Source organism: Streptomyces sp. NPDC127595, assembly GCF_042671685.1.
GTDB lineage: Bacteria > Actinomycetota > Actinomycetes > Streptomycetales > Streptomycetaceae > Streptomyces.
Genome location: NZ_JBHXWK010000001.1, coordinates 1,226,163 through 1,282,108, shown reverse-complemented (window position 1 = coordinate 1,282,108; position 55,946 = coordinate 1,226,163). Strand labels below are relative to the sequence as shown.

The 55,946-nt window shown below is 69.2% G+C and carries 56 protein-coding genes and 1 pseudogene (2 of these 57 cut by a window edge); 28 read left to right on the top strand and 29 right to left on the bottom strand.

The annotated features are described in order from the left end of the window. The 5 genes in view from ACFVKT_RS05635 to ACFVKT_RS05615 are tightly spaced (at most 59 nt apart) and all read right to left on the bottom strand, a layout consistent with a single transcriptional unit that may run on beyond the window. Positions 1-579, bottom strand: partial view of an alpha/beta fold hydrolase gene (locus ACFVKT_RS05635; RefSeq protein WP_385727802.1) — the 5' portion only. 279 nt of this gene lie to the left of the window's left edge; the window shows 579 of its 858 coding nt (coding positions 1-579); the start codon lies at positions 577-579; its stop codon lies off the left edge, out of view. A gap of 26 nt (positions 580-605) precedes the next feature. Next, positions 606-1,178 (bottom strand): 3-phenylpropionate/cinnamic acid dioxygenase subunit beta, encoded by a 573-nt coding sequence (locus tag ACFVKT_RS05630; protein WP_385727800.1) that lies wholly within the window; start codon positions 1,176-1,178, stop codon positions 606-608. Between the two features lie 59 nt (positions 1,179-1,237). Next, positions 1,238-2,440 (bottom strand): NAD(P)/FAD-dependent oxidoreductase, encoded by a 1,203-nt coding sequence (locus tag ACFVKT_RS05625; RefSeq protein WP_385727798.1) that lies wholly within the window; start codon positions 2,438-2,440, stop codon positions 1,238-1,240. Next, positions 2,437-2,778 (bottom strand): non-heme iron oxygenase ferredoxin subunit, encoded by a 342-nt coding sequence (locus ACFVKT_RS05620; RefSeq protein ID WP_385727796.1) that lies wholly within the window; start codon positions 2,776-2,778, stop codon positions 2,437-2,439. Before ACFVKT_RS05620 ends, ACFVKT_RS05625 begins: the two co-directional genes overlap by 4 nt. Continuing rightward, positions 2,775-4,127, bottom strand: coding sequence for an aromatic ring-hydroxylating dioxygenase subunit alpha (locus tag ACFVKT_RS05615; protein ID WP_385727794.1), 1,353 nt, complete (start codon positions 4,125-4,127; stop codon positions 2,775-2,777). The genes ACFVKT_RS05620 and ACFVKT_RS05615 overlap by 4 nt, the downstream gene beginning before the upstream one ends. A 101-nt stretch (positions 4,128-4,228) precedes the next feature. Between ACFVKT_RS05615 and ACFVKT_RS05610 the strand changes: the two genes are divergently transcribed. The 5 genes from ACFVKT_RS05610 (at position 4,229) to dmpG (ending at position 9,150) form a co-directional block, all read left to right on the top strand. Beyond that, positions 4,229-5,245 (top strand): zinc-binding dehydrogenase, encoded by a 1,017-nt coding sequence (locus ACFVKT_RS05610; protein ID WP_385727792.1) that lies wholly within the window; start codon positions 4,229-4,231, stop codon positions 5,243-5,245. After that, on the top strand, positions 5,242-6,189 hold the full coding sequence (locus ACFVKT_RS05605; RefSeq protein ID WP_385727791.1) for a 3-carboxyethylcatechol 2,3-dioxygenase: 948 nt from the start codon (positions 5,242-5,244) through the stop codon (positions 6,187-6,189). Before ACFVKT_RS05610 ends, ACFVKT_RS05605 begins: the two co-directional genes overlap by 4 nt. 182 nt (positions 6,190-6,371) lie before the next feature. Next, positions 6,372-7,163 carry a 2-keto-4-pentenoate hydratase gene (locus ACFVKT_RS05600; protein ID WP_385728178.1) on the top strand — a complete coding sequence of 264 codons (792 nt, stop codon included), beginning with the start codon at positions 6,372-6,374 and terminating at the stop codon, positions 7,161-7,163. Then, entirely contained in the window at positions 7,160-8,149 is a 990-nt protein-coding gene (locus ACFVKT_RS05595) for an acetaldehyde dehydrogenase (acetylating) (protein ID WP_385727789.1), read from the top strand. Before ACFVKT_RS05600 ends, ACFVKT_RS05595 begins: the two co-directional genes overlap by 4 nt. Next, a complete protein-coding gene (dmpG, locus tag ACFVKT_RS05590) occupies positions 8,146-9,150 on the top strand; it encodes a 4-hydroxy-2-oxovalerate aldolase (protein ID WP_385727787.1) in 1,005 nt (334 codons plus the stop codon). The genes ACFVKT_RS05595 and dmpG overlap by 4 nt, the downstream gene beginning before the upstream one ends. Before the next feature lie 78 nt (positions 9,151-9,228). On the opposite strand, the gene ACFVKT_RS05585 is transcribed toward dmpG, so the two are convergent. From ACFVKT_RS05585 to ACFVKT_RS05575, 3 genes are all read right to left on the bottom strand, one after another. Next, a complete protein-coding gene (locus tag ACFVKT_RS05585; protein WP_385727785.1) occupies positions 9,229-10,749 on the bottom strand; it encodes a carboxylesterase/lipase family protein in 1,521 nt (506 codons plus the stop codon). Between the two features lie 183 nt (positions 10,750-10,932). Further along, on the bottom strand, positions 10,933-11,142 hold the full coding sequence (locus ACFVKT_RS05580; RefSeq protein ID WP_385727783.1) for a hypothetical protein: 210 nt from the start codon (positions 11,140-11,142) through the stop codon (positions 10,933-10,935). A 106-nt stretch (positions 11,143-11,248) separates the two neighbouring features. After that, the gene (locus ACFVKT_RS05575) at positions 11,249-12,451 is read right to left on the bottom strand and encodes a prolyl oligopeptidase family serine peptidase (protein ID WP_385727780.1); all 1,203 of its coding nucleotides are present in this window, start codon (positions 12,449-12,451) and stop codon (positions 11,249-11,251) included. Between the two features lie 244 nt (positions 12,452-12,695). Here ACFVKT_RS05575 and ACFVKT_RS05570 point away from each other — a divergent pair, with 244 nt between their 5' ends. Beyond that, positions 12,696-13,511, top strand: a complete 816-nt coding sequence (locus tag ACFVKT_RS05570) for a FadR/GntR family transcriptional regulator (protein ID WP_385727778.1) — start codon at positions 12,696-12,698, stop codon at positions 13,509-13,511. 139 nt (positions 13,512-13,650) lie between these two features. Here ACFVKT_RS05570 and ACFVKT_RS05565 read toward each other — a convergent pair whose 3' ends face one another. Continuing rightward, a complete protein-coding gene (locus ACFVKT_RS05565; protein WP_385727776.1) occupies positions 13,651-14,454 on the bottom strand; it encodes an IclR family transcriptional regulator in 804 nt (267 codons plus the stop codon). A 73-nt stretch (positions 14,455-14,527) separates the two neighbouring features. Between ACFVKT_RS05565 and ACFVKT_RS05560 the strand changes: the two genes are divergently transcribed. The 7 genes from ACFVKT_RS05560 (at position 14,528) to ACFVKT_RS05530 (ending at position 22,318) form a co-directional block, all read left to right on the top strand. Further along, positions 14,528-15,181, top strand: a complete 654-nt coding sequence (locus tag ACFVKT_RS05560; RefSeq protein WP_385727774.1) for a helix-turn-helix domain-containing protein — start codon at positions 14,528-14,530, stop codon at positions 15,179-15,181. Between the two features lie 233 nt (positions 15,182-15,414). Then, a complete protein-coding gene (locus ACFVKT_RS05555; protein ID WP_385727772.1) occupies positions 15,415-16,218 on the top strand; it encodes an ABC transporter ATP-binding protein in 804 nt (267 codons plus the stop codon). Beyond that, the gene (locus ACFVKT_RS05550; RefSeq protein ID WP_385727771.1) at positions 16,215-17,084 is read left to right on the top strand and encodes an ABC transporter ATP-binding protein; all 870 of its coding nucleotides are present in this window, start codon (positions 16,215-16,217) and stop codon (positions 17,082-17,084) included. Before ACFVKT_RS05555 ends, ACFVKT_RS05550 begins: the two co-directional genes overlap by 4 nt. After that, complete coding sequence (locus ACFVKT_RS05545; protein ID WP_385727769.1) at positions 17,081-17,968, top strand: branched-chain amino acid ABC transporter permease; 888 nt, start codon at positions 17,081-17,083, stop codon at positions 17,966-17,968. Before ACFVKT_RS05550 ends, ACFVKT_RS05545 begins: the two co-directional genes overlap by 4 nt. After that, entirely contained in the window at positions 17,961-19,178 is a 1,218-nt protein-coding gene (locus tag ACFVKT_RS05540; RefSeq protein ID WP_385727767.1) for a branched-chain amino acid ABC transporter permease, read from the top strand. Before ACFVKT_RS05545 ends, ACFVKT_RS05540 begins: the two co-directional genes overlap by 8 nt. A 23-nt stretch (positions 19,179-19,201) precedes the next feature. Then, positions 19,202-20,455 (top strand): ABC transporter substrate-binding protein, encoded by a 1,254-nt coding sequence (locus tag ACFVKT_RS05535; protein ID WP_385727766.1) that lies wholly within the window; start codon positions 19,202-19,204, stop codon positions 20,453-20,455. A 201-nt stretch (positions 20,456-20,656) separates the two neighbouring features. Continuing rightward, a complete protein-coding gene (locus tag ACFVKT_RS05530) occupies positions 20,657-22,318 on the top strand; it encodes a tannase/feruloyl esterase family alpha/beta hydrolase (protein WP_385727764.1) in 1,662 nt (553 codons plus the stop codon). Positions 22,319-22,408: 90 nt separating this feature from the next. Here ACFVKT_RS05530 and ACFVKT_RS05525 read toward each other — a convergent pair whose 3' ends face one another. Both ACFVKT_RS05525 and ACFVKT_RS05520 read right to left on the bottom strand, forming a co-directional pair. Continuing rightward, positions 22,409-23,044, bottom strand: a complete 636-nt coding sequence (locus ACFVKT_RS05525) for a response regulator (protein WP_385727762.1) — start codon at positions 23,042-23,044, stop codon at positions 22,409-22,411. A gap of 18 nt (positions 23,045-23,062) precedes the next feature. Next, the gene (locus tag ACFVKT_RS05520) at positions 23,063-24,310 is read right to left on the bottom strand and encodes a sensor histidine kinase (protein ID WP_385727760.1); all 1,248 of its coding nucleotides are present in this window, start codon (positions 24,308-24,310) and stop codon (positions 23,063-23,065) included. 217 nt (positions 24,311-24,527) lie between these two features. On the opposite strand from ACFVKT_RS05520, the gene ACFVKT_RS05515 reads away from it, so the two are divergent. Both ACFVKT_RS05515 and ACFVKT_RS05510 read left to right on the top strand, forming a co-directional pair. Then, on the top strand, positions 24,528-24,731 hold the full coding sequence (locus tag ACFVKT_RS05515; protein WP_385727758.1) for a hypothetical protein: 204 nt from the start codon (positions 24,528-24,530) through the stop codon (positions 24,729-24,731). Positions 24,732-24,925: 194 nt separating this feature from the next. Then, entirely contained in the window at positions 24,926-26,434 is a 1,509-nt protein-coding gene (locus ACFVKT_RS05510; protein ID WP_385727756.1) for a molybdopterin-dependent oxidoreductase, read from the top strand. Positions 26,435-26,494: 60 nt separating this feature from the next. On the opposite strand, the gene ACFVKT_RS05505 is transcribed toward ACFVKT_RS05510, so the two are convergent. Together ACFVKT_RS05505 and ACFVKT_RS05500 are read right to left on the bottom strand one after the other, a co-directional pair. Beyond that, positions 26,495-27,058 carry a dihydrofolate reductase family protein gene (locus ACFVKT_RS05505; RefSeq protein WP_385727754.1) on the bottom strand — a complete coding sequence of 188 codons (564 nt, stop codon included), beginning with the start codon at positions 27,056-27,058 and terminating at the stop codon, positions 26,495-26,497. A 283-nt stretch (positions 27,059-27,341) separates the two neighbouring features. Beyond that, positions 27,342-28,280 (bottom strand): serine protein kinase RIO, encoded by a 939-nt coding sequence (locus ACFVKT_RS05500; RefSeq protein ID WP_385727752.1) that lies wholly within the window; start codon positions 28,278-28,280, stop codon positions 27,342-27,344. Positions 28,281-28,921: 641 nt separating this feature from the next. On the opposite strand from ACFVKT_RS05500, the gene ACFVKT_RS05495 reads away from it, so the two are divergent. The 3 genes from ACFVKT_RS05495 to ACFVKT_RS05485 all read left to right on the top strand — a co-directional run bounded on the left by ACFVKT_RS05495 (position 28,922) and on the right by ACFVKT_RS05485 (position 31,293). Continuing rightward, positions 28,922-29,302 carry a VOC family protein gene (locus ACFVKT_RS05495; protein ID WP_385727750.1) on the top strand — a complete coding sequence of 127 codons (381 nt, stop codon included), beginning with the start codon at positions 28,922-28,924 and terminating at the stop codon, positions 29,300-29,302. Positions 29,303-29,790: 488 nt separating this feature from the next. Continuing rightward, positions 29,791-30,201 carry a RidA family protein gene (locus ACFVKT_RS05490; protein ID WP_385727748.1) on the top strand — a complete coding sequence of 137 codons (411 nt, stop codon included), beginning with the start codon at positions 29,791-29,793 and terminating at the stop codon, positions 30,199-30,201. Between the two features lie 564 nt (positions 30,202-30,765). Then, positions 30,766-31,293 carry an ATP-binding protein gene (locus tag ACFVKT_RS05485; RefSeq protein WP_385727746.1) on the top strand — a complete coding sequence of 176 codons (528 nt, stop codon included), beginning with the start codon at positions 30,766-30,768 and terminating at the stop codon, positions 31,291-31,293. On the opposite strand, the gene ACFVKT_RS05480 is transcribed toward ACFVKT_RS05485, so the two are convergent. Continuing rightward, positions 31,250-31,534 carry a hypothetical protein gene (locus tag ACFVKT_RS05480; protein ID WP_385727744.1) on the bottom strand — a complete coding sequence of 95 codons (285 nt, stop codon included), beginning with the start codon at positions 31,532-31,534 and terminating at the stop codon, positions 31,250-31,252. The genes ACFVKT_RS05485 and ACFVKT_RS05480 overlap by 44 nt on opposite strands. 299 nt (positions 31,535-31,833) lie before the next feature. On the opposite strand from ACFVKT_RS05480, the gene ACFVKT_RS05475 reads away from it, so the two are divergent. Beyond that, positions 31,834-32,448, top strand: coding sequence for a DUF2867 domain-containing protein (locus ACFVKT_RS05475; RefSeq protein ID WP_385727741.1), 615 nt, complete (start codon positions 31,834-31,836; stop codon positions 32,446-32,448). Between the two features lie 141 nt (positions 32,449-32,589). On the opposite strand, the gene ACFVKT_RS05470 is transcribed toward ACFVKT_RS05475, so the two are convergent. The 4 genes from ACFVKT_RS05470 to ACFVKT_RS05455 all read right to left on the bottom strand — a co-directional run bounded on the left by ACFVKT_RS05470 (position 32,590) and on the right by ACFVKT_RS05455 (position 34,975). Then, the gene (locus tag ACFVKT_RS05470) at positions 32,590-32,973 is read right to left on the bottom strand and encodes a hypothetical protein (RefSeq protein WP_385727739.1); all 384 of its coding nucleotides are present in this window, start codon (positions 32,971-32,973) and stop codon (positions 32,590-32,592) included. Between the two features lie 131 nt (positions 32,974-33,104). After that, positions 33,105-33,560 carry a DUF6228 family protein gene (locus ACFVKT_RS05465; RefSeq protein ID WP_385727737.1) on the bottom strand — a complete coding sequence of 152 codons (456 nt, stop codon included), beginning with the start codon at positions 33,558-33,560 and terminating at the stop codon, positions 33,105-33,107. Between the two features lie 74 nt (positions 33,561-33,634). Further along, entirely contained in the window at positions 33,635-33,877 is a 243-nt protein-coding gene (locus ACFVKT_RS05460) for a nitroreductase/quinone reductase family protein (RefSeq protein ID WP_385727734.1), read from the bottom strand. 465 nt (positions 33,878-34,342) lie between these two features. Next, positions 34,343-34,975: a DUF2461 family protein gene (locus tag ACFVKT_RS05455; RefSeq protein ID WP_385727731.1), complete on the bottom strand. Its 633-nt coding sequence runs from the start codon at positions 34,973-34,975 to the stop codon at positions 34,343-34,345. Positions 34,976-36,024: 1,049 nt separating this feature from the next. On the opposite strand from ACFVKT_RS05455, the gene ACFVKT_RS05450 reads away from it, so the two are divergent. Further along, positions 36,025-38,727, top strand: coding sequence for a discoidin domain-containing protein (locus ACFVKT_RS05450; RefSeq protein WP_385727729.1), 2,703 nt, complete (start codon positions 36,025-36,027; stop codon positions 38,725-38,727). Between the two features lie 118 nt (positions 38,728-38,845). On the opposite strand, the gene ACFVKT_RS05445 is transcribed toward ACFVKT_RS05450, so the two are convergent. Further along, on the bottom strand, positions 38,846-39,232 hold the full coding sequence (locus tag ACFVKT_RS05445; RefSeq protein WP_385727727.1) for a LysR substrate-binding domain-containing protein: 387 nt from the start codon (positions 39,230-39,232) through the stop codon (positions 38,846-38,848). A gap of 73 nt (positions 39,233-39,305) precedes the next feature. Next, positions 39,306-39,488 (bottom strand): annotated as a pseudogene (locus tag ACFVKT_RS05440) (LysR substrate-binding domain-containing protein); the annotation flags it as partial. Between the two features lie 332 nt (positions 39,489-39,820). On the opposite strand from ACFVKT_RS05440, the gene ACFVKT_RS05435 reads away from it, so the two are divergent. Continuing rightward, a complete protein-coding gene (locus ACFVKT_RS05435) occupies positions 39,821-40,435 on the top strand; it encodes a DUF998 domain-containing protein (protein WP_385727725.1) in 615 nt (204 codons plus the stop codon). A 14-nt stretch (positions 40,436-40,449) separates the two neighbouring features. On the opposite strand, the gene ACFVKT_RS05430 is transcribed toward ACFVKT_RS05435, so the two are convergent. From ACFVKT_RS05430 to ACFVKT_RS05405, 6 genes are all read right to left on the bottom strand, one after another. Then, positions 40,450-41,154 carry a 2-phosphosulfolactate phosphatase gene (locus tag ACFVKT_RS05430; RefSeq protein WP_385727722.1) on the bottom strand — a complete coding sequence of 235 codons (705 nt, stop codon included), beginning with the start codon at positions 41,152-41,154 and terminating at the stop codon, positions 40,450-40,452. 291 nt (positions 41,155-41,445) lie between these two features. Then, positions 41,446-42,702, bottom strand: a complete 1,257-nt coding sequence (locus ACFVKT_RS05425) for a TolB family protein (RefSeq protein ID WP_385727720.1) — start codon at positions 42,700-42,702, stop codon at positions 41,446-41,448. A gap of 193 nt (positions 42,703-42,895) precedes the next feature. Further along, positions 42,896-43,252, bottom strand: coding sequence for a hypothetical protein (locus ACFVKT_RS05420; protein ID WP_385727718.1), 357 nt, complete (start codon positions 43,250-43,252; stop codon positions 42,896-42,898). 115 nt (positions 43,253-43,367) lie between these two features. Then, positions 43,368-44,246, bottom strand: a complete 879-nt coding sequence (locus tag ACFVKT_RS05415) for a GNAT family N-acetyltransferase (protein WP_385727716.1) — start codon at positions 44,244-44,246, stop codon at positions 43,368-43,370. A 575-nt stretch (positions 44,247-44,821) separates the two neighbouring features. Beyond that, a complete protein-coding gene (locus tag ACFVKT_RS05410; RefSeq protein ID WP_385727714.1) occupies positions 44,822-45,844 on the bottom strand; it encodes a DNA-directed RNA polymerase subunit alpha in 1,023 nt (340 codons plus the stop codon). A gap of 387 nt (positions 45,845-46,231) precedes the next feature. Continuing rightward, positions 46,232-46,918 carry a M24 family metallopeptidase gene (locus ACFVKT_RS05405; protein WP_385727712.1) on the bottom strand — a complete coding sequence of 229 codons (687 nt, stop codon included), beginning with the start codon at positions 46,916-46,918 and terminating at the stop codon, positions 46,232-46,234. A 315-nt stretch (positions 46,919-47,233) separates the two neighbouring features. Between ACFVKT_RS05405 and ACFVKT_RS05400 the strand changes: the two genes are divergently transcribed. Next, positions 47,234-51,241 (top strand): molybdopterin-dependent oxidoreductase, encoded by a 4,008-nt coding sequence (locus ACFVKT_RS05400; protein ID WP_385728176.1) that lies wholly within the window; start codon positions 47,234-47,236, stop codon positions 51,239-51,241. Between the two features lie 78 nt (positions 51,242-51,319). Here the strand turns inward: ACFVKT_RS05400 and ACFVKT_RS05395 are convergent, their stop codons facing one another. Both ACFVKT_RS05395 and ACFVKT_RS05390 read right to left on the bottom strand, forming a co-directional pair. Next, positions 51,320-51,523 carry a hypothetical protein gene (locus ACFVKT_RS05395; protein WP_385727710.1) on the bottom strand — a complete coding sequence of 68 codons (204 nt, stop codon included), beginning with the start codon at positions 51,521-51,523 and terminating at the stop codon, positions 51,320-51,322. Positions 51,524-51,582: 59 nt separating this feature from the next. Further along, positions 51,583-52,059, bottom strand: coding sequence for a molybdopterin-dependent oxidoreductase (locus tag ACFVKT_RS05390; RefSeq protein ID WP_385727708.1), 477 nt, complete (start codon positions 52,057-52,059; stop codon positions 51,583-51,585). A 214-nt stretch (positions 52,060-52,273) separates the two neighbouring features. On the opposite strand from ACFVKT_RS05390, the gene ACFVKT_RS05385 reads away from it, so the two are divergent. From ACFVKT_RS05385 to ACFVKT_RS05360, 6 genes are all read left to right on the top strand, one after another. Next, positions 52,274-52,468 carry a molybdopterin-binding protein gene (locus ACFVKT_RS05385; RefSeq protein ID WP_385727706.1) on the top strand — a complete coding sequence of 65 codons (195 nt, stop codon included), beginning with the start codon at positions 52,274-52,276 and terminating at the stop codon, positions 52,466-52,468. 125 nt (positions 52,469-52,593) lie between these two features. Beyond that, a complete protein-coding gene (locus tag ACFVKT_RS05380; protein WP_385727704.1) occupies positions 52,594-53,115 on the top strand; it encodes a GNAT family N-acetyltransferase in 522 nt (173 codons plus the stop codon). A 316-nt stretch (positions 53,116-53,431) separates the two neighbouring features. Further along, entirely contained in the window at positions 53,432-53,668 is a 237-nt protein-coding gene (locus ACFVKT_RS05375; protein WP_385727702.1) for a hypothetical protein, read from the top strand. 117 nt (positions 53,669-53,785) lie between these two features. Then, the gene (locus ACFVKT_RS05370; RefSeq protein ID WP_385727700.1) at positions 53,786-54,082 is read left to right on the top strand and encodes a hypothetical protein; all 297 of its coding nucleotides are present in this window, start codon (positions 53,786-53,788) and stop codon (positions 54,080-54,082) included. Then, positions 54,079-54,471 carry a fic family toxin-antitoxin system, toxin component gene (locus tag ACFVKT_RS05365; RefSeq protein WP_385727698.1) on the top strand — a complete coding sequence of 131 codons (393 nt, stop codon included), beginning with the start codon at positions 54,079-54,081 and terminating at the stop codon, positions 54,469-54,471. Before ACFVKT_RS05370 ends, ACFVKT_RS05365 begins: the two co-directional genes overlap by 4 nt. Before the next feature lie 298 nt (positions 54,472-54,769). Beyond that, complete coding sequence (locus tag ACFVKT_RS05360; protein ID WP_385727696.1) at positions 54,770-55,615, top strand: alpha/beta fold hydrolase; 846 nt, start codon at positions 54,770-54,772, stop codon at positions 55,613-55,615. A gap of 17 nt (positions 55,616-55,632) precedes the next feature. Here ACFVKT_RS05360 and ACFVKT_RS05355 read toward each other — a convergent pair whose 3' ends face one another. Next, positions 55,633-55,946: the 3' portion of a winged helix-turn-helix transcriptional regulator gene (locus ACFVKT_RS05355; protein ID WP_385727694.1), read on the bottom strand. The gene runs 109 nt beyond the window's last position; only the last 314 of its 423 coding nucleotides appear in the window; the start codon falls outside the window, past its right edge; its stop codon occupies positions 55,633-55,635.

Sequence of the window (55,946 nt, the reverse complement as noted above, 5' to 3'; positions counted from 1 at the left end):
GTCGAGTGAGGCCTCGTAGCGGGCCCTGACGACGTCCTCGCCGAACTGCTTGTGGTCGAAGACCATGGTGCGGATGAACGCGGCCATCTTCTTCTCGGTCGGACCGCCGCCGTTGTAGTAGCGGAACATCTCCTTCTGCCCCTCCGTGGGGGTGGGGCCGACCGGCAGCCAGCCGCCGCCCGGGGCCATCAGGACCAGCCGCGTGACGCGGTCGGGACGCTGCTGGGCCATGGCGATCGCGGCGGCGCCGCCGAGGCTGTTGCCGAGCAGGTGGAAGGCGCCGATGCCGAGGGAGTCGAGTGCCTGGGTGAGAGCGTCGACGGTGATCTGTGTGATGGACCGCTCGTCCAGGTCTTCCTCGGTCGGGCGGTAACTACCGCCGAAGCCGGGCTGGTCCGGGAGGACGACGCGGAAGTGCCGGGCCAGGGCCGGGAGGTTCTGGTGGTAGTTACTGACGCCGGAAGCGCCCGGTCCGCCGCCGTGCAGCATCACCAGCACGGGCCCGTCGCCGGTTTCGGCGACGGCGATCTCACCCAGCGTGGTGGCCAGGCGGTGGTGCTTGAGTTCGAGGTCGGTCACGAGAGTTCCCATCGGAGAATGCCCGGTCAGAAGAAGGTCGAGATGTTCTTCGCCTGGAGGATGTTCTGGTCGAGCAGGATCGTTCTCCGGGCGACCCGCAGTCCGTCGCCGACCCGGCGCAGCACGTCCGTGCGGCTGCCGGCGAAGACGTTCTCCTCGCGTTCCAGGCGGTTTCGGTAGACGAGGAACGCCGAGCGCACATACAGGTCGTCCTCGGTGAACCCGGCGTTCTCCGCGGGGTCGATGTGCTGGGCCATCACGTTCGTCACCAGGTGCCGGGTGCGGGACGGCGGGTCCTCCGCCCACGCCATGCCCGAGTCGAAACGGCGGATGCGCCAGGCCAGACTCTCCCTGGTCTCGTCGTAGAACGCGGCCTCACCCCGCGCGGCCACCGACAGTGCCTGCTGGCGCCGGAGCCGGTTGGTGCGCGTGGGCATCCAGTAGTCGAGGTCGTCGGCGAGCAGGTCCAGCCAGTCGGTGTAGCGGCCGTCGTCGAGGAGGGCGGCCTCCTCGTAGTAGAACTGCTCGACTTCGAAGTGCGTCTCGCGGTCGGCGCGCGTCCCCGCGCGCGACCGGGTCAGCTCGGGGGTCGTGCTCATGGTGTCATTCGATCCCTTCTCCGCGTGGGGCGGAACGAGGTGTGCCGCACAGCGGCACGTCATCCGCGCAGCAGGCTGCGCAGGTTCACGGAGAGGTCCGTCAGCCGCCCGGCGTCGGCGGGGACGCGGCGGTCGATCATCCGGCGGGCAGCCCGTACGGCCGTGGAATCGTCGACGGCCGCAGCCGCCACGACATGTCCGTCGCGGAGGCCGAAGACCGAGAAGGCGGGGTCGTCGAAGGAACCGCGTACGACGGTCCGGTCGGCCCACTCCATGTGTCCGACCGCTTCGACGTGGCGGCCGTGGCGGTCCGTCCAGAACCAGGGGGCCGTCGGTGCCGGTGCGTCGGAGCCCAGGAGGGTGGCGGCAGCCCTGGCTCCGTCGTGCTGAGCGGCCTCCCAGTGCTCGGCGCGGGCCTCCCGCCGGGTCCGTGCGGGGTCGCCCACCGCGAGAACAGCGGGGTTGGACGTCACCTGCCCTGAGTCGACCACGATCCCTCGGCCGACCTCGAGCCCCGCCTGCTCGGCGAGCGCGGTCTGCGGCACCATGCCCACGCCCACCACGACGACGGCGTACGACCACTCCCCTGACCGACCCCTGAACCGCACCTCGATGTGCTCACCCCGGTCCGTGAAGGACTCCACGGCCGCCCGGACCGTCGTGACCCCCTTCCCTGTGTGCAGGTCGTGCAGCCAGCCGGCCAGCTCCGGGCCCAGCACGGGCTCCAGGGGTGCGGCCAACGGATCGACGAGGGTGACCTCGCACCCCAACTGGAGCGCCGTGGAAGCCACTTCGGCCCCGATCAGACCGGCACCGACGACGAGGACCGCGGCGCCGGGGACGAGTGCCGTGCGCAGCCGGTCGGCGTCCCCGGCGGTGCGCAGCACGTGCACGCGCTCGCTGCCGATGCCCGGGATCGGCGGCCGGGCCGCCCGGCCTCCGGTGGCGAGGACGACACGGTCGGCCGGCAGCAGGGTGCCGTCCGCGAGCTCGACCCTGGCCTCCCGTGGGCGCAGCGCCGTGACGGCCGTCCGGTTGACGAGCCGGATGCGCTGGTCGTCGTACCACTGCGAGGGCTGGAGGGCGATCTGCTTGATGTCCTTGGTGCCGGCGAGGAAGTCCTTCGACAGGGGCGGCCGGTCGTACGGGAAGTCGCCGACGTCGACGAGGGTGAGGTCGCCGTCGAATCCGCCCGACCGCAGGGAGCCGGCGGTACTGACGCCGGCGATGCCGCCTCCCACGATCACCACGCGCTCGGTCACGGGGCCTCGCCCGGGAGGAGGTAGACCTCGCCGTCGCGGACCTCGACACGGTGCGGGCAGGTGTTCCTGGTGGCGGGCAGTCCCTGCACCTCGCCGCTCTTCAGACAGAACTTGCTGGAATGCAGCGGGCACTCGACGAAGCCGTCCTCGACCCAGCCGTCGGCGAGTGAGGCGTCCTCGTGGGTACAGGTGTCGTTGAGGGCGTACACGCTGTCGTCCATGTCGCGGAGCAGGGCGATGTCGTCGTCGGTGCCGGTGACCGCCTTGTCGATGGCGATGCCCTCACCCTGGGGGATGTCAGCCAGGGCCGCTACTCGAATACCGACACCGTTGCTCATGAATGGTTCTCCTCGTGCCATGCGGGGGTGTTCATCAGTTCGCGCCAGCGGGCGTAGAAGGCCCGGCCCGCGGCGTCGCTGTAGAGCTCGCTGGTGGTGCCGGGGTGGCGGCCGTCCTCGCGTTCGGTGCCGATGCCCATCTGGTAGTTGAGGGCCACGCCGTTGGTGACGAAGCCGTGCGCGTTCGTCTGGACCTCGCTCCAGTTCTCGCCGTCGTCCTGTTCGAAGATGCCGCTGGGGCCGAACGTCCGCAGGTTGTACAGGCGTTGCGCTTCCCGGACCTCTTCGGGCATGGACTTGTCGACGATGGTCCAGGCCCATACCTCCATCCGGTCGGGGCCCTTGGGGTGCCAGACGCGGATGGAGCCGTTGACCGGCAGGTAGGAGAAGTTCGGGAAGACGGTGGCGTGCCCGTTCGTCAGCGGGCCCTCCACCCGGGCGTCGCCGAGCCGTGCCCGCAGGGCGTCGTAGTCCGTCCACTTGTGCACGGTCTGGGCGTCGAAGCGGTTCTTGGCGTTGACGGGGAAGCCCGCGCCGTTGCCATTCGCGTCCAGGTACTGGCGGCCCGTGCGGTGCACGACCTCGTCCTTGGGCTTCCGGCCGGCGGGCGAGAGCACCATGAGCGCCGAGGCGTGGCTCATGTTCACGTGGTACCAGTCGGTGGCGAACTGCTCGGCCGCGAGCTTCCAGTTGCCTTCGAGGGCCCATTTGTGGATACCGCCGACGACGACGGTGCCTTCGTCGTCGTGGTCGAGCATGGCGTCCATGTACCAGGCCATGTTCCCGAGGGACTCGCGCAGCGGGACCGGGTCCGGGTTCCAGGTGCCGAAGACCAGCCCGCGGTACGTCTCCACGTGCGGGACCTCCACCAGACCCCAGTCGCTTTCCGTGAACTCCCCGGGATAGCCGTCCTTGTTGGGGACACTCACCAGAGAGCCGTCCAGGTTGTAGGACCAGCCGTGATATGTGCAGGTGAAGTTGCGGGTGGTGCCGAAGTCGGCGCGGCAGACGCGGGCACCGCGGTGACGGCAGGAGTTGAGGTAGGCGCGGATACGGCGTTCCCGGTCGAGGGTCACGATGACCGGGTCCTCGCCCATGTATGTGGTGAGGAAGTCACCGGGCTTGTGGAACTGGTCGGTGTGCCCGAGGAAGAGCCAGCTCGGCGCGAAGACCCGTCGCAGCTCTTGCCGGTACAGCTCCTGGTCGGTGAAGATGACGCGATCCAGCAGGCCGCCCTCGGTGTCGACGAGCCCTGAGACGTCAAGGTTCCGTGCCAGTTCTGCCGGGCGCCGCAGTGCCCCGCGCGGGGCCTTGGTGGCCGCGCCCGGAGGTTCGATCGTCGAGGTCATGCCCCCAGGGAACAGCAGCAGGTCAGCGGGGTTCCATCCGGCGTTCCGTACGGTGGCACGCGGGCTGTCACAGGGCGTGTCTCCCGGGGGAGCGTGGCCGCATGCTTGCCGCCTCCGCTGTCTCCCAGAGTGCGACCGACCCGCTGGCCGGGCTGGTGCTGGGCGACGTTCCCCCGCCCGAACCACGGCCCGGATGGTCGATCGTCCGCGTCGCCTCCTCCTCGCTGAACATGCACGACCTCTGGACTCTGCGCGGCGTCGGTCACCCGTCGGACCGGCTGCCCATCGTCCTCGGCTGTGACGCCGCCGGATGGGACGAGGACGGCAACGAAGTCCTCGTGCACCCGGTCATCGCCGACACCGACGCCGGGCTGGGCGACGAGACACTCGACCCGGGACGGGCCCTGCTGTCGGAGCGGCACAACGGTGCCTTCGCCGAGTACCTGTCCGTGCCCACCCGCAACCTGATTCCCAAGCCGTCGTGGCTGTCCTTCGACGAGGCCGCCTGTCTGCCCGTCGCCTGGGGCACCGCCTACCGGATGCTGTTCACACAGGCCGGGATCCGCGCCGGCGACCGCGTTCTCGTCCAGGGTGCGGGCGGCGGTGTCGCCTCGGCCGCGATCAAGCTCGCCGTGGCGGCCGGTGCCGTCGTCTACGCGACCAGTCGGAGCGAGGACAAGCGGTCGCGCGCCGAGTCCTGGGGCGCGCGCAAGGCCGTGCCCACCGGCGAGCGGCTGCCCGAGCGCGTGGACATCGTGGTGGAGACGGTGGGCGAGGCCACCTGGTCACACTCGCTGAAGTCGCTCCGTCCTGGCGGCACGCTGGTGATCGCCGGTGCCACGAGCGGCACGAACCCGCCGGCCGACCTGGGCCGGATCTTCTACCTCCAGCAGCGCGTTCTCGGCTCGACCGGCTGCACTCGCGGAGAACTGGTCGGCCTGCTGAAACTGATGGACGCCACCGGTCTGCGGCCTGTCATCGACCGCACGCTGCCCCTGGACGAGATCCAGAAGGGCTTCCAGCTCATGATCGACGGGCGTCTCACCGGGAAGCTCGTCGTCAACCCGCCCGCGGCGAACGCCGTTCAGCAGCACACGCCACAAGGAGAGACGCCGTGACCGCTGCCGCCGTCGGGTTGTCCCACTCCCCCTTGATCGGGAAGAACGACCCCGCACCCGAGGTTCTGGCCGCCGTCGAGGCAGCCGTCGAACGCGCCCGCTCCTTCGTCCGCGCGTTCGACCCCGAACTGGTCGTCCTGTACGCCCCGGACCACTACAACGGCTTCTTCTACAAGGAGATGCCGCCCTTCTGCCTGGCCACCGAGGCGAACGCCGTCGGCGACTTCGGGTCCTCGGCCGGTCCCCTGTCGGTCGACACGCAGGCCGCGCGGGCCCTCTCGCGCGGTGTCCTCGACCGTGGGGTCGACCTCACCGTGTCCGCCCGTATGACCGTCGACCACGGCTTCGTCCAGCCACTGGAGGTCCTGTTCGGCGGCATCGACAAGATCCCGGTGGTCCCCGTCTTCGTCAACGGGGTCGCCACCCCGCTCGGACCGGTCAGCCGTGTCCGCGCACTCGGCACGGCCCTCGGCGAGGCCGCGTCCGAACTGGACCGCAGGGTGCTGTTCCTCGGCTCGGGAGGCCTCTCCCACGACCCGCCCGTCCCGGTGCTGGACGGCGCCCCTCCGCACGTCGCCGACGCCCTCATCGACGGACGCCCCCCGACACCCGAGCAGCGGGCCAGGGGCGAGGAGCGCGTGGTCCGGGCGGGCCGCGAATACGCCGCCGGCTCGACCGGGATGATCCCGATCAACCCCGACTGGGACAACCACGTCCTGGACACCCTCACGAGCGGCCGGCTGGCGGAAGTGGACGCGTGGACCGTGGAGTGGATGGGCGCCGAGGGCGGCGGCTCGGCCCACGAAGTGCGTACCTGGATCGCCGCGTTCGCCTCACTCGCCGCCACCGGCACCTACCGGGTGCCTTCCCTCTTCTACACACCCATCCCCGAGTGGATCGCCGGTTTCGCCGTGGCGACCGCCGAACAGGAGACGAGCCGATGACCCCACAGGAAGAGTCGGCCGCCGAGACCGCGGACCGGCTGGAGACAGCAGCCGCCAGGACCGCCGACCGACCGAAGACCACGGCCACCGAGACTGCGAACCGACCGGACACGGCAGTCACCAAGACCGCCGACCAACCGAAAACCGCGGTCACCGAGACCGCGGACCGGCTGGAGACGGCGATCACCGAGGCCGCCGACCGGCTGGAGGCCGCGGCCGCCAAGGCGGAACCCTGTGCCCCCGTCCGCGATCTGCTCGGCACCGGCGACATCCCCGCCGCCTACGCCGTACAGCGCCGGCTCACCGAGCGGCGGCTGGCAGCGGGATCCGTCGTCACCGGTCGCAAGATCGGTCTCACCTCGCCCGCCGTACAGAAGCAACTCGGCGTCGACCAGCCCGACTTCGGTGTCCTCCTCGCCGACATGAACGCGTCCGGCCCCGGGCCGGTCTCCCTCGCGAGGTTGCTGCAGCCCAAGGCGGAGGCGGAGATCGCCTTCGTCCTCGGCACCGACCTCGACGGGGACGACCTGGACACGGCCACCGTCCGGGCGGCGGTCGCCCACGCGGTGCCCGCCCTGGAGATCGTGGACAGCCGCATCGCCGACTGGGACATCACCATCGCGGACACGGTCGCCGACAACGCCTCCAGCGGTCTGTACGTCCTCGGCGACGCGACCGTACCGCTCGACGCCTTCGAACCGCGCGAGGCCACGATGCGGATGTACGCGAACGACGCGCTCGTCTCCGAGGGCAGGGGCGCCGACTGTCTCGGCGACCCGCTGGCTGCGCTGCTCTGGCTGGCCCGTACGGCCCGGGAGTACGGCGACCCGCTGCGCGCCGGACAGGTGGTGCTCGCCGGCGCGCTCGGCCCGATGGTCCCCGTGTCCCCCGGTGACATCGTCCGCGCCGAGATCTCCGGCCTCGGCACGGTGACCGCCACCTTCACGGATCTCACGAGTCAGGACTCCGCATGACCGTCACGACAGGCACGAACGACACCGCCGAAACGGCCGGTACGCGTAAGACCAAGGTGGCCGTGATCGGTTCCGGCAACATCGGAACCGACCTCATGATCAAGGTGCTCCGGCTCTCGGAGACCCTGGAGGTGGCGGCCATGGTCGGCATCGACCCGGACTCCGACGGCCTGGAAAGGGCCCGTCGCCTCAAGGTGCCCACCACCCACGAGGGCGTCGACGGTCTGATCCGCATAGACGGCTTCGACGAGATCGACATCGTCTTCGACGCCACCTCGGCCAAGGCCCACGTCGCCAACGCGGCCGCGCTCGAGCCCTACGGAAAGACACTGATCGACCTCACTCCGGCGGCGGTCGGCCCGTTCGTCGTCCCCCCGGTCAACCTCGACGACAACCTGGGCGCGGACAACGTCAACATGGTCACCTGCGGCGGCCAGGCCACCATTCCCATGGTCCGCGCCGTGTCGCGGGTGACGCCGGTCGCCTACGCCGAGATCGTCGCCTCCATCGCCTCGAAGTCGGCGGGACCCGGCACGCGCGCGAACATCGACGAGTTCACGGAGACCACGGCGGCGGCCATCGAGGCCGTCGGCGGCGCGCGGCGCGGCAAGGCGATCATCGTCCTCAACCCCGCCGAACCGCCGATGATCATGCGCGACACCGTGTTCTGCCTGATCGGCGACGCCGACCACGAAGCGATCCGCACCTCGGTCGCGGACATGGCGGCCGAGGTCGCCAAGTACGTCCCCGGCTATCGGCTGAAGCAGGAGGTGCAGTTCGCCGCCGTACCGCCGGACGAGCCCGTCCACACGCTGCTGCCCTCCGACGCGCCCCCGGTGACGACCCGGGTCTCGGTGTTCCTCGAAGTGGAGGGCGCCGCCCACTATCTGCCCGCCTACGCCGGCAACCTCGACATCATGACCTCGGCCGCCCTGCGCACCGCCGAGCACATCGCTCACCACGCGCGCCAGGGAGCCTCCGCATGACCACCAACCTGTACGTGCAGGACGTGACCCTGCGCGACGGCATGCACGCCGTACGGCACCGCATCGCGCCCGCCGAGGTGGCCAGGATCGTCGCCGCCCTCGACGCCGCCGGGGTCGACGCCATCGAGGTCGCCCACGGCGACGGTCTGGCCGGCGGCTCGGTCAACTACGGGCCCGGCAGCAACACGGACTGGGAGTGGATCGAGGCGGCCGCGTCCGTCCTCGAACGAGCCACCCTCACCACCCTGTTGCTCCCGGGCATCGGCACCATCGCGGAGCTGAAGCAGGCGTACGCCCTCGGTGTCCGCTCGGTCCGCATCGCCACCCACTGCACCGAGGCCGATGTCGCCGCTCAGCACATCAGCACCGCGCGTGAACTGGGCATGGACGTCTCGGGTTTCCTGATGCTCAGCCACCTGGCGGACCCCGGGAAGCTCGCCGAACAGGCCGGGCTGATGGAGTCCTACGGCGCCCACTGCGTCTACGTCACCGACTCCGGCGGCCGGCTCACCATGGACGGCGTACGCAAACGCGTCCGCGCCTATCGGGACGTACTGCGGCCGGAGACCCAGATCGGCATCCACGCCCACCAGAACCTCTCCCTCGCGGTGGCGAACTCCGTCGTCGCCGTCGAGGAGGGCGTCACCCGGGTGGACGCCTCGCTGGCCGGTCATGGCGCCGGGGCCGGAAACTGCCCGATCGAGGCCTTCGTAGCCGTGGCCACGCTCAACGGCTGGAAGCACGACTGCGACCTGTTCGCCCTCCAGGACGCGGCGGACGACCTGGTGCGTCCCTTGCAGGACCGCCCCGTCCAGGTCGACCGCGAAACCCTCACCCTCGGCTTCGCCGGCGTCTACTCCAGCTTCCTGCGGCACGCCGAGGCAGCCTCCCGCCAGTACGGCATCGACGTACGCACCATCCTGCTCGAAGTCGGCCGGCGCGGGCTCGTCGGCGGCCAGGAGGACATGATCGTCGACATCGCGCTGGACCTGGTGGGCTGACAGGCGGACGTACGGGTGGCCGCGGATCCCCGTCGGGTGGTGCTGAATGGGCGGGTGGTGGGCTGAGCCGGGCTGCGGTCACCGGCCCCCGGCGAGCAGGGGAAGCGCTGCGAAGGTGTGGTGCTCCCACAGCCGACGTGCGGCTTCCTCCGGATAAGGCGTGGTCGAGGGCTCGGTGTCAAGGACCCGGGTGAGGCGCCGGTCGACGTCGTAGGCGGGCCAGCCCGGCAGGCCGTCGACGGCGAAGGCCGACCAGGCCGAACGGATCTCGGCGGACAGCGCTTCGGCCTCCGGCGAGGACTCAAGCCCGAACCAGGCGGTACCGACCCCGCCGAAGTCGCCGAAGGTGAGCGGTACGTCCAGGCCGTGACAGGCGCCGAGGACGCCGCCGTTCGCCGGTGCGGGCCACGTCAGCTCGTACACGTGGGCCCGGCCGCCGCCGGCGAGGTGGGCCTGCGCGAGATGGAGCGAGGGCATGCGGAAGTTCCAGTCGGACTGGACGAGTTCGTACAGAGTCTCGTCGGACGCGTCGGGGAACGCGGCGCGGTAGGCCGCTGCCGGCTCCGCTCCGGGCCCGAACAGCCGCAGCGCGGTGGCGGCCTGCTTGGCCGTGATCTGCCCCACCTGGCCCCGGACGACGTGGAACAGCCGGAACTCGTCGCGGTTGTGACCGACGATCAGGGGCACCTCGCGTGCGGCGCCGTCGGCCAGTGCCCGCCAGGGATCCTGCGGCAGGACCTCGCCGTCCACGACCGGCGCGAAGGGCGTGGCAGTGTGCGCGACCACTCCCCAGCGGTCCTCGTGCCGCGCCATCGAGGGCAGGATCCCGGCGCCGGCTTCGGTGAGTTTGTGAGGGTCCACGTCGGCGAGGCCGGCGGCGGTCGGATGCAGACCGAGCGGTTCGACCAGGACGGACGCGATGTCCAACGCCAGCGCGTCGGAGAGGAAGGCCCCCGGCACGCTCTGCACGATGGCCCGGTGGAACAGCCCCTTGGCGCTGGGCATCGCCAGGAGCGCGGCGACGGATCCGGCCCCGGCGGACTCGCCGAAGACGGTGACCTGGCCGGGGTCGCCGCCGAACGCGGCGATGTTCTCCTGGACCCAGCGCAGGGCCGCGACCTGGTCGAGCAGGCCGCGGTTGGCCGGGGCGTCGGGGAACCGGCCGAAACCCTCCAGGCCGACGCGGTAGTTGAAGGTCACGATGACCAGGTCCCGTTCCCGGGCGAGGCGACCGCCGTCGTAGCCGGGCTCCGCGGACGATCCCGACGCGTAGGCGCCGCCGTAGATCCACACCATCACGGGGCGCCGCGCGGCCCTGTCGGGCGCCGGCGTCCACACGTTGACCGTCAGCCAGTCCGGCGAGCCCTTGGGACCGACGGGCGCGCCCGGGCCCAGGGGCGTCTGCGGCGGCCGCGGGCCGAACACGAGGGCGTCCCTGATTCCGTCCCACGGCAGGGCGGGACGGGGCTGCGCGAACCGGGCCTCACCGACCGGCGGCTGGGCGAACGGAATGCCGCGGAAAACGGCCAGGCCGCCCTCGGTGCGGCCGCGTACCGCACCCGCTGATGTCGTGGCCACGGGTGACGAGTCGGTGTTCACTGGAGCTCCTTCGGGTGGTTCCACTGCTGTGCGCGTCGGTCGGTTCGGAACAGAGGGAGGAGCGGCCGTCGTGCGCGGTCGCCCCGGAGACAGGGGATCAGCGGAAGCCGTCGGATCGTGAACACGGACGGCTCCCGGTGCGGGTTGCGGCGGTCCGCTGCCTCCGCCGACGGCAGGGCACGGTCACGTCGCGTGTTCGGCGGTGCGGAACAGGGCCGAGGATCTCCCGTGCGGGCCGAGCAGTTCGGACTCGGCGGCGGGCGACAGAGAATCCGGACGGGGAATCAGGGGTGGCCACGTCATGGCCGGACTCGGCGGCCTGCTGCGGGCGGCCGGACGCCTCGGTTTCTGGGTGAGGGAGCTGGGCGTCCTGCTCGCGATCAGGTACTCCATGGTGATTTCCTCGTCGGTGAGGACCCCGCGGTCGCTCTCGCTTCCGGGCAGGCTAGCACCATGACCCCCAGTCACACAGTGTCTGGGTGACTGGGGGTCACAGGGGTCAGCCGCGCAAGTGCTTGTCGAAGAAGTCGACCACCTGGCCGACCACCTTCTGCGTGGTCCAGGGTTCGGTCATCTCCGCAGGAGCGCCGACGGCCGAGTCGCCGTGCCCGGCGCCCGTGATGATGTAGCGGCTGCTGTCGACGCCCTTCGCCTGGAGCGTGTTGTTCAGTGCCAGCGTCTGGCTGGGCGAGACGAGGCGGTCCTGGTCGCCGTGGAAGATGAGGAAGGCGGGGTCGGAGCCGTCCGCGTAGGTCGCCGGGTCGGCGGCCTTGACCTCGTCCGTGTACTCGGCCACGGACTTGTCGGTGTCGGGGCCGTAGACCCACTTGGAGGTCATGTTGCCCGGAGTGACGTTGGCCTCCTTGGTCGGTTCGTCGAAGTCCGCGCCGATGGTGGAGAGGTTCGCCGGACCGAAGTCGTCGACGACGGCCTGGACCTCGCTGCTCTGGTCGAGGTTCTCGCCGGTCTCGAACTCCTTGGCCCCGCCGGTGGTGCCGGCCATGGCCGCGAGGTAACCGCCGGCCGAGTCGCCCCACACGGCGACCTTGTCGGCGTCGATGTGGTACTCGTCGGCATGGGCGCGCAGATAGCGCACCGCCGACTTCACGTCGGCGAGGCCGTCCGCGTAGGTGGCGCCGTCCGTTGTGGTGCGGTACTGGACGCTGGCCACCACGTAGTCCTGCTCGGCGAGGTAGGTCCGCCGGCTCAGCCCCTGCTCCTTCTGGGCCGACAGGAAGCCGCCGCCAGGGATGTAGATGACCAGCGGCTTGTCGCCGTCGGTCGTCGGCTCGATGATGTCGAGCTTCAGTTCCGATTTCTTCCCGTCCGTGGTGGGGCTCGCGTACACGATGTCGTTGTGCGACTCCACCTCGGTCGTGCCGCACTGGATCTGCGCTCCGGTGGCCGAGATCACCGTGCTGTTTATGGTGTCGGCCTTGGCCACGGTCGAGGCCACCGCGAGCTGGCCGCCCATGCCCGCGCCGCCGGACCCGCCGGAGGGGGCACCGGAGGGCGCGCCCGAGCCGCCACCGGACGGGGGCTGCTGAGGGGCTGCGGGAGCGGGGCAGGAGGCGGACCCGGCGGCCGCCGCCGAGGCGCCGGACTCGGCCTCGCTCGTTCCGCCGTCGCTGGAGCATGCGGTGAGGGCGAGTCCCAGGGCGGCCACTCCTATGAGTGCCCGGCCCATGACGAGTTTGGCCATGACGTTCCTCTTCCGTGTCTTCCTGTGCGCCGCTGTACAGCCGTGCGCGTGGAGCAGGTGGTCTGTGTGGAGGGAGCCCTATTCGGAAGGCGGCTCTCCATATATCCGACCGTAGCACGGGTCACTGGGTCACCCAGTGTCTGGCTGTCTCGGTGACCCATTGACGGTCGGTCGCGGATGATCTAGCGTCGGGCTGTTCCGGGCCGGTATGTCCGGCGCCGGTGCGCGGCGGGAGGAGAGAGGTATGGCGCGGGATTCCACGGGAGGCGGGGCGGACCGCAGGATCGGGCGGGGGCGGATCGCCGACCAGATCGTCGGCGATCTCCGGGAGGGGATCCTCAGCGGGGAACTCGCGAACGGATCACGGCTGCCGGCCGAGCGGGAACTGGCCGAGCAGTACGGCGTCAGCGGCTCGACGATCCGGGAGGCTGTCCGTGTCCTGGCCACGGTCGGGCTGGTCAGCGTCCGGCATGGTTCCGGCACGTTCGTCACCGCCGAATACGACACGATGCTCGGCATGACCCTCGCCTCCGTGGCGCGGCTGGAAGGCGTCGGCGCCGGCGAGGTGCTCGGCATGCTCGGAGCGCTGAGCCGTTACGCGGCCAAGACGGCCGTCGATGTGGCGACCGACGACGAGATCGCCTCACTGCGGGCGGCCGCCGAGAAACTCGCGGTGGTCGCCGACACCGACGGCACGCTGGAGGACCTCAGAACCTTCATGCGCCGCCTGTCGGAGATCTCGCACAATGCGCTGGTCATTCCCGTGTGCCGGCTTCTCGCCGATGTCCAGGTCGAGTTGGTCCTGGCGATGAGCGGCGGGGAGGTGTCCGAACTACGGCGGGTCGTCGGCGGACTGCACGCCGACCGGATGGCGCTCGTGGAGGCCGTGGAGAGCCGTTCCGCGCAGCGGGCGGCGAACGCCGTCGAGGCACACGCCGCGCACGCGGTCAGTCTGATCCAGTCGAGCCCTCGGGCCCGGAAGATCCAGGTCTCGGACCCGGGGTACTCCCAGCTGTTGGCGGGGATCCTCAAGAGCCGGCTCGACTCGACCATGCAGTAAGTCGGCGGCCGACCGTGGTGTCCGGGACGGGCGGGCCCTCGGGCAGAGCGCGAAGGTTCCGCCGGACAGCTCCGGTGCACGCCCGACGGCACGCGTTCCGGTCCACAGGCCGGAGCAAGCACGACGGCAACCCCTGCCGCTAGCTTGCCAGTTGACCGGTGCGCGGGCGTGCCGCTCGGGTGGCCCATGCCTGGGAGGCGGCGGCCGCGACACGGCGTACGTCGTTGCTCAGCCGGCGGGTGTCGATCTCACCGCATCGCCCGGCGACCGACACGGCGGCGACCGCGCGGCCACCGTGCCCCAGCACAGGCACGGCGACGCAGTTCAGGCCGAGCTGGCTCTCCTGGTTGTCGTAGCCGACACCCTCGCAGCGGATCCGATGGAGTTCTGCGGTCAACTCCTCGGCGTCGGTGATCGTGTGTTCGGTGAAGCGCTGCAGAGGTGCGGACGTCACCTGGACCGCGGCGGCGGAGTCATAGGCGAGCAGTACCTTGCCCACGGCGGTCGCGTGGGCGGGCAGCCGCCCGCCGATGCGGGAGGGGACCGGCGCCGGACGGTGGCCGTAGAGCTTCGCCAGATAGACCACGTCCGTGCCGTGCAGTACCGCCAGGTGGACGGTCTGCCGGGTGAGTTCGTAGAGGTCGGTCAGAAAGGGCAGGAGCCGGTCCCGGATTCCGTCGTAGCCCGGGGCGTACACGGCGCGGCCCAGATGGTGCAGCCGCTCCCCGAGCCGGTAGTCGGTGCCGACCCGTTCCACGACGCCGTTGCGCTCCAGCATGCCGAGCACGCGGTATGCCGTCGACTTGCTCAGCTGGGCCCGCCGGGCGAGCTCACTGACTCCCACTCCACTGCTGGCCCGGTCTCCGAAGGCGATGAGAAGGCTGATGGCCTTGTCGACTGCGGCCCGGTCGTCACGGGACGCACTGGTGACGGGGGTGGTCATGGTGGCTCACCTCAGCTTCGAGGGGTCCGCGTCAATTTCAGTACACGGCTTGGAAACTTCTATGTGACAAAGGATGCGAGCAACCCAGGCGTTCGTCAACAATGACGGCATGCATATTAAAAGTGACGCCCTGGCCCGCGAAAACGATCTGGTCGCCCGCAACGTCCGGCGTTTCCGCCTGGAGAGGGCCTTGTCACTGGGTGAACTCGCCCGCCGGTCCGGTCTGTCGAAGCAGACGCTGTCGAAGATCGAGCAGGGATCGGGCAACCCCACCGTGGAGACCCTCTCCCTGCTGGGCGCCGCCCTCGACATGCCCGTGCGACGCCTGCTCACCGAGTGGGGCACTCCGGTCTACGTCCAGCGGCACGACCAGAGCGAGTGGAGTGACACCCACCACTGGTCCCAGCGCCTGCTGGACGAGACATACGGCTCCGGCTACGTGCGCACGCTGGTCCTGCGCCTGGAGCGCACACCCGGGGAGCCGGCGACCATCGACCCGCACGCGCCGGGCACCCTGCACCACCTCTACGTGATCACCGGCAAGCTGCGCACCGGGCCGGTCGCCGAACCCGTGGACCTCGCGGCCGGAGACTTCGTCCACTTCCCGGGCGACGTCTCCCACCAGCTCTCCTGCCTCAGTGACCGGGTCACCGCCCACATGGTCACCACCGTCCCCCAGATCCGCCGGATCACCCCGACCATCACCAAGCCGGGCACCGCGGGTTAGTCACTCCCTTTTCACCACATCGCCCCACCTCGGCGCTTCGCGTTCCGCAGGGCGGCACAGGACATGGTCTCCCTGACTCCCTGGGGCTTCCATGTGCCCCACGTCACACGCGGCACCGATCCCCGGCCAGGGCCGGGGAGCCCGCTTCCTCAGGGAGTTCACGATGCCCCCACCTTCCACCGACCGGCCGCCCGCAGGCCGCTCTCCCCACCCCGGCAGGGGGTGACGCGGCCATGCTGGAAGTCGGCCGACTGGCCGTGCGCTACGGCAAGGCGCAACTCGCACTGCAGGACGTCACCCTCCAGGTCCCCGAGGGTGCGGCCGTCACCGTGCTGGGTGCCAACGGGGCCGGCAAGTCCACCCTGATGCGGGCCCTGTCCGGAACACTCGGGCATCATCGCGGCACCGTGGACGCCGGCACCATCACCTACAAGGGACGGTCGCTGCGCGGACTGGACGCCGCCGCCATCGTCGCCGCCGGGGTGGTCCAAGTACCCGAAGGACGGCGGATCTTCACCACCCTCACGGTGGAGGAGAACCTGCGGGCCGGCGCCGTTCTGGTCCGCGACCGGGCCGCCCGGGCCCGTACGCGCGACGAGGTCTACGAGCTCTTCCCCGTGCTCGCGCAGCGCAGGGAGCAGCGCGCCGGTCTGCTCTCCGGCGGCGAACAGCAGATGCTCGCCATCGGGCGCGCGCTGATGTCCCGCCCGTCCCTGCTGTTGCTGGACGAACCGTCGCTTGGCCTGGCGCCCAGAATCGTCGGGCGCATCGGCGAGATCGTCAGGGACATCAACCGGCAGGGCACCGCAGTGCTCCTGGTGGAGCAGAACGCGGCCATGGCCCTCTCCGTCGCGGACACGGCGTACGTCTTCGAGGTCGGCCGGGTACGCCTCTCCGGACCCAGCGCCCGACTGCGGGAGACCGACGAGATCCGGCGGTTGTACCTCGGCGGTGACGCCGGACCGGAGCCGCACGGACAGGAACAGCGGGAGCCGGCGAAGAGCGGCGAGCGCGCACTGGCGAGGTGGACGGGATGACCGGGGACACGATCCTCCACGTCGAGGAGGTCACGGTCCGCTTCGGCGGGGTCACGGCGCTCGACGCGGTCTCGTTCGAGGTCGCCAAGGGCAGTGTGCACGCGGTCATCGGCCCCAACGGGGCAGGCAAGTCCTCCTGCTTCAACGTCATTTCGGGGGTCTACCGCCCGATCACCGGTTCCGTCCGGTACACGGGACGCGAACTCGTGGGGATGGCTCCTCACCGCATCGCCGCCCTGGGCATGGCCCGCGCCTTCCAGAACCTGGCGCTGGCCGGCGGCCAGAGTGTCGCGGAGAACCTGATGGTCGCCCGGCACCACCTCACCCACGCAGGGTTCGCGGCCACCGGGCTGCGGCTGAGGTCCGCCCGGAACGAGGAGCGACGGCACCGCGAGCGCGTTCGCGAGATCGCCGAGTTCTTCGACCTGGGCGACCGATGGGACGTACCGGCCGGCCTGTTGTCGTACGGCGAACGCAAGCGTGTCGAGCTGGCCAGGGCGCTGGCGGCCGAACCCGAACTGTTGCTGCTCGACGAACCGGTCGCCGGGATGAACCACCACGAGTCCGAGGCGATGGCCCATCAGATCCGCCGCGCACGGGACGAACTCGGGGTGACCGTGCTCCTCATCGAGCACGACATGCCGATGGTGATGGCGCTGGCCGACAGGGTCACGGTCCTGGACTTCGGGCGCCGCATCGCGGACGGCACTCCCGCCGAGGTCAGCAACGACCCGGAGGTGATCCGCGCCTATCTCGGAACCGACGAGGCGACACCCGGCGAGGCGACGCCCTACGGCGCGGACGACGGCGAGCCCCCGACCGACAGCACGGAAGCCGACGGAACGACGACTGCGGAGCACGTATGACACGCCTACTGGAACTCCTCGCCGTGGGGCTGTCGCTCGGCATGCTCTACGCCCTCATCGCCATGGGGTTCGTGATCATCTACAAGGGCACCCGGGTCGTCAACTTCGCCCAGGGTTCGCTGCTGGCGCTCGGCGCCTACGCGGTGGCGCGGATCGCCCCATCGGCCGGCTTCTGGGCCGCGGCGGCGGCCGGGATCGCCATCACCGTCGCCGGAGCGCTGCTGATCAGATGGCTGCTCTCCTGGGCTCGCAGCCCTGACCACATGGCGTTGGCCATCGCCACGATCGGTGTCGACATCGTGCTCACCACCGACCTCACCCGGCGCATCGGCCCCGATGTCCTGTCCATGCTCGACCCGTGGGGCGCGGCCACCGTGCGGCTCGCAGGCGTCACCATCCCTCAGGCGCGTATCGCCGCCATGGTCGTCGCTGTCGTGATCCTCGGTCTGCTGCTCGCCCTGTTCCGCTACACCGGCTGGGGCGTCGCCATGCGGGCGGCGTCAAGTGACCCCGAGGCCGCGTCACTCATGGGAATCCGGCTCGGCCGGGTCGCGACGGTCTCCTGGCTGATCGGCGGAGCGCTCGCCGCGGGCGCGGGTGTCTTCATGTCCACGTTCCCGTCCGCGGGCCTGGACAGCCATTCGAGCACGATCGCACTCGCCGCGATACCCGCGGTCATCCTCGGCGGCCTGGACTCCACGCACGGCGCGATCATCGGGGGCGTCACGGTCGGCATGGCGAAGACCCTCACCGCCGGGTACGGCTCGGAACTCAGCTTCCTCGGCGCCGGCTTCGGCGATGTCATGCCCTACGTCCTCATGGTGGCGGTGCTCATGTGGCGGCCGTCCGGGCTCTTCGGCACGAGGGAGTTCATCCGTGTCTGACCGTACGATGCTCCTCCGCCGCGTCCTCCTCGCGGCCGGCCTGCTCCTGGCCTTGGCGATGCCCTTCTATGTGAGCGGGTTCTGGCTGCTGCTCGGTGTGCTGGTCATGGCCGCCGCCATCGGCGCCATCGGTCTCAACCTGCTGGTCGGCACCGCCGGCCAACTCTCCCTCGCGCACGCTTTCTTCCTGGCCGTTGGCGCCTACGGCTACTGCTGGTTCGCCGGAGCGCCGGGACCCGGAGGGGGCGGCATCACCCTCACCGGGCTCGAACTCCCGCCGCTGCTCGCGGCCGTTCTCGCGGTGGCCACGGCCGGAGCGGCGGGACTGGTGTTCAGCCCTGTCGCGGGCCGGGTCCGCGGGTTGTACCTGGGGCTCGCCTCGCTCGCCCTGGTGTTCCTGGGCCAGCATCTGCTGTTCAATCTGTCCTCGGTGACCGGGGGCTTCAACGGACGCACGGTGCCCGAACTTTCCGTCCTCGGCTTTGAGTTGACCGGCAGCGACCCGGAACTGACTCTGCTGGGCATTCCGTTCGGCGACCGGGAACGGCAGTGGTATGTGGCGCTGGTGTGCGTGGCCGCCGCGTACGTCTTCGCCCGGCGTGTACTCGCGGGCCGTCCCGGCCGCGCCCTGGTCCTCATGCGCGAGAACGAGACCGCCGCCGGTGTGGTGGGCGTGCCGGTGAGCCGCTACAAGGCCTCCGCCTTCGTCCTGTCGTCCATGTACGCCGGTCTGGCGGGCGTGCTGCTGGCCCAGGCGTTCCAGCGGGTGGTGCCCGAGTACTTCGGCCTCGCCCTCTCGGTCGAGTACCTGGCCATGATCGTGATCGGCGGCCTCGGCTCGGTCGGCGGAGCCGTCCTCGGCGCCGTCTTCGTCACCGGGCTGCCCATCCTGCTCAGCCACTACAGCGGCCTGCTCACCTTCCTCGCCGAGCCCGGAAGCTCCGGAGTCGACCCCGCGGTGGCCGCCCGCCTGGTCTTCGGCGTCGCGGTGGTCACCGTGATCCTCCTCGAACAGGGAGGGCTGACCGCCCTGGGCAGACGCCTGCGTCTCGCCGCCCGGCACCGGGCGAACGCCGCGGGCCCCGGGGATCCCAGCGGCACGCGGGTTCCCGTCGCCGGGGGTCCCGGCGGCACACCGGATCCCGTCGCCGAGGATCCGGTCGCCCCCACCACAGTTCCCCCGCAGGACATCACCACAGCCTCTTCCTGACCAGCTTCCGAAAGGGACTCCGGATGCTCACCAACTCGTTCGCCAGGCTCGGTGTGGCCGCTGCCGCACTGTCTCTCGTCGCCGTCGGCTGCAGCAGCAAGGCAACCGGGACCGACAGCTCCTCCTCGGACATCAAAACGGGGCCGGGCGTCACCGACGACACCATCACGCTGGGCGCGCTCACCGACCTTTCAGGGGTCTTCGGCGCCCAGGGAAAGATCATCGTGCAGGGCAACCAGCTCTACATCGACAAGATCAACGCCGCGGGCGGCATCTGCGACCGCAAGGTCGAACTCGTGGTCAAGGACCACGGCACGGACGTACAGAAGGCCGTGAGCCTGTACGCCGAGACGGAACCGGAGGTCCTGGGCTACGTCCAGATACTCGGCTCGCCCATCACCAGCGCACTGGACAGCGACATCACCGAGGCGAAGGTGCTGAGCGTGGCCACGGGATGGTCCTCCACACAGCTGAAGAACCCCAACCTGATCGTGATCGGCAACACCTACGACGTCGAGACCATCAATGGGATCGACCACCTGATGCAGGACAAGACATTGAAGGCCGGAGACGTCCTCGGCCACATCTACTTCGAAGGAGACTACGGCAACTCCGCGCTACAGGGCAGCACTTACGCGGCCAAGGAGCTGGGTCTGAAACTGGAAGGCATCCAGGTCAAGTCCACCGACACCGATCTCACCGCGCAGGTGACGACGCTCAAGTCCCGCGGCGCCAAAGCCATCGTGCTCAGTGTCGGTCCCCGCCAGACCGCGTCCGTGGCGGGCGTGGCCGCCTCTCTCGGGTACAACGTGCCCCTGCTCGGCAACACCCCTTCCTTCGACCCGTCGTTGCTCGCCACCTCCGCCAAGTCCGCCCTGGAGAAGAACCTGTCGGTGATGACCTCCATCGCCCCGTTCGCTTCGACGGACCCCGGACCGCTGGAGGTCGCCGAGGCCCTCCCCAAGAAGTTCCCCGACACGGAACCCAACAACTCCGTGAACCTGGGCTACGCCAGTGCCCTTATCTACTCCGAGATCCTGAAGAAGGCCTGTGAGAACAAGGATCTGACCCGAGAAGGCCTCAACACCGCGTTCCGGGAGCTGAAGAGCGTCGACACAGGTGGTCTCACGCCGGTGCTCGACTTCTCCATCCCCGGGCGACAGCCCTCCCGTCTGACGTATGTCGCCGCCGTCGACAGTTCGGTGCCCGGCGGGCTCGCCCCCCAGCAGTCGACGACGAAGAACGAGACGAGCGAGAACTACACGTCCGCGGGCTGAGGCGACCGGAACGGCCGCCGCCGACACGTTTACGGCCCGACGGTGGTGCCCGCACATCTCGTGCGGGCACCGGCTGCCGACGGGTCCTCGACGTGGGCCCCGGAAAGGAACAGCTCGTGGCACACGAGCCGCTCACACGCTTCTCCAGCCGCTCGAACGCCCCACCTCCGGACACGGACCCGCCGTGAAGAAAGGCCAGCGATGAACGAGCAAGAGGCGACACTCCCCGCACGGCTCCGCAGACCGGTCACCTCCCCCGGCAGAACCGCGCGACGCGTCATGAACGTGGCAGCGCTCAGTGCGCTGCTCCTCCCCCTCGGACCCGTCGCCACCGCCAACCCGGCCACCGGCTCCACGACGTGCGCCCGGATCGCCGACAACCTGGTCTCCCAGCACCGCGTCCAGTCCGCGCAGTCGAAGATCGTGCCGGCCTCGGGCCAGTTGCCCGCCTACTGCCAGGTCGACCTCGTGGCGCAGAGAGCGATCAACGTCCGGGTGTCCCTGCCGCTCAGTGCCGCCGACGGCGGAACCGCCGGCGCGGTCACCGGCGCCTGGAACGGCCGCGTGCTCAACATGGGCGGCGGAGGTTACGCCGGGACCGTGCCCGACGTCTCCACGGCCCTGCGGCGCGGCGAGGTCGGCTCGGCGACGGACACGGGCCACAGCCGGGCCTGGTGCAACGCGACCAACCCCAGCACCGGGCTCACCAACGCCCAGCCGGACTGCGGTCTGGCCGGCGGTGGTTTCGTACTCGACCCGGCAGGAAAGCTCGTGACCTCACAGGTCGAGGACTTCATCACGCGCAGCCTGCACCAGCAGACGCTATGGGCGCTGGATCTCACCAAGCGCTACTACGGCAGACCCGCGCTGCAGAACTACTGGGTCGGCGCCTCGACCGGGGGCAGGCAGGGCTGGGAGATGGCGCAGAAGTACGGCGACCTCTACGACGGATTCCTGGTCGGTTATCCCGCGATCAACTGGAACCAGTTCATCGTCAACGAGGCCTGGCCCGCCGTGGTGGTCAACGATCTGCTGGGAGAAGCCGGACTGCCACCGGCCAAGAGCGACGCGGCGAACGCCGCCGCGATCGCCGCGTGCGACGCGGACGACGGCGTCGTCGACCAGACCATCGCCGAGCCGCGCCGTTGCGGCTTCGACGCCTCCGAGGTGGCCGGGTTGTCCCCCGCGCAGGCCGAGGCCGTCAACCTGATCTGGGACGGCCCGACCACCGCCGACGGCGGGCGGCTCTGGGGCGGCATCACGAGGGGGACGACCTTCAACGTCCTTCTGCCGGGCGGCAACTCGATGGGCCCGCTGATCGAGACGTACTTGCGCAACTGGCTCTACCAGGACCCGAACTTCGACTGGCGCGAGAAGCTGACGATGAAGAACTTCGCCGAGGCCGTCGAGCTGTCGTACCGGAAGTTCAGCACCACGGCCTCCACCGACAGCACGGATCTCTCCCGTGTCCGGGACAGCGGATCGAAGATCATCTTCTATCACGGCACCAGCGATCCCCTGATCGTGCCCTTCGGCTCCTACAACTACCAGCAGCGCCTGTTCGACCGGTACGGCGTCCAGCAGACGCGGTCGTTCGTGCGCACCTTCTACTTCCCCGGCGTGAGTCACACGGATCCCGTCCTCACCGGTGATGCCCCTGCCCAGGACCAGATGCTCGACGCGCTGCAGAACTGGGCCGAAGGCGGCGACGCTCCGAAGTCCTTCGTCCAGAAGGGCAGCACCGGCCGGACACGAACGATCTGCGCGTACCCGGACGTGGCGGTCGCGGGCGGAGACAAACAGTCCTGCCGGACCAGGACGAAGGTGCCCGCAGACCTCGCCGCCGCCTCCCGGACCTCCTGAACCTTCCGGAGATTCCCGAGATTCCGGGAGAACAGCTCGACGCCGGTCCACTGACGCACCGTCCGGCACGCGGAACCGGCATCCTGCGCGTCACTGGTGTGGTGAGGCCAGGATGCCGCGTGAGAGAGCGACAGTGACGGCTGCGGTGCGGCCGCTGACGCCCAGCTTGACGAACGTCCGCAGCAGGTGGGTCTTCACCGTCGCTTCACCGATGTACAGCTGCCGACCGATCTCGCTGTTGGACAGACCCCGCGCGACGAGGCCGAGTACCTGAACCTCGCGCGGGGTCAACTGCTCCCCGGCCGGCGCCTGCATATGGGTCACCAGTCGAGCGGCCACCAGTGGGGCGAGGACGGTTTCGCCCCGGGCAGCCGCCCGGATCGCGTCGGTGAGAGTACCGATCGGGGTGTCTTTGAGCAGGTAACCGGTGGCGCCGGCCTCGATCGCCGGCAGGATGTCGGCATCTCCTTCGTAGGTGGTCAGTACAAGCACGCGAATGTCCGGGTGCTCCTGGCGGATGCGCGCCGTCGCGGTGGCGCCATTGGTACCTGGCATCCGCAGGTCCATCAGGACGACGTCCGGGCGCGTCACGGAGGCCAGGACGATTGCCTCGTCGCCGGAGCCGGCCTCGCCGACGACCCGCAGATCGTCGTAGGCCTCCAGCATGCCGCGGAGGCCGAAGCGTACGACCGGATGGTCGTCGACGATCAGGATGTGGACAGTCATCGAGCCGGTTCCGCCCGCTCAGTGGTTGGGTGTGGAGCTGAGATCATGCACCGGCTGCAGGTTACGCGCCGCCTGCTCGGCCGGGGCCGGCGGCAGTTCGACCCGTACCGTGGTGCCCTTGCCAGGAGCCGATCGCACCGTGCAGGTTCCGCCGAGGCCGGCGGCGCGGGTGCGAATGCCGAGCAGGCCGTATCCACCCCGGACGGTGGCCGGGTCGAAGCCCCGGCCGTCATCGGTCACGGCCAGGGCCGTGAGGCCGTCCTCGTGGCGCAGCTCGATCCGTACCGTCGGGGCGTCGGCGTGCTTGCCGACGTTGGCCAGCGCCTCCTGCGCTGTGCGCAGCAGGGCGATGTCGGTGCCGGTCGGTACGCCGGACCGCTCGCCGACGATCGACACCTCGACGTGTGTACCCGTGTCGCGGGTGTGCCGGGCGGCGAGCCGGTCCAGCGCATCCGCGAGACTGCGCCCGGTCAGGTCGACCGGGGCCAATGCGGCGATCAGCGAGCGTGCTTCCGCGAGGTTCTCGCGGGCGGTCTTCTCCACGATGTCGAGCTGGCCGTCGGCGGCCGTCGGATCACGGAGCAGGGTCGTCCGTGCGACCTGGGCGAGCATGAGGATGCTCGTGAAGCCCTGTGCGAGGGTGTCGTGGATCTCGGCGGCCAGGCGTTCACGTTCGGCATGGACGCCTGCCTCGTGGCCCGCGCGTTCCAGTGCGGCCCGGGTCCGGGTCAGTTCCTCGATCAGCGCGGCCCGCTTGCGGTTCTGTTCACGGATGCCGGTCAGATAGGCGCCCACGAGGATCGTCACGGTCATGGGTACCAGAACGGTCACGCCGACCATCGCCAGCGTGTAGCGGCTGACGCCGGCCCTCGCGAACATGGCCCAGGCGAGTTCGGCGTAGAGAATCAACAAGAGCGGTAGACGGACCCGCCATCTCGCAACCATCACGAAGAGCTGTGGGCAGAGCGCGAACATCAGCGCAGCACCGATAGGGGCGATGGCGAGCAGCAGCGGAAACGCGACCGCCAGGACGCCGAAATAGGCCGCGCCCCAACGTTCGTCGCGGTTTTCCATGGCGAGCGGTGCGACCAGGGCGTAGCAGGCGACGATGACGGCGAGCGTGCCAAGGGCGAGCAGGCGTTGTCCGAGCGCCACGGTGACGTCGGCCGCAATGGCGACGGCAAGAGGTAGCGCAACGGCGCCGACGAGGACGTGCCATCCGACGCGGTAGCGGTATCCGAAGTCGACGGTGCTGCGCACGGCCACGCCCTACCCACCTTCGCCCGCCAGGATCTGGCCGCCAGTCTACGAGCGCCCACGTCCAGAGTGCCCGACTCGGCGCCGGGCAGCGTCCACGCACCGGTCGAGCCGCGCGTACGTCGATCGGTTGACGACGGGGTCCAACCAACCGTTGTCGCCGATGCGGCCGCGGAACCGTCAGGCTCGTTGTCGAGAACCTCGGCCCCGCATCTGGAGGTACCCCATGAAGAAGCACTGGCTCGTCCTCGGCCTCGGCGTACTGCTGATCTTTTTCGGCGTGACCTGGACCTTGCAGGGAATCGACGTCATGCAGGGCTCTGCGATGAGCGGCGTGACGCTCTGGGCGGTCGTCGGACCGATCGTGGCGATCGCCGGTCTGGTCCTGGTGGGTGTCGGCTTCGCCCGGCGACGCCGCGTCAGCCGATAGGCGCCGGGCAGATGTCCGGTATCGACACAGAGGCTCAGAAGACAGGCCGGCCGGCACCGCAAAGGCCGCCCAAGCAGTGGGACGGTGAGCTGGCCGGCGTCGCGGCCACCGCGCTCGCCCTGGGCGTCGGTGAGCTGGTGGCGGCCGCGACGGGCGGGCCGTCGGCGCCCCTCGTGGCGGTGGGTGGCGTCGCCGTGGACGCCGCGCCGACTCCGGTCAAGGAGTTCGCGGTCACGGTGTTCTACACGTACGACAAGCTGGCGCTGCAGGCGGGAATCGTGCTGGTGCTGGCGGTCTTCGCCGCGTTCATCGGTGTACTGGCCATGCGCCGGCTCGGATACGGGCTGGCCGGCGTCGCCCTGTTCGGGATGGTCGGCGTACTCGCCTCCGCCACCCGGCCCAGCGCCACGTGGGCCTACCCGCTGCCGACGGTGGCCGGTGCACTGGCCGCCGCGGGCCTGCTGGTGCTGCTGCGTCGCACCCTGCCGCGCCGTGCGGCGACATCGGATGGGGAGGACCTGCGGGAGGGCACCGGCCCGGACAGGGACGTGGCTGCACAGGAATTGCCCGTACCCGTGCCGGGGGGCCGTTCGCAGTCGTCGGATGCAGGCATCCCGGGGGTGGACGGCGCGCGACAGCCACCGGGGCGGCGACGGTTTCTCGCGCTGGCGGGCGGGGCGATCGCCGCGGCAGCGGTGGCCGTACCGGGCGGACGCCGACTCTGGGCACAGCGTGTGGCCGCGGCCCGGGCCGCGGTGGTTCTTCCATCCCCGTCGAGCCCGGCAGCGCCATTGCCCGCCAAGGTTTCCGCCGGCGTATCCGGAGTAGAGCCGTTCGTGACCACGAACGCGGACTTCTACCGGATCGACACCGCTTTGACGGTACCGCAGATGGAACCGAAGGACTGGCAGCTGAGGATTCATGGCCGGGTGAACCGGCCCCTGACGCTGACGTACGAGCAATTGCTGGCACGGCCCATGGTGGAGCGGTACATCACGCTGGCGTGTGTTTCCAATGAGGTCGGTGGCGAACTGATCGGTAACGCGCGGTGGTTGGGGGTGCCGATCAAGGATCTGCTGGACGAGGTCGAGCCGGACGAGGAGGCGGATCAGGTGGTGAGCCGTTCCGTGGACGGCTACACGGCCGGTACCCCCACGGCGGCGCTGCGTGATGGGCGGGACGCCTTGCTGGCGGTCGGGATGAACGGGGAGCCACTGCCGGTCGAGCACGGGTTCCCGGTCCGGATGGTGGTGCCCGGGCTCTATGGATACGTATCGGCGACGAAGTGGCTCACGGAGCTGGAGCTGAGTCGCTTCTCGGACTTCAGCGCGTATTGGGTACGACGGGATTACGCGGCGCTGGCTCCGGTGAAAACGCAGTCACGGATCGACACACCGGCCGCGGGCAAGCGTCTGGAGCAAGGTCTGGTGATGGTGGCCGGGGTGGCATGGGCGCAACATCGTGGGGTGTCGACGGTGGAGGTCCGCGTGGATCACGAACCATGGCAGCAGGCGCAGCTCGCGGCGGTGCCGTCGGTGGACACCTGGCGGCAGTGGAGTCTGCCCTGGCAGGCGACGCCCGGCAAGCACCGGCTGCAGGTACGCGCCACCGACAACTCCGGTCAGGTGCAGACAGGACAGGCGCACAAGCCGTTGCCCGACGGGGCAACCGGCTGGCACACGGTAGACGTCACGGTTGCCTGAGCGTTGCCCGACGGTACTTGAGCCCGGCCCGTCCTTCGCGGGGTTCGGCGGACGAGGCGGCTATCGCGCCACGCGGTAGCGGACGTAGACGACTCCTGAGCTGAAGGTGCGGGTCTCGACGAGTTCGAGATCCACCCGGCGCTCGCGTCGGGGAAAGAACGGAATGCCACCGCCCACCAGCACCGGGTAGACGATGGTCCGGTACTCGTCGATCAGACCCGACGCGGCCGCCTCGGCGGCGAGAGTCGCACCGCCGATCGCGATGTCACCCTCCCCCGGCTCGGCCCGCAACCGCTCGATCTCCTCCGCCAGGCCGCCGGAGACCAGGCGGGCACTGCCTTGCACCGCCGACAACGTGGTGGAGAACACCACCTTGGGGAGCGGATTCCAGATCCCGACCCACTCAAGTTGTGACTCGTCGAGCGATGGATCCTGGGCGGCGGTCTCCCAGTAGAGCATCGTCTCGTACAGCCGTCGTCCCAGCAGATGGACGCCGACTTCTCTCATCTCGTCGATCCAGAAGCGAAAGACCTCATCGTCAGGCCCCGTCCAGTCGAAGTCGCCGTCCGGCCCGACGATGTAGCCGTCAAGTGAGACGTTCATCGAATAGGTCACGCTGCGCATCAGAAGGCCTCCTCGGTGACGGGTTCGACAGTACGACCGGAGAACGCCGGAGAACTCATCGCGACCCGCTGGATCTCCCGGACCGAGCCACCTCACGAGGTCCTTGTGTTCCGGCCCGGCCGCCGTACACCTGAAGCCCGGCCACACACTGAGGGTGACCGGGGCCGAGCTCGCCTTCCTCACCGAAAAGCGCCTCTCTCACATAAGCATCCACTCCCACCCTGCCACCAGCGCGAACGAGCAAGCCCCACTCACATCCAACGGAGCTCTACGAGCCCGCGGTTCAGAAGGCGTGCGCCATCAGCTCCGCGAACAGCGCGTGCTCGTCGGCATCGAGGCCGCGCGAGCGGAACCAGCCGCAGATGTTGGCGCAGTCACGTTGGAGGAAGTTCATCCCGTTGAGGTTCCCGACCAGGTCGACGATCTGTGGCAGGTCGATGATGACCAGCCGCTCGCCCGCCGCCAGGATGTTGTACGCCGAGAGGTCGCCGTGCACGACACCGTTCTGCACCATCGTCGCGAGCGCATCGGTGAGTTGCTCGAAGTAGGCCGCCAGCAGCTCGGGTGAGGGTCGAGTCTGGGCGAGCCGGGGCGCGGTCGCCACGCTGCCGTCCTCGTCTACGACGGTGATCCACTCCATAAGGATCTCGGTGCCGTCGATCTGGACCGGGTAGGGAACCGGCAGCCCGAGATTCCAGAGCCGCACCAGCGCACCCCACTCGGACACCGCCCACTCGCCGGCCGCGACCTGCCGTCCGAAGGTGCTCTTCCGCTTGATGGCCCGCTCGTCACGTGAGCGCTTCATCGAGCGGCCCTCGGTGTAGGACGCGGAGCGGTGGAAGGTTCGGTGCTCGGGAGAGCGGTACCGCTTGGCCGCCATGACCACGCCGGCGGCGGGGTCGAGCGGGTCGGCGCGCTCGACGAGGTGGACGTCGGCCTCCTTGCCGGTCTTGAGGACACCGAGCTCGCTGTCGATCGCGCCCTGCGAGGTCACCACCCAGTCCGGGAGTGGCTCGGGGCCTCGGCAGAGGGGTTCGACGCTGAGCCAGGTCGACCAGCGCTGGCCGTCCTCGAGGTCGTCGTAGGAGTGGAAGTCGAAGACGAACCGGCCGTCGACGTCGGCCAGGCCGTCCGGCGGCAGGGCGTCGCGGTAAGAGTCGGCGATGAAGGCGTCAGGAAACGCCGGGTGCCGAGGGTGCTGCCAAAGATCGTCGTGGGACATCGCTGGAGGTGCTCCATGAGATGAGAGAGAGGCGGTCTGCGGGCAGGCCGAGGACAGTCGTGGTCACGGTCGTGCCTCCTCTCGTGGAGCACCGGGCAGCTCCCGATGTCTCGCCCATGGTGAAGGGCGGACATGGGGAGCTGCAACCGAATAAACCGGCCCAGGTAGAGCGGCTCCAGCGGTGCCGTGGGTTCCCGCGCGCTCGTCCGTACGGGGCTCGTCCCGGCCCTGCTTGCGCTGACACTGGCCGGGTCGTTGACGGCGCCAGACCGCGTTCGCCGAGCGGGTTTCGACGTCCGGTGCGAGCGGGACGGGAGACCCGTACTTCCCGCAGGACGGCACCAGCGGCATCGACGTGGTGCACTACGACCCACCCCGCTGCACGTTGTCCACCGCCTCCGACATGCTCCTCACGAGCACATACCGGCAGACCTGAAAGTTCCTACGAACTCGTTCCTCGAAGTCGGTTCTCCGGTTACACGGCCAACGGCGTTCCCCAGTTGCCCGGACACGGTGGCCCCGAAAATATGTCGCTCGTGCTCGCCTCATCCGCTAAGTTCGCGGGGTTGTTTTCACTGCGGGAGGGCCCATGAGTTCATGTGTGGGGTTCCGGCAGTTCCAGGCTGAGAGCAGGTTTCGTTATGGCATGTCGTATCAGTGAGCTCGTGCTCGGTTGCCGCGACCCCGAGGTGCTGGCGCGGTTCTGGTGCGAGGTCCTGGACTTCGTCGTGCTCGACCGCGAGGACGACGGCACGCTGGAGATCGGGCCGCGCGAAGGGTTCGGCGGTCCGCGGCCGACGATCATCCTCAGTCGCAGGGATGAGCCGGAGAAGGGCAAATCCCGACTGCACATCGACGTCAACGCCACCGACCGTGATCAGGACGCCGAGCTCGAACGCCTGCTGAAGCTCGGTGCGCGCCCGGCCGACATCGGACAGACAGGGCAAGAGCAGTGGCATGTCCTGACCGACCCTGAAGGCAACGAGTTCTGCCTGCTCAAGGCCCGTCTCAACCCACTCTGATACTCATCGGTCACACCCGGGCTGGACTTCCGGTCGGTGAAGGGGCCATGGAGTCAGTCTGGCCGACGCGGTGTACCCGATGCTGCAGGCCCATGTCTCCGCTCGCCGTCCGCAGAGACGGATCGAGGCGGGCCGCGTACCGCGCTCATCCCGCGGGCTCAACGGCCGGGGCGAGAGCCGGGGCCGACTCCGGCGACGAGTTGGACCGCAGGCCGCGGACGAGAGTGTTCCGACCAAGACCATCACCCGCTACGGGCATGTCGACCTTCTGCGTACTGATGAGCTGGACTACGTGAAGCTGGATCACAGAGTCTCTGAGCCGCTGAACCGCTGTTCCAGAATCTGACAGAGCGTGAGCGGAAGAACAGCGTCGCCGTCAGCCCAACCTCGGCCGCAGCACAGGGATACACCGCTGGTAGATGTCGCACCGGCAGGGCACGGCGAATTCCCAATGCAATCCAGGAGGCCAATGCAGCAGACTCTGCGGCATGACCATGAAGATGACCCGCATCAACCCCGGCCAACTGCACGAGCCCCCTGGCTACCACCACATCACGGTCGTGGAATCGGGCCGGACTGCGTTTCTTGCCGGCCAGTGCCCCCTCGACCACACTGGTGCTCTGGTCGGCCCCGGTGACCTCAACGCACAGACCGACCAGGTCGCAGCCAACGCCCTGACCGCCCTGGCCGCGGTCGGCGCTCAACCCGAGCACGTAGTCCGGTCGGTGATCTACGTAGTCAGCGACGACACCACCGTCCTGTCCGCGGCCTGGAACCGTCTCATCCACTCGCCCATTGGGGCCGCCTTCACCACCGCCTCCACTCTCCTGGGCATCGCCCAACTCGGCTTCACCGGACAGCTCATCGAAGTGGACCTCACGGCAGCACTTCCTGACTGACCGTGATCCAGCGACAGCCGAGCCGCACCGGTGCCAGTTCTGGGTCCGCTTCTTGTGAGAAGTGGCCCTGCGCTATGGCTCGGTAGCGAAGAGAGCGCCGACAGACGGCACCGGATCAAGCACAGAGCGAAGGCCGCTGAGCACCTGCGCCGCTGCTTCCAGTCCTCGGGGCAAGCCAGTTCGAGGCCGGCGAGCGCGGCGTCCAGGTCACGTCCGAGGTGTTGGACGGAGTGGCGAGAGTGGGCAGATCGGTGGTGGCGGTGGCCGCTTCGATCCAGTTCGGCAGCTGGTCGGAGTGCAGGTTGGCCGGCAGGGGCCGAAGAAGCGCGGGTGTTCAGCGAATGCCGGTGGTTCGGGGCAGTTCGAGGACGGCTTTGAGCTGGAGCCGGCCGCCTTTGGAAGGGGATCGGGGAGGGGAAGATCTGGCGCGTGATGGCGCGGGCTTGCGGGGGCAGGGAGCCAACGGTATGGGGCTTGCCGCGAAGATCCTTTGAAGCGCCGAAGCCGTACCGAATTACCGCGGTGCCCGTTCCCGTGGCCAACAGGGCGCTAGCGTCGGGTCCCATGATCGTATGGCTCAACGGCACCCACGGCGCGGGCAAGACGACGACCAGTGCACTCGTGCAGCAACTGATCCCGGATTCACGGGTGTTCGATGCCGAGAAGGTCGGTGAGACTCTCATGGACATCACGCCCGGGCTGCCCGGAGCCGGGGCGGAGAACTTCCAGCACTGGCCGCCGTGGCGGCCGCTCGTCGTCGAGACCGCCCGCCGCGTACTCGACTACACCGGCGGCACCCTGGTGATGCCCATGACCGTCCTGGTCGAGCAGTACTGGCGCGAGATCAGCATGGGCCTCGCCCAACACGACATCTCCGTAAGGCACTTCGTCCTCCACGCCGACCAGGACACCCTCCGCGCACGCATCGAAGGGGACGCTCATCTCGGCCCTTCTATGTTCCGCCTCAAATACCTCGAGCCCTACGCCGAAGCGGCCCGCACCTGGCTTCACGACGAGGCCGAAGTCCTCGATACCACCCACCTCACGCCTACCCAGACCGCCCAGCAGATCGCAAAGGCCCTCGGAAAATGAACTCAGAGTTGCGGCGGTTGTCCTTGCCGGTGCGGCGGCGGGTGGGGATCACGGTGCCGTCGATCAGCACGGCCTCGCCGCCGCGTTTGGCGATCCTGGGCAGGATGCGGTCCAGGCGCGGGATTCTGGCCGCCAGCAGGGCGACGACCTTGTCCGTCCCGCGCCGGATGGTGGTGGCCGGGTTGATGTTGCCGCCTGCCAGGTCGGCGGCGCGCCGGTCATGGCCCAGCACCGCGACCACAAGCACCACGATCCGGCCCGCGGGCTAGGACCGCCACCTGGATCCGATCGCCTTCACGTGCGTGCACAGCAGGTCAGTGACGTAGTCGACGGTGTTCGTGGACAGGAGCAGACGGCGCTGGTGGATAAAGGAGACGACATCCCTTTGTCGCGCGGCGTGTGTGCGGCGCCCGACGGCGTGTCCCATCTCACCCGTACCCCCGCATATAGGTATCCGCATGGTGGGCAGGCTTCGCCGTACACGCCAGCGTGTCACAGCAGTGGCGGACGACGTTCGGCCCAGGAGAGGTGGCAGCGGTCATGAAGATTCCCCGCACTGCCCATTCCGGCCAGCCGTGGCGGATCCACGAATTCACCGGAGACTTTCGGACCGAGGACGTGTGGTCCTTCCGCACCCCCGGCGCGGGACCGGACGACTTTCCCGTCATACTCGCCGCGATGCAGACAGCCGGCGGATTCGCCAAGCCGCCCCGCTCGGTGCGGTTCCTGTTCACGGTGCGCCAGCAGCTCGGTGCCCTCCTCGGTTGGGACAAGCCCAGGACGAGCCTCGGGAAGCGGGTTCAGCCACTGTATGACCGCCTGCCAGACAGTCTTCGTGAGACCGTCGACGTCTCCGACACCAGCGACGCCCCGTTCACCCCCGTGTACCTGCTCCACAACGAGTCTGTCCGCGAACTGGCGAACCAGACCTGCCACGCCGTCATGCACCTGGGGTGGGTGTCGACCGGAGGCGGCGCATACGAACTGCGGATGGCGATCCTGGTCAAGCCCAACGGCCGGTTCGGACGGGTGTACATGGCTCTCATCGCCCCGTTCCGCTACCTGATCGTCTACCCCGTGATCACCCGGCAGTGGGAGCGGGCCTGGCGGGACCGCGAGCTTCCGCCCACCGCGCACGCCGGTCCGCGACCGTAGTCGCCGCGAGCGTCACCACCATGCGTGGCCTCGCAATGGAACCGGCCGCCAGCACCCGACCGGGACCATTCCGGGATGGTACTGGCCGACCTCGCGCATTCGGCCGTCGCCAATATCCCTCCTCGGCAAGGGGCGGCGCTGCTAGCCCGCCGGCAGCGCGTCGGGCCGATGGCGGAGGCCCAGGTCCGGATCAGCAATGCGGACCGGACGCCCGCGCCAGAGGTGTCGCAGGGCTTCGAGTTCCGTCCGGGGGAAGTGCTCGCCCCACTTGGCGCGGTAACCGCTCTCACCGTAGCTCCGCACGACCTGATCGAAACAGCGGATCACGGCTCGGGCGAGCTGGTCGATACCGAGCTGGCTCGACCAGATCTCGGTTCCCTTGTTGTCGTGGTCGCGGCCATTGCGCAGTTCCAGTACGCGGATCCAGATGTCATCGCCTTCGCGGTAGAAGACCCACCGGTAGGCGGTCGGCTCGGCTTCGAACTGGGCTCGAGTCTCCGTCTCGCCCGCGACGAGGCGGGCCACCGCGGTCAGGAATTCCTCTGGTGCGTCACTGATGTAGGAGGCGGTGAGGTCAACTTCCGCCTGATGATCCCCGACTGTGCAGTCGGCCCACCCGTGTGACCCCAGTGTCCAGGTGACGCGCACGCCCGATGTCACTGCGGCTCCCCTGCGAGAAACCACCGGACGTCGGCCGCCAGGGCAGCCATCTGCTCGCCGGCTTCAAGCCAGGTGGTCACGGAGGCACCCCAACCGCCGGCGCCCTGCGGCCATGGCCGCAACGTCCAGGTCACGCCGACATGTCCGCCGGACCTGAAGACCGCTGAAATGCGCAGGTCCTGGTCGTGGGTCTGCCAGGTCCGTTCACCGTCCCATCCTCGGTAATCGGCAACGAGCCCCTCCAGGAACGGAGCGAGATCCCCGTCCCAGCCCCAGGCGACGACCTCGTTGACGCGAGCGGTCAGGCCCGGGGCCCGCAACTCGACGGCATAGTGCAAGGAGTCGGCGTCGAAGCTGAGCCGGTCGCAGAACGTCACGCCGACGGAACCATTGTCCTGGCATCTGACGGTCACTCTGGTCCTGTCGTCGATGTCGGCGTCCGGGGAGGTCATGAGCGGAACGCTAGGCGACCATCACCTGCGGCGTCACTCGGATTCATCGCCGGTGGGGCAGATGACAGCCTGAGCTACGGCAGCGTGTTCGGCGCAGATTCCAGAACCACTACCGCGGTCTCGGATGACCGCAGCGCGGCGTAGGTGTCCAGGTTCGTTTCGATCTCGCGCCAGCGGGCCCAGAGGCGTAGGCGCTCGTCGCCTGTCGCAGCGTGAGCTCGTACCAGCCGCCGCCCATCGAACAGATCGACGGTTCCGCCAGGGTGCGTCTGCAGATTGAGCCACCAGGCGGGCTCGCCCTCGCCCCATCCGTTCATCGCCGGCGAGACAAGGTTGGGGCCGTCCTCGAATTACGCGCCGACGACGCTGCGTTGTCGGCCGGTGCGGCGCCCGACGGTGGTCAGCCGCAGCGCGCCCCACTTGTTGGCGTGTGGTCGCCACAGCCCGATCCGGCGTCCGAAGACCCGGCACACGCCCCGAGGTACCGACCAGGCCAGACGGATAAACCACCGCGGCGGGAGACGCGGTGCCTTCGTCTCCCCTTCGACCGACACGGCGGCCTCCCCACCCCTGACCGGCTGCGGTCACGAACGCGACACTAGCCGCACCCGCCGAGGGCCGCTAGAACCGAGCGGCCGTCGGCTCAACTCCGGCCGTCAGCCTCGGCATCCCCACCGACTGGAGGACCTCAACTGTCGCATCGCCGGATTTGAGGAACGCGAGCGCGGGGACCGTGCCGCACAGTTGCGGTTCCTCCCATGCCACCCGGCGGCCTCGTGACATCAGGCGGCGCGCTTCACGTGGCGGACCAGCCACATCAGCAGGGCGTCCAGGTCGGCGCCGGCCGAGAGGACCCGGTCGACCGCCTCGGGGGTGTGCAGCCACTCCTCGTTGCCGAGGGACCGGGCGGCGATCAGCGAGCGGTGGCGCAGCAGATTCGTACGGGAATGGTCCGTCGGATAGCCGCGCGGGGGGCGTTTCATCACGTCCCCGGAGATGTCGTAGCCCTTCTTCCGTACGTCCTCCACGATGGCGGCCAGTTCTCGGCCGCTCCCCTCGGAGGCCACGGCTTCGCGGAACATGTCCACCTGGCCGGGATCGGGGTACCACCACGCGCCCTGGATCCGCAGGCCGTCCAGGTCGAACCGGAGGCCGATCTCGATCTTGCGGCCGAGCCGGATCACGGCGCCTTGGTGCTGCCACCACCAGGAGTCGGTGCGGTAGTGCCAGACGGAGAAGTCCTCGTACCGGGGGTCGGCGTCCGCGACCTCGTTCAGCAGGGCGATCATCGGCTGCCGGACCAGGCGTTCGCGGTCCGCGCGGCAGCGCTCGCGGGTCGCGTGGGTGGGTTCGCCCTGGAGCTGCCACAACACGTCCATGGCCTGCTCCGGCCAGCCTGTGAACTGTCCGCGCATGCGCGGAGGATAGCTCACCCGTGATCCTCACGCGGGGAGACTGAGACGGCAGGGAGCCATAGCCCCGGCCCTGGTGCGCGGGGCGCTGACGATCGCGGCGGACCGGTCCGACGCGTCCCTGGAGGAGCTACTGGCCAGGGTGCTCGTGAACACCCTCGTGGTGCGCGTCGACCTGGCGTGGGACATCACAACTAGGCCGTCGGCTCACGACGTTGCCCAATGCACTCCGAGACCCGGTAGCCGGGTCCTGGCGAGAGCCCAAAGAGTCTGCTTCATTTGCACTGAGGGGACATATACGTCTAGGTCTTCCGACCCAACCAATGGGCAGTACTGCCCTGTTATGCACCATTAGAGCAACAAAGTCCCTTGTCGAACTGAGATTTGATGTAAGTCTTCCCTTCGCGACACACGAATGTCATAGTGACGCGCTGCTTCAAGCAAAAGCTATGAATCTCATTCATTTCTTGAAGGAGGGCATTCGACGTGCCAGGGCCGCAGTCAACGCGGATAAAGCGGACGGGAAGGAACGGACGCACCGTCCAACTGCTTCCGTCCCGGCCGCGTTTGGCTCGGGCGGCAGCAGTCCCGCTGCTCATCCCCGAGACATCCGTGGCATCCGCGGCATCCCAGACGGTTGAGTCTGTCGAGTCGGTCGACTGCGTCGACACAGCCGCGACGACTTTGCCGGCGTCAGGGCCGCCGCCTTCGACGCCCGCGCAGTTACGACGCTGCGTCGCGGCATCCCCCGTGCCCAGCGGCTCGCAAACCCTGGCGACGCCGGCGTGACCAACCCGAACGCCACCTGCACGAACCGCTGGTGACGTCGGCTCCCGTGACGCGCGAGCCGCCACGCGGACGCCGAGGAGCTCGTGCACGCCGCTCACTCCCCCGGGTCAGTGACACGCAGTGTCGTGCCGCCCCGGCAGACCCACCTCCACCCACGACTCCTCGGAGAATCCATGCGTCTACGTCTCCCGCGCCCAACCGCATTCCGATTGGCGATCGGCGTATTGCCGGCACTCCTCGCGGCTGCCGCCGTTGGTGTCGGCGTGCTTCCCGCCTCAGCCGCGGCCGCGCCCGTCGTCTACTCCGTCGCCCCCAACGGGCAGGGCACCACCTGTTCGACCACGGCCCCGTGCGCGCTGCTGACGGCGCAGAGCAAGGTCCGGGCGGCGACAGCCACGATGACCACGGACATCAACGTCGTACTGGCCGACGGGACTTACCGCCTCAGCGGGGCTCTCTCCTTCGGCTCCACGGCGGGCGACTCCGCGACCGGCGGTCACACCGTCAGCTACCAGGCGGCTCCCGGCGCCCACCCTGTCCTCAGCGGCGGCCAGCAGGTCACCGGGTGGACCCAGGGATCCAACGGCGTGTGGAGCGCGAACGTCCCGTCCGGCACCGACACCCGGCAGCTCTACGTCGACGGTGTGCGCGCCAACCGCGCGTCCGGACCAGCGCCGACCACCTTCACCCGTACCGCCACCGGCTACACGACCTCTAACACGACCCTCGCCGGCTGGCAGAACATCTCCAACATGGAGTTCGTCTACGGCGTCGAGTGGACGCAGATGCGCTGCGGCGTCGCGTCGGTGTCGGGAACCACCGTCACGATGCAGCAGCCGTGCTTCGACAACTCCACGAAGAAGCAGTACGGCGTGAACGCCGACATACCGACCTCCATCGAGAACGCGAAGGAACTGCTCAACGCTCCGGGCGAGTTCTACCTCGACAAGCCGGGCCACACCCTCTACTACCTGCCCCGCGCGGGCCAGCAGATGAGCAGCGCCGACGTCGAGCTCCCGAGCCTGCAGAACGTGATCACGGGCGAGGGCACCGCCTCGAATCCGCTGCGCGGCCTGTCCATCAGCGGCATCACTGTCGCGTACGGCGGCTGGACCACCCCGAACTCGGCCGACGGCTTCTCCGAGGTCCAGGCCAACATGCGTCTGACCGGGGCGACCGCCTGGCAGAAGCAGGGATCGTGCGACCGCTTCTCCACCACTGATCCGGGCACCTGCCCGTACGGCAACTGGACGATGACCCCGGGCAACGTGACGTTCAGCTACACCGACGGGCTGAAGCTCAGCGGCAACACGTTCCAGCATCTCGGCGCCGCCGGACTCCAGTTGGGGCAGGGCGTCGCCAACTCCTCGATCACCGGAAACGTCTTCACCGACATCTCCTCGAACGGCATCGAGATCGGCAACGGCACCGACGCGAACCCCACTGACGTCAGCGTCATGCCCAGCGGCAACACCATCGCCAACAACTGGATCCACAACATAGCCGTCGAGTACACCGGCGGTGTCGGCATCTTCCAGGGCTACACCCGCAACGACACCATCACGCACAACCAGGTCAACAATGTCCCCTACAGCGGCATCAGTTCGAACTGGGGCTGGGGACGCACCGCCACCAAGACCACGGGCAACAAGATCACCAACAACCTCGTCTACGACTACATGCAGCAGCGCCAAGACGGCGGCGGTATCTACGTCCTGGGCCAGGAGGGCACCTCGCTCACCGACGGCCTGGTGATCAGCGGCAACGTCGTACGCGGCGCCGGCGGCGGCGGGTTCGCCATCTACACCGATGGTGGCAGCCAGTACGTGACCATGACCGGCAACGCCGCCTACAACGCCAACAACGCCTCCATGGGCGGCTGCAAGGAGGGAACCACCACCCCGTACGGCGACTTCTCCTTCACCGGCAACTACTTCGAGAACCTCACGCCCAACTGGGTCTGCGGCAACCCGAGCAACGTCAACGTCAGCGGCAACACCCAGGTTTCCGCGGACGGCGTCGGCGTACCGGCTTCCCTCCTGGCCAACGCCGGCCTGGAGACGGCGTACGCGGGCATCGCGGCGCCGCCGACCGGCGTGGCGCCGACCAACCTCGCGGCACACAAGCCGGCCGTGGCGCAGTTCCTCGACGGCAGCACCGCGCAGCTCCAGCCGGGGTCCCAGGTGGCGTACGCGACGGACGGCGACCCCGCCACGTACCTGCAGGCCAGCGGTCAGTTCAAGTGGCAGCTCGTGGTCGACCTGCAGCAGTCCCAGTCCCTGGGATACGTCACGGTCGGCATGCCCCAGGCCCACTTCGCCACCGACTTCCACGTGGACGCCTCGACCAACGGCACCACCTGGACCACCGTCGGCACCGTCAACAACAGCGGGTGGGGAAGCATCCCGGTCGCCTTCGGCACGCCGGTGACCGCCCGGTACCTGCGTGTCGTCGCCGACAAGCCGGACAACTGGAACCAGCGGGGCGACCAGATGGCGATCAGCGAGATCGGCGCGTACGCCCCGGCCGCCCAGGGGAGCAACAACATCGCGCTCAACACCCCGGCCCAGGCGCTGTTCATCGACGGAACCCAGGCCGATATGCAGCCCAACACCACGCCGGCGCTCGGCAACGACGGCAACACGTCGACCTTCGCGCAGGCTTCGGGACGCTACCGGTGGACGCAGCAAGTGGACCTCCAGCAGCCGCAGTCGGTCAACGTGGTGTCCGTCGTGATGCCCACCGACAAGTACGCGACCGCCCTCCACGTCGACGTCTCCGTCGACGGCTCGACCTTCTGGACTGTCGCACACCGCACTGACAGTGCCGGAGGCACCACTGGCATCCAACTGGACGTGCCTGTCACCGCCCGCTATGTGCGGGTCATCGCCGACCGCCCGAACTCCGGCGGCCAGACCGGAGGCCAGATGGCGATCAGCGAACTCGCCGTGTACGGCACCAAGTAGAAGCGAGCCGTAGCGGCGAGCACCCGGATCCGTGGCCCAGGCCGGGCTACGGATCCGGGTGCGATCCGCGGCTCCGACGCCCCCGACTCGTGTCCGGTGTTCGGTGTTCGGTGTTCGATCAGTTGTCAGGGGAAGGCAGCCGATCGACGGGTTCACCGTGTGCGCTGTGGGAGGGGAGGTCGGCCGAGGCCGCCTGGCGCAGGTGCTCGGCCATCGACGAAGTGGCGGTGGGCGAGGCGCGGTCCTTGACGCCCCAGGCCAGCAGATGGTGCCGGCGGGCCCAGGAGGCCTGCAGCTCGCACATGTCGAGTGGCTGATGAAGGTCGAAGGCGCGACGCGGCACCACGGCAAGACCAACGCCCGCGGCGGCGAGGGCGACAAGGACGTTGAGGTTGGCGACGGTGGTGCGGTACCGCTCCACCGGTGCGTGTGGCCCGAGGTGCTTCTCGATCCAGCGGCGCAGCGAGGAGTCGGCGTCGAGCCCGACAAGGGGGTGCTTGGCCACCTCGCCCGTAGGTCAGTGCGGTCCGCCCGGCGAGGATCCCTCCGGCCTGGCCGATCACGACGAGGGAGTCGTCGCCGATGGGCTCCAGGTGCAGACCGCAGTCGCGGGCCTCGTCGTCGAGGACGATGCCCAGATCCGCCTCTCCGTCGGCGAGCGTCCGCACGGTCCGAGGGGTACGGCTCTCGGACACCGTGACGTCGGCGTCCGGGTGCGCACGGAGGAAGGAGACCAGGGCTCGCGGCACGAGCCGATGCATCGCGGAGCCGCCCGCCAGCAGGATCAGCGGAGCGGTCGGGGAGCGGGTGTAGCTCGCAACGGCGCCTTCGAGCCGCGCGGTCTGGGCGAGCACGTCGCGGGCGTGGCGGGCCAGGGTCGTCCCCGCGGGCGTGGGCCGCACACCCCGCCGGCCGCGGAAGCGCGCCAGCGTGTACATCCCCGAGCCGCTCGCCTGCCGCCAGGTTGGCGCTGGCCACGATCTCACGGCCCCCTGCCGACATTCCCGCCGGCCGCAGTTCCCTTTACTACCCGACCAATCCAACCGAGCGGGCCCTGCACGAAGTCCAAAGCATGGCGTGAAACGATGGCCGAATGACGGCTACCGCACTCGCTTTCGCGATTCTCGGCCTTCTCGGGCTTGTCGGTTATCTGGGAATCTTCGTGGCCCTGCACGTGCTGCCCACCGGCTATCACCCCGTCCGGCACGCAGTCAGCGACTACGCCGTGGGCCAGTACGGTCGGCTGTTCCGCTTCGGGCTGCTGGTCTCCGCGCTGGGCGTCGCATTCCTGGCGGTCGGCCTCACCCTTGAGCCGGGTGCTCCGCCGCTTGCGGTGAGCCAGCTCGTCTTCCTCTTCCTGGTACCGGTCATGCGTCTCGGCATGGCCCTCTTCCCCACCGACCTGGAGGGCGAGAAACTCACCAACACCGGACGGCTGCACTACCTCTTCGCCGTCGCCGCATTCGCGTTCACCTACGCGGCGATTTCCGGAATGACATCTCGGCTGGAATCCCTGGCACCTTGGCAGTCGGCGTACGGACTGCTGTCCACTCTCCGCGAGATCGCCCTGGTGTCACTCATCCTCCTGATCGTGACGCTACTCCCCCGCCTGCGAAAGGTCTTCGGCCTGTTCGAAAGGGCGTTCCTCGTCAGCACCAACCTCTGGCTCATCACCGCGGGAATCCTCCTTGCCATCGCGACCACCTGACGGAGCAGCGACAGCTACCGGACCGTGTCCTGGACGGCCGGCGAAGGCATCGCGCGGGAACGCAGAACCATGAGCGAGCCTTCCAAGGTCGCCACCATGGCGAAGGGGAACCGATCGACCTCAAGACAGAGCGCAACGTCGTCAGGATGAACGCCCTGCCGAACCCCCTCCGCCAGTTCGACAGCGGCACGTGACTCGGCGGCTCGGCGGACGAACTCAGCAGCGTCCGTGCCTGCCTCGGTGGTCCTCCGAGCGATGTACTGAGCACACGCCAGATCTTCATCGGCCTGCCCATCCTCGCCAGTGACCACGAACGTGACGGTGTCACTCTCACTCGTCCGCAGGAGCCGAGCCGTTGCCTCCGCCACCACGAAGCCGGCGCACAGCACCAGCGGCGCCTCCTTGACCGCAAGGGCGCCGACCGTCCCAGCCGTGGTCTTCTGCACAACGGTCCGTCCGCCAAGGTCAATAGACCGCAGCATTCCCGGCGAGTTCACAGCGTCGAACCCGGGCGCGGGCGGACCGTCCTTGAGCGTCACCCAGTCCGGGTGTCGAGCCTTGAGCGCCAGGGCTTCGTCCAGCGACTCGGCAAGAACGATCTTCTCCGCCCCCTGGGCGAACGCCCAGGCAGCCACGGTGAAAGCACGCATGACGTCGACCACGACCGCCACTGAGGGGGTTGCGACCAGATCCGCGATACCAAGAAAACGAGCGTCCATTCGGACCATGATCGCGCATCACCCGAACCTTGTCCCGCGCCTCCTCGCACAGGTTCCCCCCGCCGGGTACCGGATCGGCGCGATCTCGGCCACGCCAACGCGCCCCGGCCCAAAAGGTCAGGTGAAGTGCTGCGCCTCGTCGACTACAGCAACCTTCCGATTGAATACTTGCCGAACTCGATCGCTTGCGACCGTTCCGCGTGAGAGGGGTTGGTCGCGGGCGCGGGCTAGGGAGGACACTCGTCCTCATCCACCTCGGCGAAGGAAGTTGGGTCCTGGGTTGAGGATCGGTCACCGGACGCGGTGCGCGAAGACGTCGTCGAAACCGTTGGTGTCCTCGGCCACGAGATCGGTGTCGATGGAGCTGAAGACCACGGTATGGCCGTTCGCTGAGACGGCCCCTCGGGTGAGCGATCCGTTCGCGGGCCCGCCGTCCGTGCCCGTACTCACGCGCCGGATCTCCCCCGTCCTCAGGTCGAGGACCACGACCGGCCAGGCCCAGCCGGCTTCGGCGGCCGGGTCGTCGGCTCCCAGCTCGTACGCCACATGGCGACCGTCGGCGCTGAGTTGGCCACCACGAGTGCCGGGCCGGTCCGGGTTGCCCGGAATCGCGATCGTCGTTCCGGAGTCCACGTCCCTCACGAACGAATTGCCCGCTCGGTCGTCGGAGGTGACGGACCCGCCGTTGAACTTCTCGAAGAGGACCCGTCGGCCGTCGCCACTGATCGACGGAGAGCCCAGGACCCGCAGGGGTGTCGTCCCGTCGTACGCGACATCGACGATCTGCTCCGTGCCGGTGGTGCGATCCTGTAGGAACACATGACCGACGTCGGGGCCCTTGGGGATGGGCCTGGTGAAGGTGTATGCGACGCGCTGCCCGTCGTCACTGATCGCCGGGCTTCCCGCGTAGTACACCTCGGGCTCGGTGTCGGGCCTGCTGACTCGCTCGGTCGTACCGGTGACCCGGTCGCGCACGTACACCCGTGACCCTTCGTCCGCGGTCGAGCCGGTCGGCCGGTACACGACGAACGCAACATGACGGCCGTCGGCAGTCAGCATGGGGGAACTGACCGCACCGGCCGCGAAGTCGTCCTCGGGCGGGGCGGCGAGTCTCTCGACAGCACCGGTCCGCAGGTCCTGGACGTAAGCGCTTCTCAACCCGGTGCCGTTGTCGTAAGCGGTGTAGGCAATCAGACGGCCGGTTCCGCTCAGCGACGGCGTACCCAATTGGTGGCCGGTCAGGACGACGCGTTGCAGCGATCCGGTACGCAGCTGACGTACGAACAAGTCAGACGAGCCCTGCGAGTCGCCCGGGACCAGGTTCGAGGCGGACGACACGAACGCCGCCACCCGGCCGTCCCTGCTGATCGCAGCACCGTTGGCGGAGGCGTTGGCCTGCGTGCCGTCCGCCGCCACGCTCAGCCGCACCGTGGGCGCTGCCGAAGGCACGGCGTGGGCCGCGGGCAGAGTCGTCATCATGAGTGCGGCGACCAGGGCGGACGCGGACGCGCCTGTCGCCACGCGAGTCACGCGAACGGAATAGGTCATGTCTCCCCCAGGGACATTCCAAGACACCCGACCCCCCGCCGGGCACACGAGGAGTAAAGCCCACCTCCCACTCCGTGAGCAATCCGATCGATTATGTACAACCCCCGGGGGCTCTGAGCCGTCCGCGCCAGACGGCATCGACGCACCCCGCACCCCGCACCCCGCACCCCGCACCCCGCACCGAATCGGGCAGTCAGTCGAAAGCGTCTGTCATGCAGTCCACCCGGCATCTGGCGGCCTCGAAGCGTCTACGGAGAGCCGCCGCTGCCTGTTCGCGCTCCACGTTGACGAGCCCGTGGTGCTGATGTGCCACGCTGATCACGTCGCCGACCGTGACAACAGCTGGTTCGTCCCGTGCAGCCCGCCGACGAGCCTCGGCGATGGCCATGTCCGCGGCCCGCAGCAGATTCCGGGATTTGTCCCTGGCCACGGCCGCCTGGGACCGTTTTGCCGAGAGAGGACGTAGGGCACGCCCCTTCCAGACAAGTCCAGCGACGGCAAATACGATGCCGAGCACTATGAACAGGACTCCGCCGGGATCGTAGGACATCGCCCCAGTCTCCAGCACTCGTGCAGTCCGCGGGAGCAACTCCGCTGTCCAGGTAAAACGTACCGAGTGTCCAACGGAACGCCCCCGTTGAGTTCCTGGCAATCCTCCGGAGTTTCTAGCCGACTTCCGCCCCGGCTCGTGAAAAGTCGTACGCGGCGAAGTCGGTGACAGGGACATACCCGATTCGCTGGTAGAGGCCGTTGCTGGTGGCGTTGGCCAAGTCCGCGAACAGCACGACCTCCGTCGCCCCCGCGGCCAGCGCGGCCCGGCTCACCTCGACCGTCACGGCGCCCGCGTAACCGTGACCCCGGAGGTGGGCCGGGGTATAGACGGGAGCCACCCTGATCTGGCCGGCGACCATCGGGGTCACGCCCGCCATCGAGACGGGATTACCGTCCGGGGTCTCCCAGAACGTGACGCGTCTGTCAGCGGTGCGTTCGCGGGCCCAGGAGTCTGCGTCCTTGGCGGGGAGTTCTCCGATGGCGGCGACGAACTCGCGGTACCAGCGCATCAGTTGCTCACGATCGTCTTCGCCCGCGACTCGCCCCCGCCCCTCTGGGAACGGCTCCGGTGCGGTGAGCGTGCCGAGGCGGTACAGGCGGAGCCGCTCGCGGAGCGTCGGCACCGCACCTGTGTGCCGCCGCCAGGCCTCGGCGAACGCGGTGGCGGTGGCGGTGTCCGCCCTGACACCGGGGAGGCGGTGCCCGAGGCCGGCCAGGCGGGCGGCGAGGCTGTCGGCATCCTCGGGAGTGAGTGGGGTGGGACTCAGGGCGCGGGGCGGGGTGCGGAAGAAGGTGGCGCGGACCTCGCCCGCTCGCTCCAGTCGGCCGAATACGGGGGCTCCGGCGCCGTACGCGTTCGCCCCGCGAGTTCGCAGCGTCTCGGTCACCGTCAGCGGCAAGGTGTGCAGGGCGGGGCGCGAACGCAGGAAGTCTCCGGTCCGGGCGAGGAAGTCGTCGACGTCTTCGGTGAGTTGCCAGTCATCCGGGCGCATGATTCATGATTCATCATGCTGTGGGCGTGCGCCCGTGGTTTTCCTCCGGCGGGACGGCAGAACCTCGTAGACGCCGGAGGCCGCCGGAGGCCGCCGGAGGCCGCCGGAGGCCGCCGGAGGCCGCCGGAGGCCGCCGGAGGCCGCCGGAGGCCGCCGGAGGCCGCCGGTCAACAAGCCATTTAGTTCGTGCAGTCTGCGGCCGCAGACGTATGCGGCCGCGATGAAGACCAAGCGGGGACGGCCTCGCCCCGTGCGTCGTCGAGAACGGGAAAGTTTCCACCGTGGCGGCGAACTCATCGTCCCCGCGCGGAAGCGGCACCCGTGGGCGAGCAGAGCACGGCGCGCACCGCTGTGGTCCTGGCTTCGAACTACCACGACCACAGCGGCCGAGAGCGGCCATCGCTCAGCCTTGCGCTCCTCGGGGCACCGGCTCAGGCCGACCGGCAAGACCGGCCTCTCCAGCATCGCGTGCCGTCCGTTGGGCCTTCGGCGAGCTGAAGGGATTCACGCGGCCGGGCCCGGACAAGGTGCCTGACTTGGCGAACGCCCCCTCTCGGGGAAAGGGGGCGCACCGCTCAGTACTGCTCGGTCTCCACGAATCCGGCGTCCACGTCGTCACCGGCGCCGAAGGCGTCGGCAGCGGCGGTGGGGTCGAATCCGGGGGGGCTGTCCTTCAGGCCCAGGCCCATGCCGGCCAGCTTCGCCTTGACCTCGTCGATGGACTTCGCACCGAAGTTGCGAATGTCGAGGAGGTCGGCCTCGGAGCGGGCGACGAGCTCGCCCACGGAGTGGACGCCCTCACGCTTGAGGCAGTTGTACGAGCGGACCGTGAGCTCGAGCTCCTCGATCGGCATGACCAGATCGGCGGCGAGGGCGGCGTCGGTGGGCGAGGGGCCCATGTCGATGCCCTCGGCGTCGATGTTGAGCTCGCGGGCAAGCCCGAACAGCTCGACCAGCGTCTTACCGGCCGACGCCATGGCGTCACGGGGACGCATGGCCTGCTTGGTCTCGACGTCGACGATCAGCTTGTCGAAGTCGGTCCGCTGCTCGACACGCGTGGCCTCGACCTTGTACGTGACCTTCAGAACCGGCGAGTAGATGGAGTCGACCGGAATACGGCCGATCTCCTGGCCCACCTGCTTGTTCTGCACCGCGGAGACGTAGCCGCGACCGCGCTCGACGGTCAACTCCATCTCCAGCTTGCCCTTGCCGTTCAGCGTGGCGAGGACGAGGTCGGGGTTGTGCACCTCGACACCGGCCGGGGGCGCGATGTCGGCGGCGGTGACCAGACCCGGACCCTGCTTGCGCAGGTACATCACGACCGGCTCATCGTGCTCCGAGGAGACGACCAGCTGCTTGATGTTGAGGATCAGGTCGGTGACGTCCTCCTTGACGCCCGGCACGGTGGTGAACTCGTGCAGGACACCGTCGACGCGGATGGACGTGACCGCCGCACCCGGAATCGAGGAGAGGAGCGTACGACGCAGGGAGTTGCCAAGGGTGTAACCGAAGCCCGGCTCCAGCGGCTCGATCACGAACCGGGAACGGAACTCGTCGACGACCTCTTCGGTCAGGGACGGACGCTGAGCAATCAGCACGAGGTGTTGCCTCCAGTGGTTTGGCGCCCGCTATGTGACGCCGTTGACACAAGGAAGGGTACGGGGTAAGTGGGCGAGCGCGTCCGGATCATCGAGGAAGGCGCCTCCGACACTGGTCGCAGCGGGGGCTGCTCGCCGATCCGTACAGGCTGCAGGGGGTTCTGGATCACGTCACGGCCGGGGTTCCGGTGTGTCGTCGTTCAGCATTGGGCAGGCCGTGCGCCTGCACAACAAGGTGACTCCGCAGACCGTGCGACAGTGGGCGGACGGGGTCGGCTGCCCGTGGATGGGACGGTTCGGCGCGCAGTTCGCACAGGAGCACGCGGCCAGGGACGAACGCAGTGTTGACGACGGGCCGCCTGCCTCCGGGCGCACCCTCGACAAGCGTCAGAGGTCCAGCAGCTCCTCGTAGAAGCCCCCGAAACCCCGGTCAAGGTCGACGAGATGGATCTCCAGGATCCAGTGCAGGAGTCGGCCGGCCTCGTCCGTGCGTCGCAGCGGCTTGTCGTTGGCGGGCACGATGTGGGAGTCGACGTCCTCCCAGTCGTTGTGCTCGGGCGGGAACTCGCCCACCAGGTGGCCGGCGTGCCAGCCTCCCAGCTGCCAGCCCGCTTCGGCGGCCAGCCGCTCGACCTCGGCGTAGAGCTGCTTGCCGGTGATGTCCGGGTCCGCTTCGAAGGCGCGGCGCCCGCCCGCGAAGACGGTCGTCAGGTCGTCGCGGAGGCGGTGCTTCACGGGGTCGTCGCCGAGTACGAAGGTCCGCCCGAAGTCGGCCTCGAACTCCTCGAAGATCGGCCCGAAGTCGGCGAAGACGATGTCGTCCGCGTCGATGACCCGGTCCGGCGGGTTCTCACGGTAGGGCAGTAGGGTGTTCGGTCCGGACCGCACGATCCGCTTGTGCCAGTAGTGCGTGGTTCCGAACATCTCGTTCGCCAGGTCACGGACCCGGTCGCTGACCGCGCGTTCCCCTTGGCCCGCGGTGACCAGGCCCCGCGTCTCGATCTCGGCGAACAGCAGCGCCGCCTTGGCCTGGGCGTCCAGGAGCCGCGCCGCGCGTATGGATTCATCCGTCACGCTGCTCACCGTAGGAGTACCGGATTGATTTGGGCAACCGCATTGATCACGGGGGACGTCACTCCCCCGACCAGCCCTTTTTCGTACGGGTACGGTCGCGGTGGTCGTGCCGGATTTCCGGGCCGCTCCTCACATGCCCCGGAACACGGCTGTGTGGAGGGCGTAACCCAAGCTGATCGGACGGCGTGACACCCGCGCAACGGGCGCTTCGTAGCGTCGGCGGAGGAAGGATCCGATCATCTGGAGGGGCCGCCCGTGACCACGACCACCACTCAGGTGCGGACGGTCTGCTCGTACTGCGGTGTGGGCTGCGGGATGGTCCTCGATGTCGGGATGGGTCCCGAGGGGCGTCGTACGGTCCTCAAGGCGTCCGGCGACAAGGCGCACCCCGCGAACTTCGGGCGCCTGTGCACCAAGGGCGCCACCACGGCCGACATGCTCGCCGCCCCCGGACGGCTGACCACCGCGCTGGTGCGCGCCGAACGCGGGGCGGAGGCCGCGGCGGCCCCGTTGAACGCGGCGATCGCCGAGACGGCGCGGCGGCTGCGGGCGGTGATCGACGAGCACGGGCCCGACGCGTTCGCCTTCTACGTCTCCGGACAGATGAGCCTGGAGGCCCAGTACCTGGCGAACAAGCTGGCCAAGGGGTTCGTACGCACCAACCAGATCGAGTCGAACTCGCGGCTGTGCATGGCCAGCGCGGGCACCGGCTACAAGCTGTCGCTCGGCGCGGACGGCCCGCCCGGCTCGTACCAGGACTTCGAGCAGGCGGATGTCTTCCTCGTCATCGGCTCCAACATGGCCGACTGCCACCCCATCCTCTTCCTCCGCATGATGGACCGGGTCAAGTCGGGCGGCGCCAAGCTGATCGTCGTCGACCCGCGCCGCAGCGCGACCGCCGACAAGGCGGACCTGTTCCTGCCGGTCCGGCCCGGGACGGACCTGGCACTGCTCAACGGCCTGCTCCACCTGCTGTACGAGAACGGACACACCGACCCCGAGTTCATCGCCGCGCACACCGAGGGCTGGGAGGCGTTGCCGGAGTTCCTGGCCGACTACCCGCCTCATCTGGTCGCCGAGATCACCGGGATCCCGGAGCACGACATCCGCGAGGCGGCGCGGCTCATCGGCGAGGCCGGGGAGTGGATGAGCTGCTGGACGATGGGCCTCAACCAGTCCACGCACGGCACCTGGAACACCAACGCCCTGCTCAATCTGCATCTGGCGACGGGGGCCATCTGCCGCCCCGGCAGCGGTCCGTTCTCGCTGACCGGGCAGCCCAACGCCATGGGCGGCCGGGAGATGGGCTACATGGGTCCCGGACTGCCCGGCCAGCGGTCGGTGCTGGTGGACGCGGAGCGCGCCTTCGTCGAGGAGTTGTGGGAACTGCCCCCGGGCACGGTCCGCAAGGACGGGGTCGGCAGGGGCACCGTCGAAATGTTCCAGAAGATGGCCGACGGCGACATCAAGGCGTGCTGGATCATCTGCACCAACCCCGTCGCCTCCGTGGCCAACCGCAAAACCGTCATCGAGGCCCTGGAGAGGGCCGAGTTCGTCGTCGCCCAGGACGTCTTCGCCGAGACGGAGACGAACGCGTACGCGGATGTCGTACTGCCCGGAGCGCTGTGGACCGAGACCGAGGGCGTCCTCATCAACAGCGAGCGGAACCTCACCCTCGCGCAGCCCGCCGTGGAACCGCCCGGCGAAGCGATGGCGGACTGGCGGATCATCGCCGCCGTCGCCCGCGAGATGGGGTACGAGGAGGGATTCTCGTACGGCAGCGCGGAGGAGGTCTTCGAGGAGATCAAGCGCGCCTGGAACCCGAAGACCGGCTACGACCTGCGGGGCGTGACCTACGAACGCCTTCGGTCCACCTCCGTGCAGTGGCCGGCGGCGAGCGAGGACGGGCCCGACCGCAATCCCATCCGGTATCTGGACGTGGCGACCGGCATGCGCTTCCCCACGGCGAGCGGCCGGGCGGTGTTCCACGCCCGCCCGCACATCCCCACCGCCGAGATGCCCGACGAGGACTATCCGTACGTCCTGAACACCGGGCGGTTGCAGCACCAGTGGCACACCCTGACGAAAACGGGAAAGGTCGCCAAGCTCAACAGGCTCAACCCCGGGCCCTTCGTGGAACTGCATCCCGACGACGCCGGCGCGCTCGGCATCGCCGACGGTGACTCGGTGGAGGTCGCCTCGCGGCGCGGACGGGCGGTGCTGCCCGCCGTGGTGACCGACCGGGTACAGCCCGGCTGTTGTTTCGCGCCCTTCCACTGGAACGACCTGTTCGGCGAGTACCTGAGCGTCAACGCCGTCACCAGCGACGCCGTCGACCCGCTCTCCTTCCAGCCGGGGTTCAAGGTGAGCGCGGTGTCGCTGACGAAGGTGGCAACTCCGGTGTCCGTGGCGGTACTTCCAGCGGTCGCGGGCGGCGCGCGTCTCGGTGCCGCGGTGGGTCGGGCTCCTGCGGGTGCGGCCACACCGGGCGGGCTCGTGGGCGGGTTCGGGCTCGCGCCCGCGCCGCCGCCCGTGCTGGCCGAGCACGAGCGCCAGTACCTGATCGGCTTCCTCGCCGGGATCGAATCAGGCGCCCCTGGCGTGCCGGTGCTGCCGCCGGGCGCACCCTTCAGCCCCGAGCACGCGCTGTGGGTGAACGGTGTGCTGGCCGGGATGTACTCGCGGGCCGTCCCCGTAGCGCCCGCCGCACCCGTACGGGACGTTGTCGTCCTGTGGGCCTCGCAGACCGGAAACGCCGCGGAGTTCGCGGCGGCTGTCGCCGACCGGCTCATCACCGACGGGCACAAGGCCACCCTCGTCGACATGGACGATGCCCACCCCGGGAAGCTGCCGGCCGGCGCCGACATCCTGTTGATCACCAGCACCTTCGGCGACGGGGACGCCCCCGACAACGGCTCCGGCTTCTGGGCCGCCCTGACCGCTCCCGACACGCCCCGCCTGGAGGGCGTGCGGTACGCGGTCCTCGCGTTCGGTGACTCCTCCTACGACGACTTCTGCGGCCACGGCCGCCGTCTCGACCGGCGCCTCGACGAACTGGGCGCGGTGCGTCTGGCCCCGCGAACGGACTGCGAGCCCGACTACGAGCCCTCGGCCACGGCTTGGCTCGACCAGGTCCTCACTTCCCTGACCGATGCCCCGGAAACGCCCACAGCGCCTGCCACATCGTCCACTCCCCGACCGCGAAGGCCCGCTCCCGTCACCGCCCGTCTCACCGGCAACCAGCTCCTCAGCCGGCCCGGTGCCGGCAAAGAGGTGCGGCGCTTCAGCTTCGACACCCGCGACAGCGAGACACCGCTCCGCTACGAGGTCGGGGACGCCCTCGGCGTACGCCCCGTCAACTCCCCGGATCTCGTCACCGAATGGCTGGCCACCACCGGTCTCCACCCGGAGACCGCCGTGGATCTGAACGGCACCGGCGCGGTCCTCCTCCGCGAGGCACTGCACCGGCATCTGGACATCACCCGAATCACCCCCGACCTACTGCGCTTCGTCGCCGAACGCACCCACGACCGCGTACTGAAGAAGCTGCTGCGCCCCGACAACAGGGACGAACTGGCCAAGTGGTCCTGGGGCCGCCAGGCGGTCGACGTCATCGCCGAGCAGTCCGTTCGCGCGACGGCCCAGGAGTGGGCCGAGGTGCTGAATCCGCTCCAGCCCCGCCTCTACTCCATATCGTCGAGCCCTCTCGCCGACCCCCACCTCGTCTCACTGACGGTCTCCGTCGTCCGGTACGAGAACCCGGACGGACGACCGCGCCAAGGCGTCTGCTCGCCCTTCCTCGCCGACGCCGCCGCCGGCACACCGGTGCCGGTCTTCGTCCAGCCCTCGCCGAGATTCCGGCCGCCTGCCGACCCCGCCACCCCGATGGTGATGATCGGCCCCGGCACCGGGGTCGCCCCCTTCGTCGGCTTCCTCCATGAGCGCCGCGCCCTCGGCCACCGCGCGCCCAACTGGCTCTTCTTCGGCGAACAGCACCGGGCCACCGACTTCTACTACGAGGACGAGCTGACCGCCTTTCTCTCCGACGGCACCCTCACCCGCCTGGACACCGCCTTCTCCCGCGACCAACGGGCCAAGGTCTACGTCCAGGACCGGATCCGCGAACACGGTCCGCTGCTGTGGTCCTGGCTCCAGGACGGCGCCCACCTCTACGTCTGCGGCGACGCCTCCCGCATGGCCAAGGACGTCGACCAGGCCCTGCGCGACATCGTCACCGCCCATGGCGGTCTCGGCGAGGACGGGGCGGCCGCATACGTCAAGCAGCTCGCCGCCGACAGGCGGTATGTCCGGGACGTGTACTGATCAGTTGTGCGTCGGCGCGGGCAGCGCCGTGCGGGAACGCGGCTCGGTGGCCGCCGGCGATGCGGACGCCAGTTGGCATCAGTCGACGCGTACGGCACGGGCCAGGAAGTGTTGTTGGGCGTCCTCATAACAGACCAGGTCCCAGCCGGCCGACAGGTCGGACGGCAGTACGTATCCGGCCCACACGCGGCACACCCACGTCTCCCGCCCGGCCGCCTCCAGCGCGGCGCCGATCGCGTACGGACCCTCCACCGGCATGGGCTGCACCACCAGAGCAGCCACCACCGACCCCCTCAAGATCCGCCGATGCCATCCAAGTCTGGGAGAACTACGTCCAGGAGCTACGTCCAGGACGTGTAGCGGCCGTCGACCCGTATCGCGTTGATGCCGCTGATGTGCCGGGCGCCGCAGCGGTCCTGGGGCAGGACCAGTTGGGGGCCGGCCCGGTCGAGCGGCGTGCCGTCGATGCTGGCGGCGAGCAGGACCGGGGCCCGGCCGAAGTCGGGGTCGATCTCGGCCCAGGACAGGAGGGCGTGGTGGCCGTCCATGCCGGACACGGCGATGAGGAAGCGCAGGCGGTCCTTGCGTCGGGCGGGGTCGAACACGGGACCCGCGTCGGACAGCACGTCGTGCAGCAACGGTCCCGCGAAGCGGTGGTGCTGGGTACCGCTGGTGGCGCACTCGAAGCTGACCCGCACGCGGTGCTGGGGCCAGGCGAGCAGGTCGGGCACCGTCAGACGGGCCGGGCGCGCGAGGTCGCCGGTCAAGGCGAGCTCCGCCACCGGATCGGCGACCGATTCAACGAGGGACTGATCCACCGGCTATCACCTCCTGAATGACGGTACCCGGGAAACGTTCCCGCACAAACGCACATACCTATCTCTGCTCGGCAAACATCCGGCTCATGCGATGCAGGAGGGGGATTATCCATTGCATCTGCGGTACGCCCATCCCGTACGCGCAGCTGACGGGTCCGGGAGCCCGGCCACAGCAACATTCGGAGCGGCAGGGGTTTTCCCCATGAGCCTGAGCATGCGCAATCAGCTGCCCGGCACGGTCGCCGATGTCGCCACGGGGGACGCCATGGCCTCCGTCAAGGTCACGGTCTCGGGTGGCGAGTTGACGTCCGCGCTCACCAAGGACGCCGTCACCGACCTCGGCCTCACCGCGGGCTCCTCGGTCGTCGCCCTGATCAAGTCGACCGAAGTCCCCCTCGCGGTTGTCTGATCGGGGACGGGGGCCTGGTCCGCGCGACTCAGCTCCCCTGATGACGGACCGAGCTGCCATCACGTACGACCGGTTTGGTCCCCCAGCCCGGCGAAATGCATTGCCTTGGCATTGCGCAGGTCGGCATGCTCACAGCCGTGAACACCGCAGACGAATCCACCGATGCCACCCTCGTCATACCCGTCAGCGTGCGCGACCTGCTGCCCCGAGACCTGCCCGCTTGCACCTGGTCGGGCTCGGCCACCCATCTGCGGCAAATAGAGCGGGAGTTGGCGCGCGCTGCGGCCGGCGAGGTGGACTACCTGGCTGTATGCACCTCTGTGGATCTGCCGGTGGCCATCGGCGGTATCGATTACCAGGTTTCCGAGGAAGCCGGAAAGTTGTGGCAGTTCGCCGTGCTTCCGGCGATCCAGTCCCGCGGGCTGGGAACGCTGCTGGTCCGCGCCGCCGAGCGGAGGATCAGCGACCGCGGCCTGCGCAGGGCCGAACTCGCCGTGGAGGAGAACAACCCTCGCGCTCGCGCCCTGTACGAGCGTCTGGGGTACGTCGCGTACGGCCGCGAGCCCGATGCCTGGGACGAGGAAGGACCTGACGGGTTGGTCCGCCGCCACGAGACGATGTGCGTTCTCATGCGAAGGGACCTCTGAGCGCATGCCAGGTGGAAGGGCACGCGTCCGAAGCCGACCCGGCGGCTAATACGCAACTGCCAAATGCGCGCTGACAGCAGGAGAAGCTCCCCGCCGATCAGGCATTGGTCCGAGGACCGATGGCGTGTCGCGGCGGTACGCCGGGAGAGCCTCACCGTCGGCCGCGCACTCAGGCCCGGGTCGCCGAGGACCGCTCGACGGCCGCGCTGCGCGCCGGGGGATTCACGGACCTCGGGCAGGCACTGCGGACGCTGTACGTCGATGGGCAGAACGCGTCGAGGACACCGCGCACGTCCTCGCCGTCGGAAAGGGCAGGTTGGGACGTCTCCTGGTCGAACACGGCATCGAGGTCCGCCCCTCCGGGCAGAACTCCGCCGCCGGGCGGCAGGCACGCGTACAGCTCGACGACCGGGCCGCCGCTGAGCGCGTAGGCGCCCGGAACATCAGGGCGTGGCCGAGTGAGCGGACCGCCGGGGGTGCCACCCGTCGGGAGCTGGCAGCGGCCACCGGCCGTAGCGTCCCGTGGGTGTCGGCCCGCATCCGCTCCCCATGAGCCTCCACCGACCCCCTGCGCCGGCTACCTGCACGACGCCAGTCGGGGACATGGCCGGTGTCCGAGGCGGAAGCATCACCCTGGGCATCGAGTGATACCACTGATACCGTAGATACCATGTCGAATTCCAAGGCGATGAGCCTGCGCTTCCGCGATCCTGAGCAGCAGGCCGCCATCGCGGCCGCCGCGCAGCAGGCCGGAGTCAGCATGCAGGAGTACATCCTCTCCGCCGCATACGCGCGCGCGACCGCGGTCGAGGACCGCTTCCTCGCCGCTTTCAAGGACTCGATGGAGCGCAGCGGGCAGGCGTTCGCCCACGAGCCCAGCAGCTCCGACCCCGCTCCCGAGCAGCGGGCGGCCGAGCAGCAGGCCCGCCGGGAACTGCCGGCGGACGAGCAGGGCCACGCCGCGTGAGCCAGCCCGCCCCGCAACAGCCCCACCCCCTCGATGTGCCGTTCCTGCTGCACGCAGCCGGACTCCTCGACGGCGACCCTCAGGTCGACGACTACGGCCCGCTGTACGCCGCCGTCGCCCGCGCCAACGCCCGGGCGATGGAACGCGACGTCTACGGCTCCCTGTATCTCAAGGCCGCGTCCCTGCTGCAGACGCTGGTGAGGCTGCCCGCCCTGGAGCACTCCAACGAGGCCTTCGCCTGGCACTCCTGCGAGGCCTACCTCGCGCTCAACGGACACCGGCTCACCTACCGGCCGAAGGACGCGGTAGCGCTGGTCCGCGACGCCGCTGCCGCCACCGTCGGCGTGGGCCAGATCGCCCGCCAGCTGCGTAACTGGGCCACTTCCTGACGGCATCCCGCGCCCAAGGCGTGTATGTACGTGCTCACTTGACCAACCCGACGGTCCATGCGCGGGCGTTGCGCCGGGCGAAGTCCTGGAGGCGGTCGGCGGCCTGTCCGTGACCTTAGGTGACGAATCGCCACCGGCCCTTGAGCAGCTCCGATGTCATGACGGGGGCCGGGGTCACCACAGCAGCCACAGCAGCCACAGCAGCCACAGCAGCCACAGCGCAGACTCTTTGACTGGTTGTCCGCGTGGCCTATACCTCGACGGATGGGCACAATCGGCTGGGAGAGGAGACGCAGCGATGACCGAGTCCCTGATCGAGGTGGACGGCATTGAGCTGTGCACCGAGTCCTTCGGCGACCCGTCGGATCCGCCCGTTCTGCTCATCATGGGCACGGGGGCTTCGATGCTCTGGTGGGAGGAGGGCTTCTGCCGGATGCTCGCCGGGGGCGGGAAGTTCGTGATCAGGTACGACCACCGCGACACCGGGCGATCGGTGACCTACGAGCCGGGCCGTCCCGAGTACACCGCAGCGGACCTGGTTACAGACGCCACCCGCGTCCTCGACGCCTGTGAGATCTCGGCTGCTCACGTCGTGGGGGTATCGGCCGGAGGAGCGTTGGCGCAACTGCTCGCGCTCGAACACGCCGATCGCGTTCTCTCCCTCGTCCTGATCAGTACGTCCTCCGCCGTGCCCGACGACCGTGAACTTCCTCCGCCGACCGAGGAGTTCATGCGGTTCGTGTCATCCGCGCAGGTCGAGTGGTCGGATGCCGGGTCGGTGATCGACTACCTGGTCGCCTACGCGGTCGTTCTCTCAGGAGGGCAACGCCCATTCGATGAAGGTGCTGCCCGCAGTCTTGTACGTCGTGACGTCGAGCGCGCGCACGACTTCGCCGCCGTCCGCAACCACGACCTGCTGACGGACGACGCACCGCCACAAGCCCCGCTGTCATCGATCACCGTGCCCACACTGGTGATCCACGGAACCGCCGACCCGATGTTCCCGCTCGGGCATGGGGAGGCACTCGCACAACAGATTCCCGGCGGCACGCTATTGGCGCTGCGGAACGCCGGCCACGGGGTCGAGCGAGCCGACTGGCCGACGATCGTCCCGGCGATCCTCGAACATACCGCCAAGACTTGACGAGTTGGCCGTTCGCGTCAGCGGATGTCGTGGTCGGGGTGGGTCTCGTCGTACGCGTGCCGCGCCTCGGCGATGCCGGCACGGTGGGCGAGGGACCAGTCGGCGAGTGCCTTGACCAAGTGGGTCAGGCCGGCTCCGGTCTCGGTCAGGCGGTAGTCGACCTGGGCCGGGACGGTCGGATAGACCGTGCGCAGTACGAGGCCGTCGCGTTCGAGCCTCCGTACCGTGAGGGTGAGCATGCGCTGCGAGATGCCGTCGACGGCGCGCTGCAGTTCGCGGAACCGGCGTGGCCCGCTCGCGAGTTCAACGATCACGAGTACCGACCACTTGT

Coding starts and splice junctions, on each gene's coding strand:
- ACFVKT_RS05630 (WP_385727800.1), bottom strand. CDS start 1,178: ATGAGCACGACCCCCGAGCTGACCCGGTCGCGCGCGGGGACGCGCGCC.
- ACFVKT_RS05620 (WP_385727796.1), bottom strand. CDS start 2,778: ATGAGCAACGGTGTCGGTATTCGAGTAGCGGCCCTGGCTGACATCCCC.
- ACFVKT_RS05615 (WP_385727794.1), bottom strand. CDS start 4,127: ATGACCTCGACGATCGAACCTCCGGGCGCGGCCACCAAGGCCCCGCGC.
- ACFVKT_RS05610 (WP_385727792.1), top strand. CDS start 4,229: ATGCTTGCCGCCTCCGCTGTCTCCCAGAGTGCGACCGACCCGCTGGCC.
- ACFVKT_RS05595 (WP_385727789.1), top strand. CDS start 7,160: ATGACCGTCACGACAGGCACGAACGACACCGCCGAAACGGCCGGTACG.
- dmpG (WP_385727787.1), top strand. CDS start 8,146: ATGACCACCAACCTGTACGTGCAGGACGTGACCCTGCGCGACGGCATG.
- ACFVKT_RS05580 (WP_385727783.1), bottom strand. CDS start 11,142: ATGGAGTACCTGATCGCGAGCAGGACGCCCAGCTCCCTCACCCAGAAA.
- ACFVKT_RS05575 (WP_385727780.1), bottom strand. CDS start 12,451: ATGGCCAAACTCGTCATGGGCCGGGCACTCATAGGAGTGGCCGCCCTG.
- ACFVKT_RS05570 (WP_385727778.1), top strand. CDS start 12,696: ATGGCGCGGGATTCCACGGGAGGCGGGGCGGACCGCAGGATCGGGCGG.
- ACFVKT_RS05565 (WP_385727776.1), bottom strand. CDS start 14,454: ATGACCACCCCCGTCACCAGTGCGTCCCGTGACGACCGGGCCGCAGTC.
- ACFVKT_RS05560 (WP_385727774.1), top strand. CDS start 14,528: ATGCGAGCAACCCAGGCGTTCGTCAACAATGACGGCATGCATATTAAA.
- ACFVKT_RS05555 (WP_385727772.1), top strand. CDS start 15,415: ATGCTGGAAGTCGGCCGACTGGCCGTGCGCTACGGCAAGGCGCAACTC.
- ACFVKT_RS05550 (WP_385727771.1), top strand. CDS start 16,215: ATGACCGGGGACACGATCCTCCACGTCGAGGAGGTCACGGTCCGCTTC.
- ACFVKT_RS05545 (WP_385727769.1), top strand. CDS start 17,081: ATGACACGCCTACTGGAACTCCTCGCCGTGGGGCTGTCGCTCGGCATG.
- ACFVKT_RS05535 (WP_385727766.1), top strand. CDS start 19,202: ATGCTCACCAACTCGTTCGCCAGGCTCGGTGTGGCCGCTGCCGCACTG.
- ACFVKT_RS05530 (WP_385727764.1), top strand. CDS start 20,657: ATGAACGAGCAAGAGGCGACACTCCCCGCACGGCTCCGCAGACCGGTC.
- ACFVKT_RS05525 (WP_385727762.1), bottom strand. CDS start 23,044: ATGACTGTCCACATCCTGATCGTCGACGACCATCCGGTCGTACGCTTC.
- ACFVKT_RS05515 (WP_385727758.1), top strand. CDS start 24,528: ATGAAGAAGCACTGGCTCGTCCTCGGCCTCGGCGTACTGCTGATCTTT.
- ACFVKT_RS05505 (WP_385727754.1), bottom strand. CDS start 27,058: ATGCGCAGCGTGACCTATTCGATGAACGTCTCACTTGACGGCTACATC.
- ACFVKT_RS05500 (WP_385727752.1), bottom strand. CDS start 28,280: ATGTCCCACGACGATCTTTGGCAGCACCCTCGGCACCCGGCGTTTCCT.
- ACFVKT_RS05495 (WP_385727750.1), top strand. CDS start 28,922: ATGGCATGTCGTATCAGTGAGCTCGTGCTCGGTTGCCGCGACCCCGAG.
- ACFVKT_RS05490 (WP_385727748.1), top strand. CDS start 29,791: ATGACCATGAAGATGACCCGCATCAACCCCGGCCAACTGCACGAGCCC.
- ACFVKT_RS05485 (WP_385727746.1), top strand. CDS start 30,766: ATGATCGTATGGCTCAACGGCACCCACGGCGCGGGCAAGACGACGACC.
- ACFVKT_RS05475 (WP_385727741.1), top strand. CDS start 31,834: ATGAAGATTCCCCGCACTGCCCATTCCGGCCAGCCGTGGCGGATCCAC.
- ACFVKT_RS05465 (WP_385727737.1), bottom strand. CDS start 33,560: ATGACCTCCCCGGACGCCGACATCGACGACAGGACCAGAGTGACCGTC.
- ACFVKT_RS05460 (WP_385727734.1), bottom strand. CDS start 33,877: ATGAACGGATGGGGCGAGGGCGAGCCCGCCTGGTGGCTCAATCTGCAG.
- ACFVKT_RS05455 (WP_385727731.1), bottom strand. CDS start 34,975: ATGCGCGGACAGTTCACAGGCTGGCCGGAGCAGGCCATGGACGTGTTG.
- ACFVKT_RS05435 (WP_385727725.1), top strand. CDS start 39,821: ATGACGGCTACCGCACTCGCTTTCGCGATTCTCGGCCTTCTCGGGCTT.
- ACFVKT_RS05430 (WP_385727722.1), bottom strand. CDS start 41,154: ATGGACGCTCGTTTTCTTGGTATCGCGGATCTGGTCGCAACCCCCTCA.
- ACFVKT_RS05425 (WP_385727720.1), bottom strand. CDS start 42,702: ATGACCTATTCCGTTCGCGTGACTCGCGTGGCGACAGGCGCGTCCGCG.
- ACFVKT_RS05420 (WP_385727718.1), bottom strand. CDS start 43,252: ATGTCCTACGATCCCGGCGGAGTCCTGTTCATAGTGCTCGGCATCGTA.
- ACFVKT_RS05415 (WP_385727716.1), bottom strand. CDS start 44,246: ATGCGCCCGGATGACTGGCAACTCACCGAAGACGTCGACGACTTCCTC.
- ACFVKT_RS05400 (WP_385728176.1), top strand. CDS start 47,234: ATGGTCCTCGATGTCGGGATGGGTCCCGAGGGGCGTCGTACGGTCCTC.
- ACFVKT_RS05385 (WP_385727706.1), top strand. CDS start 52,274: ATGCGCAATCAGCTGCCCGGCACGGTCGCCGATGTCGCCACGGGGGAC.
- ACFVKT_RS05380 (WP_385727704.1), top strand. CDS start 52,594: ATGCTCACAGCCGTGAACACCGCAGACGAATCCACCGATGCCACCCTC.
- ACFVKT_RS05370 (WP_385727700.1), top strand. CDS start 53,786: ATGTCGAATTCCAAGGCGATGAGCCTGCGCTTCCGCGATCCTGAGCAG.
- ACFVKT_RS05360 (WP_385727696.1), top strand. CDS start 54,770: ATGACCGAGTCCCTGATCGAGGTGGACGGCATTGAGCTGTGCACCGAG.